Below are 57671 nucleotides of genomic sequence, written 5' to 3' on the forward strand. Positions count from 1 at the left end.
TGTTTTATTCAATAATTAAATCAATACACTTGCAGGGCATTCGATATGTTTTTTCAATGCGTTCAAATATTCAGCACCCACAGCACCATCCACTACGCGATGGTCACAAGATAGGGTTAAGGTCATCATTTTTTTGACAACCGCTTGTCCATTCTCAGCCACAACACGCTCTTCAGTGCCGCCTACTGCTAAGATTGCACCTTCTGGTGGATTTACAATCGCTTGGAATTGTTTGATGCCATACATGCCCAAATTTGAAATGGAGAATGTACCACCTGTATATTCTTCTGGTTTTAATTCGCCAGCGCGCGCTTTACCTGCCAATTCTTTAATTTCATTAGAAATATCAACAATACCTTTTTGCTCTGCAAAACGAACAACCGGTGTAATCAAACCACCCTCAATTGCCACAGCAATAGAAATATGTGCATGTTTATGTTGGTAAGTATGTGAATCAGCCCATGATGCATTTGCCGCAGGCACGTCCACCAATGCTTTAGACACTGCTTTCACGATAAAATCGTTTACGCTTAATTTAAATGCGCCGTCAGCCGATTCATTGAGTTGCGCGCGCAAATCCATCAATCTATCCATGGCTACATCAATGCTTAAATAGAAGTGTGGAACTTGTTGCTTGGATTCTGTTAAACGACGGGCAATCGCTTTACGCATCATGCTGTTTTCAATGGCTTCATATTCATCTGCATGGTAAGGCAAAGGCCCTGTTGGAAGCGGACGAATTGCAGTTGGCACAAAAGCTTGTGAGCCTCCACCCAAACTAATACCACGCTTGGCTGCATTCTCAACATCAGCCTTAACAATACGACCTCTAGGACCAGTACCTGCAATTGCAGCAAGGTTAACACCTTTCTGTTTCGCCAACCTACGCGCCAAAGGTGAAGCTTTGATACGCTTATCATTCGCAGCACGTTCTACAGCTGCTGTATCCACTGGCGTTTGTGCTGCTGCCACTTCGCTTGGTGCAGGTACAACACTAGGTCTTGGTTCTGCTTCAACAGCAGCAGGTGTACCGTGTGTTTCAACAATAGGCTCTTGCCCACTGCCTTCAGGTTTATAATCCGCAGGCACTTCTTCACCATCTTCGGCAATCACGCCAATGGCTTCTCCCACTTTGACCAACGCACCCTCTGGAGCAATAATTTTATGTAATACACCTTCATCAATGACTTCTACTTCCATGGTTGCTTTATCGGTTTCCACCTCAAGCATCACTTCACCAGATTCAAGTGTATCACCTTCTTTTTTTAGCCAACGCGCAATTTTACCTTCGGTCATCGTCGGTGATAATTGGGTCATAAAAATATCAATTGGCATGGTTTACCTCTTTAGGGTTTCACCACGAAGAACACGAAGGATAATACCTTGATGACTTGGTGGTTTAAATCTTTCATCTATCTTATTAGGCTCTATTGCAAACCACACGCGCTGCTTCAACAATCTCAGCTACAGATGGTAGTGCATAGTTTTCTAGGTTTGCCGCATATGGCATAGGCACATCTTTACCCGTCACACGTGCTACAGGCGCATCCAAATCATCAAAACCTTTTTCCATAATACGTGCAGAGATTTCTGCGCCTATACCTGCAAAACGCCAACCTTCTTCAATCACTACAGCGCGGTTGGTTTTCGCAACCGATGCAAGAATCGTTGCTTCATCCAATGGGCGAATGGTGCGCGGGTCAACCACTTCAGCATCAATACCTTGTTTCGCCAATTCTTCAGCGGCAAGCAGGGCATAACCTGTCATGCGTGAATGGGCAACAAGTGTTACATCACTACCTACGCGTTTAATATCAGCCTTGCCAAGCGGTACAATATACTCACCTTCTGGCACTTCACCAATATCACCGTAGTTTATTTCATTTTCGATAAAAATAACGGTGTCGTTATCACGAATAGATGCCGCCAATAAACCTTTAGCATCAGCGGGATTGGATGGCATCACCACTTTTAACCCTGGAATGTTGGCATACCAATTTTCAAAAGCTTGGGAATGTTGCGAACTCACACGAGCTGCCGCACCACCAGCCCCTCGAAATACCATAGGGCAATCGTATTGACCGCCAGTCATGTATTTCATTTTCGCTGCAGCATTCACAATTTGATCCGCTGCAAGAATTGCAAAGTTCCAAGTCATAAACTCAATCACTGGGCGCAAGCCTGCCATAGCAGCCCCCACACCAAGCCCTGCAAAACCCAACTCAGTAATCGGTGTATCAATCACACGGCGCGGACCAAATTTATCCAACATTCCTTGGGACACTTTATATGCACCATTGTATTCAGCAACTTCCTCACCCATAAGGAATACGCGCTCATCACGCTCCATTTCGTTGCACATTGCTTGATTCAGTGCTTCACGATACGTAATTTTAGCCATGATTAGCCCACCTGCCTTGGATAAGGATATGCATTGGGAATCTCATCATTAATAATATCATCCCACAACACGGAAAGGTCGGGTTCAGGTTGTGCTTCTGCAGCTTTAGCAACCGCCACGACCTCTTTCTTAATGTCTTTATCTTTTTGTTTGAAGTCTGCTTCTGTTGCCAGCCCCGCTTCAACCATTTGCTTTTGCAAGCGTACGATAGGGTCTCGACCCGAACGCCACTCATCCACTTCGTCACGCGTACGATAAGTTGCAGGGTCAGACATCGAATGCCCACGATAACGGTAGGTCATCATTTCCACAATCATCGGCCCTTTACCTGAGCGCGCATGTTCAATGGCCTCTGACATTTTGCGTTCTACTTCCAATACATCCATACCATCGACTTGAATACCAGGCACCTTGAAAGAAATACCACGTTTATAAAGATGTGTTTCAGCCGATGCACGACTCAGCGAAGTACCCATCGCATATTGATTGTTTTCAATCACAAACACCACAGGCAACTTCCACAATGCAGCCATATTAAATGATTCATACACAGCGCCTTGGTTCACGCCACCATCACCCATAATCGTAATCGATACGCGTTTATCATCATTGTATTTACTTGCGAAAGCGAAACCCGTGCCGATTGGCACTTGCTCACCCACGATACCATTACCGCCAGCAAAGTTTTTCTCTTTATCGAACATGTGCATGGAGCCGCCTTTGCCGCCCACAATGCCACCTGCACGACCAAGCAACTCTGCCATAATCGCTGTTGGATTGGAGCCTCGCGCAAGGATATGCCCGTGGTCACGATAACTGGTCATCATATAATCAGTAGGCTCTGAAGCTTCTTCCATACCTACACACACTGCTTCTTGACCATTACACAAATGGCAAAAGCCACCAATCTTTTTCAATCCATACATTTGCCCAGCTTTTTCTTCAAAGCGGCGAATATAAAGCATCATATCATGCATGGCATGCAAACGCTCCGCACTATAAAAACGGCCTTCTTGCGTGATACCAGCTTGGTTTTCTTCTTGATTTTTGGTTGTCATAACATCCCCAATCGTTTCGCTAGAATGCGAACTATGCCCGACTCATATCCCTTCGCAACCATAAAAGACCACAAAGCGTAAAAGTATCCCTAAAAAAAACTTCTTGCATAGAGACTAAAACCACTTCTTTCACCGATGCTTCACAATACAAAGTTCAAGTAAAAAAAGACTGCAAAAAGAGATTAATTTTGAGCCTAACCATACACACATACAATCATTTTTATTTATATAATTCAATATGTTACATGATAAAAACTAACCACCAAATTCTACACCATAGCAAAATACATCTTTATACGAACCCCTAAACTAACATAGGGCGAACCTAGGGCTAAAAAAGAATGTGAAAAACGAAAAATAAAACGTGAATTGAAGCAATACTACGCCGACAAACAAACCATCATATTTTTTTCTTCGACAATCCTTGTGCCACCTAAACAATACAGTGAACCATCTGAACTCAGGTAACGCACTTACAAAACCACTTTACACCTTAATAAACACCGATTCGCCATAGCATGCATGTTCAAACAAGTGTACCACATCTGCATTTAACATGCGGATACAGCCATGAGACACAGGCAAACCAATTTTATCTTCCTCATTGGTACCATGGATATAAATATACCGTTTTTTTGTATCCACTTTTCCGCGCTTATTCACCCCCGTTTGCACACCTGTCAACCAAAGAATACGACTTAATATCCAATCAGCCTTATGATGTGCTGTTTTTTGTGTAAATATACCCTTTGGCTCCCTAGATTCAAAATAGGTATAAACAGGTAAACCACCCCCTATTTTAGCGCAAATTTGATGTTTACCCAATGGTGTTTGCAAACTATTTTCGATATTCCCCACGCCATTTCTAGCCGTAGAAACAGGGTAAGCACAAACCACACCCGTTTTACGGTGATGATACAACATTTGTTCGGATACAATAATTTTAATCATGTTCTGCCAACACACGTAATGCTAGGGCAGCATTCATTTTAACCTTATGCGCCTTCGAATACGCATCAAGTAACACAAGTGCTCGTAATAATGCATCTAAAGTTCGCGGAACATATTGCAACAACACAGGCAACACTGTTTCCTTCATATCCCACTGCATGTGTTGCAACACCGAATCCAAAACACGCTTCAAATCTGCATCATCAGCTGGCGCAGACATTTCTACTTTTTCCATCATCAACAAACGGCTGCGTAACTCTGGAGGCATATTCGCCTCGGCACATCGCCAACTGATTAACAATGCCTTATTCATCTCTTTCGCTCTTTCAATTAAATGGAACACCGCATAAGCAAAGGCAGGCGGCATACCCCCAGAGGGTAAATCCAATATCCAATATGCCTGATGTTCACACTGCTCTAACCATAACTTCAATTGATGCACTGAAGACACATCACCTTCATCACAAGCCAACAAAGCAACATGCGGGTTTTCATCCGCCAACGCCTGTAACAGGTGACTTTTACCCGCTACCGATTCCGAGGTTAACCACAACAATCCACCTTGCACAAACCACAACGCGAGTCGCCCTGATGCTTCCTCAACCTGAGGATGACGCACCCAACTTCCGTAATGTTTTTTGATGGGGAGCAGAAGCGCCAACGTTTGCTGTTCACTCACCACTTACTCAACAAGCCAATCATACAAACTTCCTTCGGGTTGCTTGGTGACCTTCATACCATAAGCAGCAAACCATGATGGCAACCATGAATCATCACCATCACGTAAAATCAAACGGTATTCCCGACGCTGTTTTTGCAATAATGTTGGCACAACACTTTCAACCACTGCCAGCTTCAACAGCGCCTGCTCCAACATCACCTGTGATGCCAGTGCATGCTCTGCTTCTATGCGTAGCAACACAACATTCGACACAGAATCAAACTTCATATCATCTTGATAAGCATCACGAATATTTAATAGTACCTGTTTTAAGAATGATTGCAGTTGGTATTCAGTATAAGCTTGCATTGGAACATCTTTCTCTTCTAGCAAGCTTGCAGAAAAGTCGCCTTGCACATCCACATGCAATTGCAATTCACCATAAACATCGGCAACTGGGGAAAAAGTCAGCATTAACTTCCGCCCATTGGCACCCAATGCAAAACCATAAGTATCTGCCATTTCATAAGCTGTATTAAGCAAATCTTTGGCAAGCATATTTCCTTGCTCCGCAAAACCAACCACATAAACACCCAAGTTCCAATAGGGTTGTTGTTGAATCATTTTGACGCCGCGCTTGCGTAAAAACTTTCGTACCTGATTAGGGTTAAACTCTACATTTGCCCCAAAAGACGTGGTTTTGAAACGCAACACCAATGATGTTGCCACAGGCCAAGATTTCGATTTTTCCAATGCATCAAAGGGCACAACCCGCGCCCATAACACAGGCAATGCAAGTTTGGTCGCTTGCTGAATCGTTAGTTCGGATACACCTTCATCCTGCAGAGATACCAAAAACCTGTCATCTGCCGCAGCAAACAGCTGCAATGGCACAAGAAAACAAACGAACAAACCAAAAAACAGCCTCATTTTACAACTCGTAAATGACGTACTTTCCGCCCTACGTCAGATGCTTTTGTTTCCCCCGCTGCAGCACTTGATTTTTCCACTGTAGCATCGGTCAGCGTCTGCATCTCTTCTTCAGACATATTTACTTCTTGCTGAACCTGTGTTTTTATGCTTTCAGGCATATCATCTTCCCATAATATACCCGATGACAGGTCTTGCTCAGGCAAATATACTGCCCAAATACGTTTCATCGGAATCACACAATGCTGAGATACACCTGAGAAAGAAAATTTAGACTCCAATGACGAATCTCTAATATGAATAGGCTGCGGCATACGCGCATTTAATACCAATGGTAAAGCATGATCATGTTTCAAATGCTCTGGCAGCTGCACATCATCGGCAGCGGCATCAACAAGAATAAAAATACGCTTATGCTCATAAAAAAAGTCACGCAGCTTTTTAGCTTTCAAAGCGTCTTCAAAGTTTACACTCATGATTCCCTCACCTCTTCAAGCTTTCCACCATCAAAAAACATTAATGCGCTGATTGGGCATGAAATGCTAACATCTCCAAAGGTTTACCACCTTTTAAGTGTTGGGCAATAATTTCATCAACCTTTGCTTCATCCATATTAGCATACCAGACACCTTCAGGGTACACCACCATAATAGGCCCCTGCTCGCAGACGCCAAGACATCCCGCACGATTCACACGAACTGCATCCTCTCCTTCTGCCAAACCTTCTTCAGCCATACGTTTTTTAATATATTTAAGCAAAGGCATATTTTCACCACAAGCTTTACCAACACACATAATCGCATGGTGTTTATATGGGGCAATACTGAGCTTCTCTGTCATTTTTATGATTACCTGACCCTATAAATTTCATATCTAATATTTGCCGTAGCGTACCAAGATGAAAACCAGATGTCATTTACACTTGGTCTTGGCTTCAGTTTGTGGTGAACTTCGTCCATGAAAATTCCTCATCATATTGAATCACTCATTCAGCAGCACGCTGAAAAAGGTAAAACATTTAATGCCTATATATACGACACCGCACCGCTCAAGCGGCGAATCAGCTGCCTCAAGCGCATCATGCCCCAAGGTGTTGAGGTGTTTTACGCCATGAAAGCCAACCCTCACCCTGCTTTTTTATCTGCAGCTTTAGAAGCTGAAGTGACTGGCATCGAGATTGCCAGCCTTGGGGAAGCACACAAAGCCGTTGCCGCGGGTTTTACGCCCTCACAACTCATCTACACAGGCCCAGGCAAAAGCCTAGAAGAGTTAACATGGTGTATCGGCAACCATATCCGAACCATTCATATTGAGTCTTTGGTTGAAGCTCACCGCATTCAATCCTTATGTAAGCAATACAACACCCAACAAGATATTTTACTTCGCATCAATGCCAACTTTGACATCCACGATGCACAAACCACTTTTTCAGGTGGTTCAAAAAAATTCGGCATTGATGAAGAGCAATTGGATGTCGCTCTCCCGCAAATTTTAGCCTTGGATAAGCTTAATTTCCGTGGTTTACATGTATATGCTGCCAGCGGCGTGTTAAATGTGGATGACCTATTACACAACTGTAAACTGGTTTTTGATTTGACCCAACGTATTGAAACCCAATACCAAGGTGTCACATGCGACATCATCGATTTTGGTGGCGGTTTTGGTGTGGACTACCTAGAAGAAGGCACAGACTTTGCCGCCCAAGCTTACGCCGATGGGCTTGCAACCATGATACAAGATTACGATTTCAAAAACCGACACTTTGTTTTGGAGTTGGGGCGTTGGTTGGCTGCTGAATGTGGTTGGTTTTGCACTGAAATCATCGATATCAAAACAAGCCGTGGTAAAAAACAAGTGATTTGCGCAGGTGGCATTAACCATTTCCGCCGCCCTGCTGCCCTTGCCATCAACCACCCCACAAGTATTGTAAGCATGCATAAACCAAAGCTTTTTCCAGCCCAAGAATCTATTCATCAGGAAAAAGTATACTTTGGTGGCCCGCTGTGCACCAGCGCAGACAAACTTGCCAATGACATATACATCGAAGAAGCACATATTGGTGACATTGCAGTCTTTGGATTGGCAGGGGCTTATGGCTTAACCATGTCCAACACAGGTTTCCTCAGCCATGCTTTGCCGCAAGAAATTATTGTCACACAGGAAAAAGGAGAACTATGAGCACATCCAATGAAAATATGATGACACCACGCGAAATCGTAAGCGAACTGGATAGATTTATCATTGGGCAATTTGATGCCAAACGTGCTGTTGCTATTGCTTTGCGTAACCGTTGGCGCAGGCAACAAGTAAGTTCGCCTATGCGTGAAGAAATCACACCAAAAAATATCCTTATGATAGGTTCAACAGGCGTAGGTAAAACAGAGATTGCCCGTCGCCTAGCCAAGCTTGCCAAGGCACCATTTATTAAGGTTGAGGCCACCAAATATACCGAAGTCGGTTATGTTGGGCGCGATGTAGAATCGATTATCCGCGACCTGTTGGACACCGCCATTAAAATGGTTAAAGAAGAACATGTGGCCAAAGTAAAAGTTCGCGCTGAAGAATCTGCAGAAGAACGTATTTTGGATATTCTTATCCCTACACCTGTAGAGGGACATACGCGCCCTATTTCAGCCGATGCACCCAACCCACACCGAAACTCTCGCGATAAAATGCGCCATAAACTTCGCTTGGGTGAGCTGGACAATCGTCAAATTGAAATCGATGTACCTGAACATCATGACATGCCAATGTTACAAGTATTCAGTAATAACCCCAACGAAGACAATAACATGGACATCAAAGATATGCTGGGTGGTCTCTTAGGTGAGAAAAAGAAAAGCAAACGTGTCACCATCAAAGAAGCGATGGAAATCCTCAAGCAACAAGAAGCTACACGTTTGATTGACAATGATAAAGTCAAAGAAGAAGCCATCAAACGCACTGAAAATTCGGGCATCGTGTTCTTGGATGAAATCGACAAAATCACACACCGTGAGGGTGCAAGTGGCGATGTATCTCGACAAGGTGTGCAGCGGGATCTGCTTCCCTTGGTGGAAGGTACATCCGTAAGCACAAAACATGGTGCCGTAAGCACCAACCATATTCTATTCATTGCATCAGGCGCTTTCCACTTGAGCAAACCTTCCGATTTGGTGCCTGAATTACAAGGGCGTTTCCCTATCCGCGTGCAATTAAAAGCTTTGACCGAAGATGATTTCAGACGCATCTTGGTTGAGCCAGAATGTTCATTAACCCAACAATATACCGCCCTTTTAAACACTGAAGGCATAAGCCTTGAATTTGCAGAGTCCGGTATTGCCGAAATTGCAAAAATAACGGTATTGGTGAACGAAAAAACTGAAAATATCGGCGCCCGACGTTTACACACACTTTTGGAACGTGTATTGGATGAAGTTAGCTTTGATGCTTGCGACCGCACCGAGAAAAGGTTGGTTATTGATGATAAATATGTTCGTGATTGTTTGGGTGAAACAGCGGAAAGTGAAGACCTATCACGTTATATTTTATAAATATGTCACCTCTTATTCTCACCATTGATATTCTCCGCCATGGCGAGACGGAAACAGAAGCTGGAAAGCTATATGGTGCAACAGATGTTCCCTTAAGTGAATTAGGGAAATCACAGTTACTAAAAGCCGCCAAAATCATCCACAGAGAGCCTATTGCAAACGTTATTAGCTCACCCTTAAAACGTTGCGCTTGGCTTAGTACAAAGTTGGACACAAGGCAGCATATCAACATGCGTTACCATATTGGTTTTAGCGAAATGGATTTTGGTGATTGGGAAGGTGAAGATATTCAAAAACTGATTCAACAAGAGCCCAACTTTCGCCAAGACATTACCCAACTCAAGCCGCCTAATGGTGAAACATTTGCTGATTTTGAGCAGCGCGTGAGCGCAGCTTGGCATGAATATATCACCCAACACATGGAACAAGGCGGACATCATCTACTGGTCACCCATGGTGGCGTGATTCGACTCTTACTCGGGCAAGTCTTACAAATACCCAAGCAACACCTAAGCAGCTTGTATATCCCGCATGCTGCTTGGTCACGCATCACATTTGTACAAGGAGAATCACCGATGTTGTGGTTTATGAACCACCATGCTTGAAAACAAAGATAAATTTATCGCTACGTGGTCATTTCTGACCACCTTTCCTGCACCAAAAACAGCGCAAGAAACTTCTCCCCAACTGTCCATGATGCCTTTGGTGGGGTTAGGTTTGGGGCTCACCTTTTATATCGCGGCTTGGTTACTTTCTGGTTTTAACCCTGCAGTTACAGGTTTATTGCTGTTGATATTATGGTTAGGAAGCACTGGATTCTTACACCTTGATGGTTTGGCAGACCTATCTGATGCTTTGGGCGCATCCCATGGTGACAGAACACGTTTCTTAGAAGTTCTCAAAGCACCCGACATTGGTTCTTTTGCAGTTATTGCGCTGATATTGGCAATATTATCCAAGCTTGTTTTCTTATCTGTGCTTGGTTTTGCTGAAGTATTTGCGCCGCTTTTACTTATTCCTGCATGGGCACGTTTGGGTGCAGCTTGGTGGGTAAACGAGTTACCACCGCTTCATGAAGGGTTAGCCACTTGGTTGCTTGATGCAGGCGAAGCCAACCTTACGCCTTGGTTGATAACACTGCTTATCTTATCCCTTTTATTTGCGCCCATACTTTTACTTGCCCCTGTAATATTATGGGCATGGAAATTATTCTTGGAACATAAAGTGCAAGGCATGAATGGTGACTGTCTGGGTGCAGGCATTGAAATATGTGAAATTTTATTGCTCGCGTTGTGTTGTTTAACCCTATGAGTCATCTTCAAGGCAAACGTATTCTGCTGACCCGCACAAAGGAGCAAAATAAAAACACGGCGCAACAACTTAAAGCGATAGGCGCAATTCCCGTATATTTGCCATGTATTCAGATTGATTATTTGAAGGAAAACATTCAACAAGCCTTAAAAAAAATACAAGCTGATAACCCAAGCAACACCGATATTATTTTTAGCAGCAGCAATGGCGTAAAAGCCGTGGCTACATGTGTCCATCATCTCAAAAAAAGCTTGCAAGGCTTTCGTATTATTGCCGTTGGTCATAAAACAGCACAAACACTTGCCGAACATGGTTGCACACCCGCATTTATCCCCGAAGAAGCCTCTCAGAAAGGCCTTATCGCGGCATATCAGCAACAAAACTTACCCCAACAAGTGTATTTTTTTCGAGCTGAAGAAGGCAGTGATGACTTGCTTCGCGCCCTAAAGCAACAAGGGGTAGATACCCTCTTAATACCAAGCTACCGCGCCAGTTGCCCCAACGATGATGCCACCCCTATCATTAACCAGCTTCGCAACAAAGCTATTGATGCTGTATTGCTTGGTAGCGCAAAAACCGCAGCCTTTTATGTGCAACGTATTGCCAATTTAAACCTTGCCAATACACCTGTGATTGCCGTCATGAGTCCACAAGTTGAAAAAGCCGCTGACAAATTGGGATTAAAGGTGCAGATTATCGCCAATAAACCTAGCTTTCGCGCAATGTTACAAGGTTTAAACGATTATTTTGCTACACAAGACAAAGGATAAACAATATGCCATTTGATTTAACCCATAGACCTCGCCGCCTTAGAAAAACTGCGAATTTACGTCGTATGGTTTCTGAAACGACGTTATCGGTGAACGATTTGATTTATCCCATTTTTGTCGATGAAGGTATTGATACTGCTGTGGATGTTAAAAGCATGCCTGGCGTAACGCGTATTCCATTGGCTGATGTGGCTGCCATGGTGCAAAAGGTTGAAGATGCTGGTGTACCCGGTGTGATATTCTTTGGTATCCCTACTGAAAAAGATGCGATTGGCTCTGGTGGCTGGGATGATGAAGGTATTGTGCAACGTGCTGTGCGCGCTGCAAAAAAAGCTTGCCCTGATATGATTGTCATTGCCGATACATGTTTTTGTGAATACACCGACCACGGGCATTGCGGCGTTTTACACGGTGAAGAAGTGGATAATGATGCAACGCTTTCCAACCTACAAAAAGAAGCCGTGTCTTATGCAAAAGCGGGTGTAGATATCGTTGCTCCATCTGGCATGATGGATGGCATGATTAAAGCCATTCGTGAGGGCTTGGATAAAGCTGGTTTCCAAGATACACCCATCATGTCCTATGCTGTGAAATATGCATCGGGTTATTTTGGTCCTTTCCGTGATGCGGCAGATTCCACCCCAAGCTTTGGTGATAGAGCCCAATATCAAATGGACCCTGCCAATCGCCGTGAAGCCATCAAAGAAGCATTGTTAGATGTGGAAGAAGGCGCAGATATGCTCATGGTCAAACCTGCACTAGCATATATGGATATTATTCGTGAAGTCAAAGATGCCACGCAATTACCCATGGCTGTGTATAATGTGTCGGGTGAATATGCCATGGTCAAAGCTGCGGCTGCCAATGGTTGGATTGATGAAAAACGTGTGGTTTTGGAAACCATGCTCAGCTTCAAACGCGCAGGCGCAGATATGATTCTCACATACCATGCATTGGATGTTGCCGCATGGTTAAACGAGCAATAAATGAGTGATAAACAAGAGCCCGTCATTGATGCCGATTCGGTTGAAGAAGTTCAACCTTCAACCTCAGAGCCGGATGAACAAAACAACGTAAAAACCAAGAAAAGAAACAACTCTAAGTTCTATTTTTTCTTAATACTTATCTTGGGTGTTGGTACGTGGGCTTTTTGGATATTTTCACCCGAAGCACAACAACTTCGCATGCAGTTTGAATCCACTTTTTCACAACCAAGCGCAGAAACAAACCCAGAACCTGAGCTAAGCTCAGCGCCACAAGCTGCTGCATCAACAGAAGCAACAACTGCAACTGCCGATTCACAAGAAACTAGCCCCTTATTTCAAACAGACACTGCAACACCTGAAGCTAGCCTTACACCGACAGAATCTGAGCAAACTGAAAATCCTGAACAAACCGAAATCCCTGAGCAAAATTTAGATATCGCTTTGGAAAGCAACAACCCTGAAATGACTGCCGCTCTTTTAAGCCTACAGCAGCAAGTTGATGATTTAACACAAGTCATAGGCTCACTGCAACAGCAGCAGCTACAGTGGTCGCAACAGCAAGTTCGCGCCCAACTCTTTGCTTTATTGCGCCAAGCATCATCACCACAAAGCAACCTTGATCAGATGATGATTGCATGGAAAAGCATTGGTTTCTTACCATTATTAAACCAAGATAAACGTGACATTGCAGAACAAGCATTTATGGGTCTGCAAGAAACACAACAACGTATCCAGCAAACCGAAACCAACATCCAAGGACTTATCCAAACATTAGCCAGCGAAATACACCCTGCAGCCTTACAAGACATCAGCCAAGATGTAGCAAACGTGGTTGACCCTTATCAGCAAACGGATGCTTTCGATTCATGGTTGGTCTGGCTAAAACAACAGTTTGTGATTACCAAACTGGATAAACATGCCCTAGAACTATCGAATGACCCATACGCCGACCTTAAACAACTCATCGTTGAGCTCAACCAGCTTAAAGAATCCATACACCAACGCAATTGGAGTAATATTGGTAGTTTAACCTCGCTATTATACCAACTGGAACAACGTGGGCTTGAAGCATCTTTTAGCAATGAAAGCATTACCAATTTACAAGCCAGTATTCGTCAGTGGCAAGATGAAGCCCAAACATGGATGGCACAATTATGATTCGTATTGTTATGATGTTATTACTGATTGCAGCCGTTTTTGTAAGCCTACTGGTCTTCCCTGACATTGCCAATCAACGTGTGCGCATTGAAATATTAGGTTGGTTATTTGAAACACGTACAGCCATGTTTATCTTACTGATTATTTTCAGTTTAAGCGCATTATGGTTGGTGCAAAAAACCTTTGCCTTGAGCATCAATAGCCCCAAACAACTGTGGACAAACCTTCGCAGTGGTAACAAAAAACGCCGTGAACTACGTTTACAAGAAGCATTAGACACTTGGATTGATGAAGGTGAAGGTCATAGCCAAAAACTACTCAAACGCAGCAAAGGTATTATTCCGCCTTGGTTGCATGATGCGCTCATTGTTTGGTGGGACAAACCTGAAAACCATGCACCAATTCATGATGAAAAAGACAAACCCCACATCATTGCGCTTAAAGCGCGGCTGGCAACAGAACCCAATCAAACACACCTAAGCTTAGAGCAAAGACAACAGTATTTGGATGCATGGTTAATGGTACACCCAGGCGCTTCACTTGCCCTTGAGCGCAAAGCAGCCTTGTTGGGTGAGCGCGGCGAATATGCCGAGCAAGTTGCTTTGCTGGAAGACTTATTTCAGCGCAAAAAACAAGTGCAACACATCAGGCCTCAACTTGCCACAGCGCTTCGCCACCTTGCAAAGCAAGATAGCGATAATGCGCTTACCTACTTGCGCAAATCTAACCGCATCAACCCAACTGATGTGAAAACACTGATGAACTTAGCCCAAACATTGCAAACATCAGGGGACACCCAAACGGCCTATCGTTTATTATTGGACTACCTTGCCCAACATGATGATATGCAGGTTGCAAAAGCACTTTTACCCATGCTGGAAAATGATGCTTTACAGCATTTCAAGCAAGTCGATAAAGCCGTTTACCAAACCACCGCCGCTGGCACTTGGCTACGTATGCAGCTTGCGCACAAAGCGGGTTTAAGTGGTATTGCTGATGATAGCTTATATGGCTTATTGGAAAATCATGAAAGTGCTGAACTGTGGCAATTGCGTGGTGACTGGTATGCCGAGCAAGGGCAATGGCAACAGGCAGCAGAGGCATATCAAAAAGCCAACCAGCTACACTGATTTATTTTAAAACAGCCTCAAACAGAGGTAAATCTTCAGCAACATTATGCCCTGTACGTTTGGATTCTCGGTTGGCTGCTGCAATATCTGCCAAAGGAACGCTTGCATAAGGTTTGCACGTTTTTCGTTTTTTACAGGTGCAGGCAACGCATGCCACAAGCTCAATTTTAAAGCCATGTGTGATACTTTTGCGTGTACACCAAAGTGATTTCATATTGCAAAACTAACAGCCAAGCATCATCTTGCAATATGGGTTATAGCTAGAAGTATTGAGCATCTTAAAAAAACAACTAGCCTTCGCCAATGAATATCCAAGAAGCAAACCAATATTTAGCCCCCAATTATGGACGGTTCCCCATCACGCTTGTCAAAGGTCAAGGCGCTCGCCTTTGGGATGATACAGGCAAGTCATATTTGGATTTTGTCGCGGGCATTGCAGTCAACACCTTAGGTCATGCGCACCCAGCCATGATTAAAACCATAAGCAAGCAGGCTGCCACCATGTTGCATTGCTCCAATTTATATTTTAATCCCCAACAAAATGAACTGGCGAAACAGCTGGTTGAGCTTTCAGGCTTAGATAAAGTGTTTTTCTGCAATTCAGGTGCAGAAGCCAATGAAGCAGCCATTAAAATTGTGCGCAAATATTTCCATGACCAAGGCAAACAGAAATATACCATTATCACGGCAACCCAATCTTTTCATGGCAGAACCATGCAAACCATTGCTGCTACAGGGCAAGACAAGGTCAAAGAAGGTTTTGCTCCGCTACCTATTGGTTTTAAACATGTTCCGCTCAATGATTTTGAAACACTTGAACAAGCCATCGATAACCATACAGCGGCAATTATGCTTGAACCTTTACAAGGTGAAGGTGGTGTCAACAATGTCTGCCCGCATTATTTGGCAGACGTAAGAAAGCTTTGTGATCAACACGATATACTGCTTATCTTTGATGAAATCCAAACAGGTATTGCTCGGTGTGGGGCCATGTTTGCTTTTGAATTGGCAGGTGTTTCCCCCGATATACTCACTCTTGCCAAAGGTTTGGGCGGCGGTGTACCCATTGGTGCAATGCTTGCCTGCAAAAAGGTCGCACCATCATTATCTGCAGGCTCACACGGCACCACATTTGGTGGTAATCCTATGTCTTGTGCAGCTGCACTCACCGTATTGCAGGTATTAGAACAAGAAAACATCTTGGAAAACGTCAACCAAAGAAGCAAACAACTCCAAGCTGGGTTACAAAAACTGGTGGATACTTACCCATTTTTTAGCGAAGTGCGTGGTCATGGTCTACTCTTAGGGCTTGCTTGTGAGAAAGAAGTGATGCCTATCATTCATGCTTGTCGTGAACATGGTTTATTGGTGTTAGCGGCAGGACCACATGTCTTGCGTTTTTTACCTGCACTGAATATCACAGAAGCTGAAATTGAAGAAGGCTTAACGCTATTAAACAAAAGTATAGAAGGTTTAGATTTATGAGCAATATCAGACATTTTTTAACATTGTTGGACATTTCACCCAGTGAAGCCAATGGGATTTTAGCGCGTGGCATCGAACTCAAAGCCAAACAAAAAGCTGGCGAAGCTCACCCCACCCTTGCAGGAAAAGCATTAGCCATGATTTTTGACAAAGCATCCACCCGTACCCGTGTCTCATTTGAAACAGGCATGTTTCAATTGGGTGGTCATGCCTTGTTTTTACATTCAGGCACAACCCAACTTGGCAGAGGCGAACCTGTAGAAGATTCTGCACGCGTCATTTCCAGCATGGTGGATATGGTGATGATTCGCACCTTTGACCACGCCATGGTCGAAAAGTTTGCCGAATATTCATCCGTACCTGTCATCAATGCGTTAACCGACCTAACCCACCCCTGCCAAATTCTCGCTGATGTGATGACGTTTGTAGAACATCGCGGCGCAATCAAGGGTAAAACCGTGGCATGGATTGGCGATGGCAACAATATGGCGCACTCTTGGATGAATGGCGCTGTCACCTTTGATTTCACGCTGAATATTGCTTCACCCGATGGTTATACCGTGGATGAAAGTTTATTAGCAAACGCAAGAGCCAAGGGCGCAAAAATTAACCTTTGCAGCAGCCCACAAGAAGCCGTAAATAATGCCGATTTGGTCACTACTGATGTCTGGGCATCCATGGGGCAAGAAGAAGAACAAAAAATCCGTGAAGCAGCCTTTAAAGATTATCAAGTGGACACCACATTGATGAGCAACGCCAATAGCGATGCTTTGTTTATGCACTGCCTGCCAGCACATCGGGGCGAAGAAGTCGCTGCTGATGTGATTGATGGCAAACAATCTGTAGTGTGGGATGAAGCAGAAAACCGCCTACATGCGCAAAAAGCATTGATGGAATTTTTGATGGATGCGGCTTCCTAAATTTACCACAGTACCCGCAAGGGGCAGGCTTCTTGCCTTCGGCAATTCATCACAGGACGCAGAGAAACACAGAGATTTTAAACCACGAAGAACACAAAGAGTATGAAGCTTTAGTGTGACTATCACCCCTTTGTTAAACTGCGCCGAAGTCTTGCTGTTGAAAAAGGGATAAGCGAAAAAACTTTTCGCCCCGCTTCAACTGCATAGCGAAGGAAGCGAGCAGCTTATAAAGGGCAGCTTTTTGGTTCGTTTTTGGCTGTACAAAAATGAACAAGAAACCACCTACTTTTCAACAGTCGATGCCCTCCATCCCCTGCAAACCGAATTGGGAACAATACAAACGACGTAACCTTACAGGTTGCACACTGTAACCAATAAGGTTACCATAGCGTATGATTCTTGATTTCATCCATAAAGGTTTGGAAAAGTTTTATCGTACGGGAAGCAAGGCTGGTATTCAAACCAAACATGCTGAAAAGTTGCGCCGAATACTTTCCAATCTTGATGTAGCAAGCTGCTCTGATGACTTGGATTTACCCAGTTACCGCTTGCATGAGCTTAAGGGCTCTCGCAAAGGTGTTTGGTCGATTACGGTTCAAGCCAACTGGCGTGTCACCTTTCGTTTTGTGGGTGAAGATATTGAGTTGATAAATTATGAGGATTACCATTAACGGAGGTATGCCATGCATATGTTTAACCCTGTTCACCCTGGTGAAATTCTTCGCCATGATATTTTAGAGCCAATGGGCGTAAGCATTGTAGATGCTGCCAAGTCATTGGATATAAGCCGCAAAACCTTGTCCAAAATATGCAATGGTAATGGTGCTATCACGCCTGAAATGGCTGTGCGCCTTGAGCTGGCGTTTGGTAAACCTTCTGCGCAACATTGGCTCAAGCTACAAACCGCCTACGACCTCAATCTTGTCAATCAGAAGCGACAAGAGTTACAACGACATATTCACCCGCTTGCAGCTTGAAACATACGCCTGCTGACTTGCTTCCAGAAGTGTTTGAAACACTCTTGGATAATGAACATCTCAAAATCGAACGTATTATTTCTAAAGGTCATACATCACCTGAATCAGGATGGTATGACCAAGCCCAACATGAATGGGTTATTCTGCTTGAAGGCGCTGCTACCATTACTTTTGATAATGGAAAAGAATCCAACCTAAGAAAGGGTGATTATCTCAATATTCCAGCACACGTAAAACACAAAGTGTCATGGACTGACCCTGATGTGGAAAGCATTTGGTTGGCTGTGTTTTATGGGGATATTCAATGATGTGTCATGCCGACCAAGATGAAGGCATCTCAAGATGTCTTAACTGCGCTCGACATGACAGTTAAACCAACTTAAACACTGTAATCTCTGGCTCATTGCCCAACCTAATCGGTGGCCCCCAGTACCCCGTGCCTGGGGATACATAAATCCACGTTTTGTTGTCATGCAAATGCAAACCTTTAATATAAGGATTTGCCATTTTTGCGATGAAATTCCATGGGTAATATTGTCCACCATGGGTATGCCCTGAAATCTGCAAATCAAAACCTGCCTCTGTAGCTTCAAAGATACTTTTGGGTTGATGTGCCAATAAAATTTTCACATCAGCATCAGGTGCACCTTGCATGGCTTGTTTAGGGCTGGATTGATGAGCTGAAATATATTGGTGCGCTCGATAATCAGTCACCCCTGCCAACAGCAGCTTTGCTCCTTCATATTCAATCAATTCATGTTCATTGAGCAACACCGTAAAACCCAGTCGCTTCATTTCAGCAATCCAATCTTCAGCCCCCGAATAGTATTCGTGATTACCTGTAATGAAATATTTACCCACTTTCGCTTTTAAATTTGCAAGTGGTGCGACATCCTGTTTTAACCTTGCCACAGAGCCATCCACCAAATCACCTGTCATCACAATCATATCTGCATTCAATGCGTTCATTTGTGATACCAAGCTTTCCACATCATCTCGTTTAATCATGGGACCAATGTGCAAATCGGTGAACTGTACTATCTTTAAATCATGCAATGCTTTGGGCGCACCCAAAGGTATATGTACTTCCTTGATGACTGCCCCGCCTACCGCCTGCTCAAGCCCAAAACCTGTCGTCATACCAGCAGCGCCTAACATACTGATGTGTGCAGCCGAAGATTTGAAAAACGCTCGCCGCTCAGGGTTACGTTTGAAGGGGCGCATACAGAGGTGTAACACATCCATCACCAAATACACCACCATTAATAGTGAGAAAAACCCCATATTCAAATAGACAAACCAAATGAATATATCAACCCAATCACCCGCCACATGTTGGTAGTGAAAAATAAGTGGCGCAAGCGATGTAAGCCACACAACAAACAGGTAAAAACGAACCCAAAAACGCAAGCTTGGCGACACAATATGTAGCCGCCATGCTACATAACCATACATGATAGCCGTAAGCATCATCGCGATAACAAGGAACACAATCATAAGATTAAGGTAGCAGTTTTTGCATGAATATACACTTAATGTTATGTTGCAACATGTTAACCCCACCAATCTTTGAACATATTACGCAAGCGATTGCGCAAAACGGTTATTGCATCATTGATAACGCACTCCCCGCTAATACCGCCCAAGCATTACACCAACACATGAGCAACATACCCGCAAAAGACTTTAAGGGTATGGGTGTAGGTCGTGCAAATGAGTTACATGTTGACCAAACCTATCGCAGTGATACTTCCCTCTGGTTAGACGGCATACACACTGCTGAGCAAAACTACTTACAATGGATGGAACAGCTTCGTCTTGCTATCAATCAACGTTTATTTTTAGGCTTGTTTACTTACGAGGCACACTTTGCACATTACGCGCCACAAAGTTTCTACAAACGGCATACCGATGCTTTTCAAGGCTTATCCAATCGCAAACTTACCACAGTGTATTACCTTAACCCTAATTGGGCTACTGACGATGGTGGTGAGCTGGCAATGTATGCAGATGAAAAGAGCAGCAATGCTTTTCAGACTGTAGCACCACAAATGAATCGTTTGGTGGTGTTTCTAAGTGAATCCTTCCCTCACGAAGTGTTACCTGCACACAAGGATAGGTACAGCATTGCAGGTTGGTTTAAACTAGGGAAGCACTGAATAAGCTTGGGTATTTCTCTAAAATATCTTCAAACTGATCAAACACATGCAGTGCACCTTCTGTTTTCAGAATATGCGCTGGCTCTACACCAAAAGACACGCCATACGAGCGCACATTAGCCGCATTTGCCATTTGAATATCAAAGCGTGAATCACCAATGACGGATGTATGCTCTGGCAATGCGCCCATCTCGTGCATACATTCCAAAACCATGGCTGGATGCGGTTTGGATGTGCAAATATCAGCAGTACGCCACACTGGAAAGAATCGATGTAAATCAAATGTATCCATTACCCGAATCAAACCACGACTGGATTTACCCGTAACCACACCCATGGCATATCCTCGGTTATCCAGTTCTTCCAAAGTTTCAATCACATTAGGGTACAAAGCAAGACTAGACTCCATAGCCCGATAATTGCTGCCATACGATTCGCAAAGCTTGGTTTTTAAATCATTATCCAAATCATCATCTGCCAGTTGCTCCACCGCAGCGACCAAAGATAAGCCGATAATACCTAGCACATCTTGATAATCAGGCTTTGTTAAACCGTGGTCAGTGAATGCTTTTTGCATGGCTTGCGCAATCGCACCATGCGAGTCGGTCAATGTGCCGTCACAATCAAATAAAATAAGTTGTAGGGGTTGATTATTCAGTCGAGGTATCCTTTGTAGCAGCTTTTTGTTCAAGCCACGCATCATGCGTACGTTTGACCTGCCACGTCAACACTTTATCCACCGTCACCACCATATTCTCATCTGCCAAGCGAATATAGGTGCTGGCTAAGTCGGTCGCAGGTTTACCCACGAACACATCCAGCAATACCTCACCTTGTTTGTTTTTTAAGACAACATGGTCAGTCAACACTGAAAAACGAGAAAAGTTATCTTCTGTTCTGCTTGCCACACGTTTAACCTGCATGGTTTGTAAATCTTGAAGCAGTTGATTCACCACATTGCTTTGCACATATACAGGTTTATCCGCACCTTCTACTATCCACTTATCCCCATCTCGCTTGGCTTGCAGGCGTGTTTTATCCTTGGCATAAACAGCAATACTATCCACATCTTGCACGGCAAAAGTTGGCAATTTTGGCAAGGCTTGGGATGTATCTTTAGGTGCCTGTTGGGTCACAATCAAAGCCACCAAACCCAATGTGATGATGACTGCTATCAATTCTTTCATTGGTTTTCTTCCCAAGTTTTATTTCTTCGCTTACGCAAGTATAACCAACGCCAACCTGCCAGCGTCAACAACAATGCGGGTAAAGCAAAGACCCACACCACTTTGAAAAAAGTGCGCTCTGCTTTGTTCAATGGTTCAAGTGGGCGTTGGGTCACGCCTTTTGAGCGCAGTGTAATCAAAGCTTCATCATGGCTGAGCCAATCCAACATATTCAAAATCAACACCGTGTTTTCACCATTGATAAACTCATTATCCAAAAGTGCGCTAGAGCCTGAGACCAACAAACGTCCATTGGCTACCTTGGCTATATACGTTTTATCATCCAATGCCTTGGTGAAAGCAGACTGCATCTTCCCTTCTTGCGCCAGCATCAATGTTTGGGGGCGCATGTGTAAGCCATGAAAACGCTCTTGCATGGCAAGCAATGGATTCACATCAAAAGGTGGGCCTGATTGTACAGCACTCCATTCCGAGGATTGAAGCAGTATACTTTTATCAGCACTAGGCTCACCCCATGCTAAAGGTGCTGCAAATGGCATGCTTACACTTTCCAAACCTTGGGTAATCACGCTTTGTTTATTGAGGTTTACAACGTTTGGAATAAACGGAAAATCCACCACTGAGCGGAATGCAAAACCTGCTTGCTGTTGATTCACCGTGATGCGACTGGCTTGCTGATCCATCACCAAACCTGGCTCTACGGATACACCAAGGTCAGACAATAACCAATCATTAGCATACGTATCCACGGGTAACACTTGAAATCCTGCTTGCAAGTTGGGCTCCACATTGGATGCCAATACCAACACCCCATTACCCGTCATACGGAATTGGTCGAGGTGATACCTAAACATTTCCGATGGTTTTTTATCCACGCCCGCTACAATCAAAGCTTTGGCATCACTAGGCACAACATGAGCTGCCAAATCGACATCGACAAAATTATAATCATCTTGCAAGAGTTGCTGCAATGTTTGTAGCTGTTGTGATGATTTGGCACCAAAACCTGTTGCAACGGCAATGGTTTGTTTGCCTTTACCTGTCAGTTTCTTGATTTTTCGTGTGAGTAAATACTCAAAACCCGCATCGGTTTGTACCACAGGAATAATTTCTTGTTTATCCAAGTATTCAATGACAATCGCAAGGTATGCTTGACGCACTTGCGCCCTGTCATCTTCAATCACCTGCACTTGCACTTTTGGAATCTGCAAGGCTTGTAAAGCTGCTTGAGTATTGGGGTTATCCTCAGGGTTAATCATTTCAAACCCAAGTTTTCCCTTTGCGGCATCCCTATAATTCATCAAGGTATCTTCAACAAATTGTTTGAGCTGACCATAAGGTTGCGGTAAACCTGCGGTAAAATAAGCCTTGATTTGAATCGGCTCATCCAAACTTTGAAGCACTTGTTTGGTGGATGCTGAAATGCTCGATGTTTGGTTGTCGCTCCAATCACTGCGAATATGCGATCCTTGTGCCGCAGCAAACAGCAGCACTGCAATCACCACGACAAATGATAAAGTGAATAAAGTTTTTCGACGAATTGTTGAACGTAAATCTGCCATGATTAACGCCACCGCCTACGTGCTAAAGCAAACCAACTTAAACTAATAAAAATCACTGTTAAACTGATAAACAACATTACGTCAGCCAAAGATACCACACCTCGCATCATATTTTGATAGTGATCAATCGGACCCAGCATCACAACCCAGTCTTGCATAAAAATTGGCAGCGTAGGAGCAGCTTGTGTGACAAGGAAAATCACCAACAATAAAACCAAACCAATAATATACGCAATCATGGCATGATTGGTCATGGCTGATGCAAATAAACCTATGGCAGCAAACAAAGCAGCAAGCAGCCATGCGCCCAAATACGATGCCATCACTGTGCCTGAATCAAGATTGCCCAATAATGATAAGGTCAAAGGATACAACCCCGTGAGCAACAATAAAAAGGTGATATGCCCCAACAAACTTAAATATTTACCGAGCACAATATCAATCGTACGCGTCGGCATGGTTGCCAAAAGTTCATACGTGCCATCATGCAATTCATCGGCAAGCAACCGCATGGACATGGCTGGAATAAAAAAGATAAAAAGCAACGGCAACACGGCAAACCAATGACGCATATCCGCTTGCCCATTTAAAAACAGACTACTGCCAAAGAAAAAACCTGATGCCAATAAAAATGCAATCGACACCACATAACCCTGAGGAGTGTCTAGGCTAATTCGCCATTCTTTTTGGCATAATGCCACCACTGCATTCATGCTGTTCCTCCTGTTAATTCTCGGAAGACATCCTCAAGCGAGGCTTGTTCATTGCGTATTTCTAAAAGTACCACATCTGTAGCAACAGCAGCCAAAAACAATTGTTCGGCAAGACCACAATCTGGGTCTGGATGTGATATTTCGATATGGGTAAAACCATCGGCTAATGTTTCTTGATGAACGATAGTTATATCAGACAAACTGGCTTGTAAGTGCGCGAGCAATTTATTTGCATCACCTTTCACTGTTGCCAACACAAATGCGCCACCTTGGGCTTGTTTGGAAAGTTCTTCGGATGTACCCAAAGCTTGTAACTCGCCTTTATCGATTATCATCATGCGGTCGCATACGGCTTCCACTTCGGGCAAAATATGCGAAGACAAAAGCACCGTTTTTTGTTCACCCAAGTGGCGAATCAAATGACGAATTTCAATAATTTGGTTGGGGTCTAAACCTGTGGTGGGTTCATCCAAGATAAGACATTGCGGGTCGTGCAACATGGCAGCTGCCAAACCCACCCGCTGACGATAACCTTTGGATAACTCCTCAATTCGGCGATATAACACTTGCTCCAAACCACAAGCCCGCGCCATTTCACCAATTTTATCTTTTCGAGTCGCACTGGGAATCCCATGCATTTTGCCTGTGAATTGAAGGTAAGCTTCAACATCCAAATCGTGGTAAGACGGCGCATGTTCTGGCAAATAACCCACCAAGCGGCGAACTTGAATGGATTCTGCCAAGCTTAAACCATCAATGCTTGCATCACCTGAGGAAGGGGGAAGAAAACAGGTGAGCATTTTCATGGTGGTCGATTTTCCAGCGCCATTAGGACCCAACAGCCCCATGACTTCACCACGCTTAACCTCAAAACTTAAATCTTTAACGGCAAACTGATTGCCATATTGTCGGGAAAGACTTTTTGCTTTAATCATAGGCAAAATGTATGTACTCCAAAATGAAGATTCAAGGGTGTTCTTTTATAAAAACACCCTTGTAAAAAAGCAATTAGTCAGCTTGCTGACGAATCCATGTTGGCACATCGTACAAATCATCATATGGTGATTCTGCTGTTGCCGTTTGTGCTTGGGCTTGCCCTGTACCACTGGTAAAACCAGGAACAGGTACATCACCCATGATTGGCATCTTAGGCTGGTGCAAAGGACGCACAGGCGCAAGTTTTGGTGTTTCTTGTTTTTGCAACCCCGTCGCAACCACGGTTACACGCAACTCATCGCCAGCATCATCATCGTAAACAAGTCCACAGTTCACATTTGCATCCTCATCCACCATATTATGAATAATACTCATCACCTCTTCATATTCAGCCATTGATAATGAATCTTCATGCGCCGTCACATTCACTAGCAAGCCTTGTGCGCCATGAATATCCACTTCTTCCAATAACGGTGAAGTAATTGCTGCTTCAGCTGCAGTACATGCTCTGTCTTCACCTGAAGCAGCTCCCATGCCCATCATCGACATACCTTGGTGCTCTGTCATTACAGCCGTCACATCTGCAAAATCCACATTGATATAACCTGGTTTTGTAATTAGCTCAGAAATACCGCGCACAGCTTGAAACAAAATGTCATCAGCCATGCGAAAAGTATCTTTCATAGATGTATTCTTTCCTGCCATCGCAACCAACTTTTGATTGGGAATAGTAATCAATGTATCCACGGCACTACCCAACTCTTTGATACCTTCTTCAGCAAAACGCATACGGCGCTTTCCCTCAAAACCAAAAGGTTTGGTGACCACACCAACTGTTAAAATACCCATCTCACGCGCTACTTCAGCAATCACAGGTGCTGCACCTGTACCTGTGCCGCCACCCATACCTGCAGTGATAAATACCATTTCTGTATCTTCAAGCAGTTCCTTGATATGCGCACGATCAGATTCAGCTGCGTCTCTTCCAATTTCTGGTTTACCTCCTGCGCCCAAACCTTTGGTACTATTTGAACCTAACTGCAAACGCATTTGTGCCAAACTACGAGACAACACTTGTGCATCCGTATTGGCTGCAACAAAGCTTACGCCAGACAAACCTTGTTCAATCATATTATTCAAAGCATTGCCGCCGCCGCCGCCAACGCCAACAACTTTAATACTTGCTACCTGCTTTTGTGTATCATCCAATGTAAATTTAAGCGCCATGACTATCTCCCTTCCTGCTATTTTTTTATTTTCTTAAAATCTTGTGTCTGTTTTGAGTAACTTCGTGCCATTAACTACCCCCAAACCATCGTCGTACGCTGCTCCATAAACTTTCAGAGCTTGTATCATCAAAATGTAAACCTTGTTCTTCGCGGTAACGTTGACCGTAATGAATCAAGCCCACACCTGTTGCATAAATTGGGCTGTTCACCACATCGGTTAATCCACCCACATTTTGTGGGCGACCAATGCGTACAGGTAATTCAAAAATTTCATCGGCAAGCTCTTGCGTGCCTTCAAGCAAACTACTTCCGCCTGTTAACACCACACCTGCGGCTACTAGTTCGCGGTAACCCGAGCGCTCCAATTCTTCGCGCACCAATTCAAACAACTCTTGCATACGCGGCTCTAATAACTGTGCCATCACTTGCCTAGGCATAGACTGGGGCGGACGACCACCCACCCGCGGTACTTCCACCGTTTCTTCTGCTGAGATGAGCGATGTCATGCATGAGCCATATCTTTTCTTCAAAATATCGGCTTCTCTGGCTGATGTGCGCAAACCAGCTACCAAATCATTGGTTAAATGGTCGCCGCCCACAGGAATCACGGCTGTATGCCGAATTGCACCATCAATAAACACTGCAAGGTCTGTGGTGCCACCGCCAATATCCACCAATAATACACCAATATCTTTCTCATCTTGGCTCAATACCGCTTCACTTGAAGCAATTTGCTCCAACACAATGGCTGACACATCCAAATCACACCGATTGCAACACTTGATAATATTTTGTGCCGATGATAATGCTCCCGTAATCACATGCACCCGTGTTTCAAGGCGTACACCACTCATACCCACAGGTTCACGAATACCATCTTGTCTATCAATGATGTATTCTTGGGGTAAGACATGTAAAATTTGTTGGTCAGCTGGAATATTCATCGCTTTGGCGGCTTCTACCACACGTGTTACATCTTCTTCGGTGACTTCTCCATTCTTGGTCGCCACCACACCATGACTGTTGTAACCGCGAATATGTGAACCTGCGATACCCACATACACTTTTTTGATGTCTACATCAGCCATCAACTCAGCTTCTTCAACTGCCAAACGAATGGATTCTACTGTGCTTTCAATATTCACCACCACCCCACGGCGCAAACCATTGGATGGGTGCGTGCCTATGCCCACAATGTCTAAGCGACCATCAGGTGCTGCTTCTGCCACGATACAGGCAATTTTGCTTGTACCGATGTCTAATCCAACAATGATTTGATTCTCTCTAGCCATTATATGACCTCCTGCTTGGCTGGTCGAATAAACCAACGTTCGGGAATGCGCGCATCCATGCGCCAGTGTCTTCTAGCCCAGCGTGGCTGGCTTAAAATATTGAGCACTTTCGGCAAATCATCTTGTAAACTTTCCTGATTCAACAGCCATTGTTCACCATGCGCAAAGTTCAAGCGCCAGTCTTGCCGCTCAACAATCACTTCACTTAATGCTTGCACACGTTCAGGCATATTCACACGCAAATGATGCAATACTGCGGTAGCTACCTTTAAGTTATCGGGCTGCAATCTAAACAAGGGTAAATCCAAATTTTCACCTCGTAATATTGGGCGATAAGCCACGCCCTGCTCATCCACCAACATCACTTTCTTATCCGCTTTGGCACTCACGTTTTCCCATAAAGCGATGGGCTTACGCGCTGAGGCTTTAATCAATAAACCATCAGGCAAAACGCGGCTCACTTCTATGCGTTGAATATCTGGAATCAACGCCGTTAAATCACGTTGTATCACTGCGGCACGCGTATGCCAAAAATCAAAGGCTTGTTTATGCGCAAAATATAAAGCAATTGGTTTTTTAATGTGCGCAGGCGAATCAATTTGCCAGTGCGTTACTGTCATTTCTTGATTGAGTTGTATCGCCGAAAAACCAAGCACGGTAATCACTGCAGAAGCAACCAACACAGCTTGTAGCGGTTTAAGCCAAGTCATGCGGCGTTTCACATGTTTCACCTTTTTCTTTCTACGCACATTTCCCACATCTTTTTTGTTTGTGCGGAAGATATTGGACAATAATTTCATTGTACCCCTCCACATTTTTTTTCTCCACGGCTTTTTCCTCTACAGTGGGCAGACATTAAAATCTGTGCACACAAGTCTTCAAAGGATACACCCTGCTCAGCAGCAGCTTTAGGCAGCAGGCTGGTTGCCGTCATGCCTGGAATGGTATTGATTTCTAAAACCACTGGCGCACCAATATCGGGCACAATCAAATCTACGCGCGGTGCGCCCGTGCAACCTGCTGCTTGCACCGCTTGTTCCGCAATATGTTTACACTTATTACTCTGACTGCTTGAAATGCGTGCTGGGCAATAATAATCCGTTGCTCCTGCTGTGTATTTAGATGCAAAGTCATACATACCTGATTTGGGTGCAACTTCCACAGGCGTTAATGCCTTACCATCCACCACCGATACAGCCACCTCAACACCGCGCACACATTGTTCAACCAACCAATTATTGAGCTCAACCAAAGCCAAGGCATCCCATACTGCTTCATCTTCAATATAATGCAGACCAACACTTGAACCTTCAGCCACAGGTTTCACAAATACAGGATAATGCTGCGGTTTACCATCGCGCATCAACACATCTTCAGGTGTGCGAATACCTATATCATCCAATACACATTTGGTGAGTTTCTTATTCATACATAATGCTGATGCACTCACATCTGAACCTGTATATGGCATTTGCATGGTTTCTAGCAAGCCTTGAATACAACCATCTTCACCATATGTGCCATGCAATGTAATAAAAGCGACATCAGCTTGGCTATGTTGGATAAGCTCAAACCACATGGCTGTATTTTTAGGCAAATCCAATGCCACCACATCCAAACCATGGCTAGTTAATGCTTGGGTTACAGCAGCACCTGAGCGCAAAGAAATTTCCCGCTCAGCAGAAGCGCCGCCCATCAAGACCACCACACGTTTCCCCTCAAAACCTTTGATATTCATAACGAACACCCCACCAACTTCACTTCAGGCTCCAAATCAATATTGGTCTGTTTTTTAACCTCTGCTTTTGCCAAACGAATCAAATGCAATACATCTTCACTACTGGCACCACCTTCATTCACAATAAAATTGGCATGCACATCTGAAATCCTAGCCTTACCCCGTTGCTCACCTTTAAGCCCTACGCCTTCAATCAAGCGAGCTGCAAAATTACCTTCGGGGTTTTTAAACACTGAACCACAATTGGGCAATGCCAAAGGTTGGCTACCACTGCGTTTACTACGCATATCACGCATAGCGGCTTTGATTTGCTCAGTATCCGATGTTTCAAGTTGCAATGTTGCCGACACAACCAATGCACCTTGGGGTAGTTTGGTATAGCGGTAACGCATATCCAAGGCATCACGCGATACACATGCCATATGTCCATCTCTATGCAATACATCTACAGATACCAACACATCAGATATTTGCTGCCCAAAAGCACCCGCATTCATCGCCACACCACCGCCCAAATCACCAGGTACGGTTGCCATAAACTCCAACCCAGTTAGCCCATGATTGGCAGCTGCTTGCGCCAACTTACTCATACGCACACCAGCGCCAACTTTGATGGTCTCGTCTGTAATATGTAATGTATTGATATCGCCCAAATCCAAAACCAAACCATCAATGCCACTGTCGGCAATCAAAACATTGCTTCCCCTGCCTAAAGGCAAGAGCATTACATCTTCTGGAATCAACGACATGGCTGCAATCAAGTGCACCTTATCGCTAGGGCGGAATAACCATGCCGCTTCACCACCCACACCCAATGTGGTGCGGGGTGCTAATGGCACATTCGCTGCCATCTTACCCATGGCTTGCAATTCTGCCTGCCAACTCATGATGGCTGCCCCAATGTTTCGCGCCCTAATGTTTCACGCCCCAATGCTTCACGAATCTGTCGCGCCATGGCACCAATCGAACCTGCACCCATAAGTAATACAATATGCCCTGCTTCAAGCTCGGCTTGCACCCAAGCAAGGGCTGCTTGTTCATCATCTATGGCTGCCACATCTCTATGCCCACGTTTCATCATGCCTTCAGCCAAACTGGTGGCATTAACACCATCGATGGCTTGTTCACTGGCTGCGTAAATAGGCAGCAAACGCACCCGTTGTGCCATATCAAAACAGCCCAAAAAGTCTTCAAACAAATCTTGTGTTCGGGTAAAGCGGTGCGGCTGAAACAACGCTGAAATGGTCTGCTCTGGCCAACACGATTGTGCAGCTTGCAATGTAGATAAAACTTCTTTGGGATGATGCGCATAATCATCCACCAGCACGCCCTGCCCAATCGGGCAACATTGGAATCTACGCTGAATGCCTTCAAACGTTAAAAATGCTTGTTTTATTTCAGCAAATGTAATGCCTAAGTCCAATAGTACGGCAACGGCAGCCAATGCATTTTCTGCATTATGTAAACCAGGCATGGGTAACATCATGGTCTGTGTCGTGCCATCAGCAAAACCAATGGTTAAATGCTGCTGATAACCTTCAATGCGCACATCTTTCAAATATAAATCTGCTTGTGGGCTGGTTCCATAAGTGGTGACGGGGCGATGTAACGCATCTCGCAACAATGCCACATTGGGGTGCTCATGATGCAATACAACACGCCCATAAAACGGTGTTAGATTCACAAACTGTTTAAATGCTGCAATCAGCGTTTCAAAATCACCGTAGTGATCAAGGTGTTCTGGGTCGATATTACTCACCACCGAAATTGTTGGCGATAAACGTAAAAATGAACCATCTGATTCATCAGCCTCAGCCACCAACCATGTCGATTCACCCAAACGTGCATTATGACTGGTGGACATCAAACGACCGCCAATTACATACGTAGGGTCTAAACCTGCGCTTTCCATACCATGTGCAATCATGGATGTAATCGTGGTTTCCCCATGGCTACCCGCCACAGCAATGCCTTGCTTCATACGCATCAATTCAGCCAACATTTCGGCTCTGGGAATTACAGGAATACCACGTTTATTGGCTTCTACAATTTCTGGGTTGTTATCAGATACCGCTGTGGTTACCACCACCACTTCTGCATCGCCTAAGTTTTCTGCTTTATGCCCTACGCTTACTGCAATGCCAATATCGCGCAATCGTTGTACATTTGGGCTTTCTGCCATATCAGAGCCTTGCACATTAAAACCTTGATTACTCAGCACTTCAGCAATACCACTCATGCCAATGCCACCAATGCCTGTGAAGTGAATACATTTTACACGCAATTTCATGGCTTCACCTCACCCACAAAAAGTTGTAGTACTTGCAATTGTAATACTGCTGCATCACCCACAAATGCTGTTTTTGCCTTTTGATGCATGTTTTCTAATTTGTTTTGGTTGCACAATGTTTTGGAAAGTTTGAGTGCCAACAATGTTTCATCACATTTATCTTGGTCCAAAATTTCAGCGGCTCCCGCATCAGCCAATACCTTGGCATTGTAATATTGGTGATTATCCGCAGCCCACGGCAACGGCACAAAGAAACAAGGCATACCTACTGCTGCTGCTTCACATACGGTCATCGCACCAGAGCGCGCCACCATCAAACTTGCTTGCGCAAATAAGGCTGGCATATCACTGGAGTATGCTTGCACATCGGCTTGAATACCCGCGCCTTTATAAATCGCTTGCACATCTTCAACACGCCCATCACCCGCACCAACCAAATGTATCACCGAAAAAGCCAAACCTTGTTGTGCAAGTTTTACACATGCCAAGGGTACGGTTTGATTTAAAAACATCGCACCTTGGGAGCCACCCATCACCAACAAACATGGTTTATCTGCAAGCTGATAAGTCACCACTGCAATATCTTGACGCACCACATTGCCTGTTACCACAGCTTTGCGTGTATGTGGCAAATGTTGCTCTGCCGAAGCAAAACCCAACATCATTTTATCACAAAAACGGTATAAAATACGATTGACCATACCGGGAATAGCATTTTGTTCATACAGCACCACAGGGATACGCGATAATAATGCCGCAATCACACCTGCCACACTGGCATAACCACCGACACCGACCAACACCTGTGGTTTCTCTTTGCGCCAAGCCTTCAAAATCTTCAATACCGCAAGTGGCAACTCCAAGCTCAATACCCGTAAACGTTGCAACCAACCTACACCCTGTACGGCATGCATATTCAATAACAACACATTTTCACCACGCTCGGGCAACAATGTTGCCTCTAAGCCACGCTCTGCACCGATAAAATTCACCTGCATGTTTGACCACTGCTTACGCACAGCATCTGCCAACGCCAAAGCAGGCATCACATGTCCGCCCGTGCCGCCGCCTGCAATACAAATCAATGGTGATGAACTACTCATGCCGTCACCTCTTGATGTTTCACTTGTTCACTGCGCCGAACCCGCTTATTGCTTGCTTTCACAGGTTGATGCCGCTGCACTGAAAAAATCAAACCCACCAAAATACATGCGCCAATCAGAGCACTACCACCATACGAAATAAACGGCATAGGCATACCTTTGGTTGGGAAAATACCCATGGCTGCACCAAGATTAATGATAAAAGCCAAAGCCAACAAAAGCGTACATCCCAACGCTAATAAACGCTCAAAAGGTTTGACTGCATGTTTGGCAATCATAAAACCACGCCAACAAAGCATGGCAAACACCAAAATCAAACTTAAAATACCAACAAGCCCCAACTCTTCACCAATTACAGCTGAAATAAAATCCGTAAAACTTTCAGGTAGATAAAACAGTTTTTGTACGCCTTGCCCTAAACCTGCGCCAGTAACACCACCAACACCAAAAGCAATTTGCGACTGTACCAGTTGATAACCACTACCAAAACGATCAGCCCAAGGATCCACAAAGGATGTTAAACGCGCTAAGCGATAAGGTGCTGCCATCACAATCACAGCAAGCAATGGAACCGCAGCCAAAAACAAACCCAATAAATGTCTAAATGGAACACCGCCAACAAACCACAAACAAAAACTTACCGTTAGCAATAATACCGCATTACCAAAGTCTGGCTGTGCCAACAACAAACCTACCATCATACTTAACATCAATAACATCGGCATAATGCCTTGTGCAAAGCTTTGCAAACGATCGGGGAAGTTAGCCAAGTAATATGCAATATACATGATAAAAACTGGTTTAATCAGCTCAATCGGCTGCACCGTCATACCCAATACTGAAAACCAGCGTGTTGCACCATTGATGCTATTGCCAAGCAGCAACACAGCGACAAGCAAAACAAAACCAAGCAAGAGCATAGGTAAGACCAATACTTCCCACCATGATGGTTGAATCCGCGAAACCAACCACATCACCACCAAACCAACTGGAATATAAAAACACCAACGCACCAAGATATGCCAAGGCGAACCATAACGTACATCGGCGACATCTAAGCTGGCACTGCCCACCATAATCAAACTAAACGATAACAATGCGACCACGCTTAATAAAAGCATGGGATCCATGGGTAAGCGGCTAACCTTAACCATCTGCCAGCTCCCGAATGCTCTTTACAAACACTTCACCACGCTCTGCATAGTTGTTAAATTGATCTTGACTGGCTGCAGCAGGCGACAATAACACGGCTTTACAATCCTGCTTGGCTGCATCTTTCACTGCCTGAGGCACTGTTTTGGACACCTTATAGGGCACACCTGCTTGTTTTAACATTTTTTCATATGCTTTGGCATCTTTGCCTACCACACATGCAAAATCCACATGTTTTTTCACCGTATCCACTAAAGAACCCAAATCCAAGTCTTTGCGTAAACCACCGCAAATCCAAACCACTTTATCAAAAGAAGAAAGTGCTGCATCTGCTGCATCTGGATTGGTTGCTTTGGAATCATTAAACCAATCTTTACCCGCAATATTGCCTACAAACTCAAGTCTATGCTCCAAACCTTGAAAGCTCATCATTGCTTCTTCAATCACGGCTTTGGATACACCATAATCAGCCGCCACTTGTGCTGCCACTGCGATGTTTTGTTGCTGATGAAACCCTTTCACCATCAATTGCTTGCAGGGAATATATTGCCTTTGCGCATCTTGCGTCCAAAACATTTTGGCTTCTTCTTGATGACCATCACGGTGTAAAACACCTGCTGCCAACCGCTTGGACTCTGCATCATTTTCATCCATCACCCCAAAATAACCGATGCTTACACCACGTTGGCTTAAATCATCTGCCAATGACTTCCACTCTATATCTAAAGACAACATAACTTTATCACCCACTATCATATGTTCAAACATACGCATCTTCGCTTTTCTATAAGCAAGTGGTGAATCATGCATATCGGCATGGTCGGGTTGGATATTCAACAAAATAGCCAAATGTGGATGCAAACCTTGCGCCCGCTCCAGTTGAAAGCTTGAAAGCTCCAATATCACACGTTCTGGCTGATGATTTGCCAACAAGTCCAACATCGGTGTGCCAATATTTCCGCCTGCATCACAACCACCAGGTAAAGTTTCTAAAAGTAGCGCCACCATTTGGGTTACCGTGGTTTTACCATTGGTGCCTGTTACTGCAATCAATGTGCCCGCATATTCGCTTAAAAACGCTTCCAAATCACCATGCACAGCTACGCCACATGCCCGCACTGCTGTCAAAGCAGGGTGTCGCCAATCAATACCTGGGCTAACAATAACGCGGTCAAATGAACCCAACAGCTCAGCATTGAGTTCACCTGTATGCAACACAATATCCTGCATATCTTCAGGCAATGTCACATTGGCTTCATCAAAACATTCACAGGCAATATGTTTGCGCTGCAAATAACGCACCGCAGACAAACCTGTTTTACCCATGCCAACCACGGCGACTTTTTGTTGTGACATATTCATTAGCGTAACTTCAAGGTGGACAATGCCACCAAGGCTAAAATAAGTGTAATAATCCAAAATCGGACAATAATTTTTGGCTCTGCCCAACCTTTAAGTTCATAATGATGATGAATAGGCGCCATACGAAATACGCGTTTACCTGTCATTTTAAATGATGCAACCTGTATCATCACTGACACGGCTTCCAAAACAAACAAACCACCTGCAATCGCTAATAAAAATTGTTGATGCACTGCACATGCTACAAAAGCCAATGCTCCACCCAAAGCCAATGCTCCCACATCACCCATAAATACTTGTGCAGGGTATGCATTAAACCATAAAAATCCAAGACAAGCACCAACCAAGGCACCACAGAATATCGCCAATTCACCTGCCCCTGGCACATAAGGAATTAACAAATATTCAGCAAAACCACTATGCCCTGCCACATAAACCACAACACCCAAAGCAGCAGCCACCATAAATGTAGGGGCAACAGCCAACCCATCTAAACCATCGGTTAAATTGACTGCATTCGATGTTCCTATCAAAACGAAAATAACAAATAAAATATACCAGTAACCCATATCCCATTGGTAATTGATGATTGGGATATCTACAATAGGGTCTGTCATTTGCATCAATGCTACAGCAGCAATACCACCGAACAGCAATTGCAATATCAGCTTCCAGCGCCCTGCCAAACCTTTAGAGTTGGCATGTTTGATTTTTAAATGGTCATCCAACCAACCAATCAAGCCGTAACCCAAAGTCACCATCAATGCCAACCAAATAAACATATTATTCAAGTCAGCCCAAAGTAGCGTACTTAAGGTGAGTGTTGAGAGGATAAGCAAACCACCCATGGTTGGCGTACCTTGTTTAGAAAAATGACTTTCAGGACCATCTTCACGAATCGGTTGTCCTTTACCTTGGTTCGATTTCAACCAACGAATAAAAAGTGGTCCAAACAACCAACTTAAGACCAATGCCGTAATCAAAGCATACGCCGCACGGAAAGTAATATACTGAAAAACATTCAAGAATGAATATTGGTCAGCCAGTGGGTATAAATAATTATATAACATGCTGACCCCTCTCTTTTAACTGCGCTGCAATGCGGTACAAACCCGTACCATGTGAAGCTTTCACCAGCAGCGTGCTACCCAAAGGTGGAAAATCTTTGCTTTCCAACCAAGCACTTAATGCTTCTGCATCCCGAAACACACGAATACGATGTTTTGGATTTTTTGCCTGCAAACTTCCCATCAACGTACCGACGGTTAATACCTCATCAATATCATGTAAATCCAATTGTTGGTGAATACACTCAGCTTGTTCACCCAACTCCAACATATCGCCAATAATGGCAACACGGTGACCTGGTAGACTTGCCAAGGTATCCAATGCCGCTTGCATAGAAGCAGGATTTGCATTGTAACTATCATCGATAAGCGTAAAACTATTGGCTGCTGTAGAAATATGCATACGCCCTTCAACAGGTCGCCAGCTTTGCAAAAGCTGCGCGATTTGCTGCAGTCTCCAGCTTTGTTCTAAGTCTTGTGCCAAGCGCAGTACTGTTTGTGCCACAAGTGCCATATCTTCTGCCCAATGTTTGGCAGGTAAAAGCAAATCGAATTCTGCTTCTTGCTGTTGATAAGACAGTGTTAAACGCTGCCTATCCAAAGACCATGTGACGGCATATTGATGATGCATATCCACAGTTTCTTGCGTGTTCAGGGCATCAATTTTTGCAAACTGTTCTGCCACACCCAAACCCAACACACACCAACCTTGCGGTGATAAATGTGTTAACAACTTGGCTTTTTCTTGGGCAATACCAAGCTCACCACCTAACCCTTCACCATGGGCACAAGTTAATCCCGTCACAATGGCAATATCAGGCTGCACAATGGCCGATAAACGCTCCATTTCACCCACTTCGCTGATCCCGCACTCAATAATAGCAACATCGGCATGCTCGGGTACTGCCATCAATGTTTTAGGTACACCAATTAGATTATTGAAATTCTCTTGTGTTGACGACACTTCCAAACCTAAACCACTTAACACATGCTGCAACATAGAGCGAACGGTTGTTTTACCATATGAACCTGTAATCGCAATTACTTTACTTTGCACAAGCGTGCGGCGGTGGCATGCCGCAATATCACCCAAAGCTTGCAAAGTATCATGTACTTCAAGTTGCGGTGTATCCAACAACGCCGACCAACCCGCAACACCTTGTACATCTCCAATCAATGCCGATGCCTTATCTGCCACTTGTGCTGCATGTTGGTGTCCATCAAATGTTACACCCCGCAGCGCCAAAAAGGCATGTCCTGCAATAAACTCGCGACTGTCCGTACCAATACCAGAAATCAATGAGGGAACCTTATCTTGCACCCATCTACCATGGCTTGCTATTGCCACTTCATCACCCGTCAAGCGCATGGTACCACTCCGAATTGTTTCATCGCTGCCAAAGCTTGTGCCTTATCGCTCCATGGCAGTTTTTCACCTTCAATTTCCATATATGACTCATGCCCTTTACCCGCAATCACCAATACATCACCACAAGCCAGTGATGCAACAGCCTGCGCAATGGCTTGCGCTCTATCATGAACAATATGCACTTTATCTTGGACATCACCCATGCCTTGTAACACATCCCTAGCAATATCTTCCTGCTTCTCGCTACGTGGATTGTCAGCGGTTAACCAACATTGATCAGCATAAGTCACTGCCACCTCACCCATCAGTGGGCGTTTACCTTTATCTCTGTCGCCACCACAGCCAAACACCAATAACAACTGTTCTTCTGTTAAATCACGCGCACTTTGTAAACACCGCTTCAAACCTTCTGCTGTATGTGCATAATCAATAAATACAACAGCTTCATCGTTCACCGGTTCAAGGCGACCCATGGGTGTACTGATTTGACCATCCCAAGCTGAAAAAGTTGCCAAAGGTACTTCAAATAATGATTGCATCAGCAACACAACTGCCGCTAAATTTTCTGCATGAAAGTCTGCAACAGGCACATGGTTCAAACACACTTTTTCTTGCTGCACCGCAAAACACACCGCTGTATTTTCTCGTGTCCAGCATATATCAGCAGCATCTTGACCATACCAATACACAGCCCCTTGCACTTGCCCCAAAGCTTGTTGAATCAAAGGGTAGTCTGCATTACAAACCGCAACACCTTGCTGTTCCACAACATGTTTCACAAAACTTGCCTTGCAAGCCAAATATGCATCAAAACTACCATGATCTTCCAAATGATCCTGACCTAAGGTTGTCCAAATTGCCGCCGTAAACGGCAACGCTGCAATGCGCTCTTGTGTAATACCATGTGATGAAACTTCCAATACCAAAGCCCCAATATTTTGTTGGCATGCCAACGCATAAATACGATGTAAATTCATCAATGAGGGCGTGGTATTGCCCAAATCTGTAATATTATCTTTCGACTTCATCCAACCCAATGTACCGCAAGACCATGCCGAGCCGAAATGTAGCGCCAATACTTCGCGCAGCATCCAAGCTGTGCTGGTTTTTCCATCCGTACCTGTGATACCAATACATGGTACTTGCGCTGACTCTGTTGCAAACCAACGGCGCAACATTTTCCCAGCCGCCGTCATATCGGGTAGACAAGCACAAACAAGGGGTAAACGCTGTTCTAGCTCCCCTATCACAATCACAATACTTGCACCCTGTGCCAGCGCTTGTGCAATCAAGGCATCTTTATCTTGCACGCGAGGCATACACAAAAAAGCATCCCCTGCCTGTAATTGACGCGTATCATCACAAATACGGGTCACCATCATATCTTGCGAATATACACCCAAACCTGATACCAAATCAGAAAGTAATTGCGGCTGTATATGAAGATTCATGTCATTCACGAAGCCACACCTCCAACGCATCACCAGCTTCTAAACCTTGCAACACAACAGGTTCACTTTTTACAACCCAGCCCTCACCATGTACACGCAACTGAATATCATTAAGCAAAGCAAAGCGGCGAACCTCTCGCAGTGACAAGCCATAAAGCGATTGCATATGCTCAGCTACCGTTGGTCGTTGCACACTGGCCTGCATGACTTTCCAGTCTGAAGGATTGCTGTCCATTGTGGGGGCAATGCCCAGCACAGGCAAAGCTGCTGCCGCAATTTGTTTAAACACAGGCGCTGCGGTTGAACCACCGTAAATACTGCTTTCAGGCTCATCCAAGACCACAACAATCACCAATTCTGGTGCTTCAGCAGGCACTAAACCTGCAAACACAGCAGTAAACTTATCCTTGGAGTAACCACCTTTCCCATTGGGTTTTTGCGCAGTACCCGTTTTTCCTGCCACCGTATATCCCAAAGGTACGGCTTTTGTACCCGTACCACCTGACTTTGTCACATCTGCCAACATGGACAATACATCACGAGCAACCCGCTCAGAAACCACTTGGCGCCCTTTTACAGGTTGTCCTTCTTGAACCAACTGCGGTGGATAATATATACCACCATTGGCAAACACTGAAAATGCCGCTGCAAGTTGAATTGGTGTTACAGCAACACCTTGCCCAAACGCAATATTTGCCGTTTCAACGGGCCCCCACTTCTGCACAGGGGGCAAAATACCTGCCGACTCACCACCCAAACCTATACCTGTTTTATGATGAAAACCCACGTCTGTGAGCACACGGTTTAAATCTTCTTTACCAATGTCCAATGCAAGTTTTGCAGCACCAATATTACTCGACACCACTAACAACTTACGCAAGTCAATCCAACCCTCAGGGTGATCATCTTTAATGGTTTTATCAGCTACGGTAAACTTACCATTCTCACAATAAATCAAAGAGTCCATGGTATACTGACCCGTTGATAATGCCGCTGCCACGGTAAATGGTTTAAGCACTGAACCTGGCTCAAATACATCGGTAACTACACGGTTGCGCCAATCTTTGGGTCTATATTTACCAAACGAATTCGGGTTAAATCCAGGCCAGCTGGTCATTGCCAACACATGCCCATTATGCGGGTTCATAATCACAACAGAACCGCCCTTGGCACCTGTCTTCGCTATACCATTTGCCAATGCTGAGTAAGCAATACTTTGCACACTCACATCAAGATTGAGTTTTAAAGACTCACCCATCACAGGTTTTTTTAACCACGTGCTTCCAGGTAAACTATAACCATTGGCTGCCCTACGCAATTGTACCCGTCCTGGTTTGCCAGACAGCTTACTATTAAATGCCAACTCCAAACCTTCTAAACCATGATTATCCGTACCCACGAAACCAACCAAATGTCCTGTTTCTGGACCAAACGGATGATACCTGCGCCATTCTTTCTCAATACGCACACCTGCCAAATCCAATGCTTGCACAGCTTTAGCTGTTTGCGGCGCAACACGCCTAGACAACCAAACAAAACCTTTTCGCTTACCAATGCGTTGTTTTAATTGATGCAGCGGCATATCCAAAGCTTTCGCCAACGCGGGCAAATCTTCCGTCTTAATATCCGAGGCAATAGCCGCAATAGATGGCATCTCCACACTTTCAGATAAAACACGCCCCGTACGATCCAGAATAGGCCCGCGCGGCGCATCGACATCATACTGACGTATTCTCTGATTATCCGCTTGTACCGATAAATCATCAGCTTGCAGCCATTGTAAATCTACGGCTCGAATCACCATTAATGACAATCCCAAAATCACCAAACCTATCACCACATCAATACGGCGATGCTCTACGACTTGCGGCTCAACCATACGCTTTTGTCTCATGGCCGAACCACCTGCATGGGTGTAGGTGCTTGCATACCCAGCTCATCATGTGCCAATCGGCGCAGCATATTCGGGCGCATCAAACTTGCTATTTCCAATTTTAAATTCTGTACATCTTGCTGTACAATCCGTTGCTCCTGCTGTGCACTGGAAACCTGCTGCGCAACGGCAACACGCAAGTGTGATAACCACACCTGCCCTGCAGACAACACACCAATCAATATAAGTAATAACGGTATCATTACCCCATGTCTTAACATGGTTCACCCACTTTCTCCGCAATGCGCAACATTGCAGAACGACTGCGTGGATTCAGCGCTATCTCTTCTTCACTGGCACGAACAGGTTTCTTTTGCACCCAACGCATGGTTGGTTTGATACCACATACACAAATTGGAAACTGCGGTGGACACGTACAACCCCGCACTTCTTTTTCAATCAAATCACGAATACGCCTATCTTCACCAGAATGAAAAGAAATGATTGCCAACCGTCCACCAGGTTTTAACAGCTGCATTGCTGATTTAACGGCAGCGTCAATTTGCCCCATTTCATCATTCACCCAAATACGTAAAGCTTGAAAAGTGCGGGTTGCAGGGTGTGCTCCGCCGTGTCGCATCTTTTTCGGTGTTGCATGAAAACATACATTCTCAAGGTCTTTGGTTGTGTTCATTTTACCTTGATGCAAAGCTTCTAAAATAGCACGAGCAATACGCCCTGCAAAACGCTCGCCACCATACTCACGGATAATACTTACAAGCTCAGATTCTGACACTCGCTCCAACTTATATGCTAGTGACTCGCCTGACGCATTATCCATACGCATATCCAGCGGGCCATCTTTCATAAAAGAAAAACCACGCTCTGCATGGTCAAGCTGTGGTGATGACACACCCAAATCAAAACCTATGCCACTAACGTTATCCCAACCTTGCGCGCGTACGGCATCTTCCAAACCTGCAAAGTCGGTATAAAACATATGAAACCTTGAATCTTGTGCAGCCAAAGCTTGCCCAACAGCAACAGCCTCAGGGTCTCTATCCAGACCCAAGACTTCACCTTGAGCGGAAAGTTTATTCAATAAAAGTTGTGCGTGCCCCCCACGCCCAAACGTTGCATCAACGTAACGACCATCCTTATCCGCACACAAACCTTCAATATAGGGCTCCGCCAATACTGAAATATGCGCTGACGTAACCATCAGAAATCCAAGTCCATATCTTGAAGTAATGATAATGACGATGCGAGTTGCGCGTCCCATGCACTCACATCCCATATTTCAAACGTATCCAACGAACCTGCAAAAACAGTGCCTTTGCTAATATTTGCATAGTCACGAAGGTTTTGCGGAATCAATACACGCCCTTGTTTGTCTGGCGCATATTCTTGTGCCGAACTTATCACAGTGCGCTTAAAGGCAATCACTGTACGATCATTGCTTGGCCTTGCCAAAACTTTGGTGAGTAAACGTTTCCATTCGCGTTGTGGGTAGGCACGGAGGCAAGATGCGTATGGATCACGCGTTACAACAATAGAGGAGTCATCATAGTTTTTAAGCAGCACATCACGGAAAGGCGCGGGTATGTTCACGCGCCCTTTATCGTCCATGTTATTGGTATATTCACCTTGAAACATACGCTACCACTTAACCTCATTTAGCCCAGGCACTCAAAATAAGCTACCCACTTTTACCCACTAACCGCCAATATCGACCACAAAATACCCATTGTCAACCACATTAAACCTTGTATTCCCCTTACTGTGACATTTATTACACACGAAAAAGCATTGTCAGACACACAGAGAACATCTACATTGCGTCTATGAAAATTTTGATTGTTGAAGATGAAGTTCAAGTTGCCAAAGTATTACAAAAGGGATTGCGTGAAGAAGGACACGCCGTTGATATATCCCATGATGGGGAAGACGGTGGTTTTCTTGCCGAAGTCAATGATTATGACCTCATCATTCTAGACTTAATGCTACCGAAGAAAAATGGCATCCAAGTTTGCAGAGAGATTCGCGACCGTGGCGTGAATACACCTGTGTTGATGCTGACAGCTAGAGACAGTGTTGAAGATAAAGTCCGCGGTTTAGATGCTGGCGCAGATGACTACATGGCCAAACCTTTTTCTTTTCAAGAATTACTGGCTCGTGTTCGCGCATTATTACGCCGCACATCCGATAGCAAAACACCGACGTTAACCATGGCAGACTTAGAGCTCGACCCTATCAGCCGTCAAGTCACCCGCGGAGAAAAGAATATTCGGTTAACCACCAAGGAATACGCTTTGTTAGAGTACCTCATGCGCAACCCTTACAAGGTTCTTTCTCGGACTTTGATTGGCGAACACGTTTGGGACATGAACTTTGACCCTGAAAGTAATGTGATTGATGTATATGTCAGCCACTTAAGGGCAAAAGTTGATAAAGACTTTGATGTCTCTTTAATCCACACCTTACGTGGACAAGGTTATATTTTAAGCGACAAGTATCAGGAAGGCGCATAAACCACTTACCCCCATGAAAAACTGGTTTTCTTCACTTTACAACCATTTCTTCCGTACTTTTCGCGGCAGACTTGCTATGCACTATATCGCTGTGGAATTCGCTATCTTGGTGGTGGCAGCAGGCCTTATTTACTGGGTATTATCCATGCAAATCTACCAAGAAGTGGATGAAGATTTATTCCGCGATGCCCAGCAACTGGTACACCAACTTGAAGAATCACCTACCGCCCAATGGGGGCACCATTTGCGCGAGTTTTCCACTTACTACCGTGGCGTAGTTCAGCTCGTCAACCGTGATGGTCTGATTTTGTTTAGCGTGGGTGAAGAGCTGGTCGGTCATGAAAAACATGACATTGCCCATGCTGTTCACGGTGCATTTGAAGGTAATGCTACTATTTTTGTCTCCACTCGAAGTCTGCTAAGGGAAGATAACCTTCGCGTTGCCGTCATGCCGATTCGAGCGGGAACCCAAGTGGTCGCCGTGGCTATTTTGGCTCGAACCACACGCGATATTCAAAAGTTCTTTAAGCTTCTTTATGTTTTAGGAAGCATACTTGGGCTTTTATCCATGCTTATTAGCGGCCTTGTTGGCTACCGCATGGCAAGACGCTCTCTGCGCCCCATCAATGATATTACCGATGCTGCACATGCTGTTGCCCACGGAGACCTAAGCCGCAGACTCAATTCATCCGTGCATGACCAAGAGATTCGAGACTTAATTCATTCACTCAATCAAATGTTTGAATGCTTAGAAACCAACTTTAACAGCCAAAAACGTTTTGTATCCGACACTTCCCACGAACTTCGCCACCCTATTACCATTCTAAAAAGTGAAATCGAAGTTGCGCTGATGCAAGACCGTTCTCCCGAAGAGTACAAAGCACTACTCAAACAACTGTTTTCTATCAGCGAACGCATGCAACATATTGTCAATGATATGCTGACATTAGCCCAAGCCGATGCTGGCACATTAGAAATACCCCAAGAACGTATCGACTTATCATTGCTACTCCAAGAAGTAGGGCAAGACCATCTGATGCTGTTCGCCAAACGAAATATCAACCTTGAAATGGATATTCAAGATGACCTTGAAGTCATGGGAGACCAACGTCGTTTAGAGCGCGTCTTTTACAACCTACTCAACAATGCATCACGTTATGCTCCAGATGCCTCTACAGTCACTTTATATGCTCGCGCAGAAGGTGAAGAAGTGATTATCAGAGTATCCGATCAAGGCCCAGGTGTACCACTAGAAGCACAACCCCACTTATTCGAGCGTTTTTTCCGTGTCGATGATGCGCGCAACAACCAAAAAGGTGAAGGCGCGGGACTGGGTTTAGCCATTTGTAAACATATTGTCTTAGCACACCAAGGCAGCATATCCGTACACAGCGAACCAGGACACGGCGCCACCTTTGAGGTCAGGCTACCACTATCCTCTGCCAACCCAGATTATTCAAAACGTCTGCAAAACGTCCTTCAAGACACCTTATAAATCCAAGGCTACCTTGGTTACCACGCTAATATCCACACCCTTATTTTCTAATGTCACAAGTGTTGATGCTGGCACAAAAGCATGCGCAAATGTATAGAGTTCATCATCCATCAACTGATTATTAAACATAAGAATATCTAAATCTAACGTACGCGGTCGCCACGACCCTTGCGCCCGATCTCTAAGGCGCACATCTTCTTGCCGCTTACACCACTGACTCAAATATTGAAGGTTAAAGTCCCCATGTATCAAACAACATGCATTAAGAAAATCATCGCCTTGCATGCCCACCGCTTTTGATTGGTAAACAGGTGAAAACAACACACTCTCAAATTCATGACGCAAAACATCAGATGCAAACATCAGATTATCTTTGGGTTGAATATTTGAGCCTATACCAAGCAATGCCGAGCTCACGTAGGTTTACTTCCTCTTTCGATTAACACAGCCACATTCTCTGAACCGCGCACGGCACCAGGTTTAGACATTTTTAAACGCAACCAAGGCACACTAAATTCATCACGTATAATTTGTGCGCAATGTTCTGCCAATGACTCAATCAAACCAAACTCCGATGCTTCCACAAAATCAATCAAACGTTTGGATACCGATTTATAATCCAGCGTATCTTCGATGTTATCGGTTTTACCCGCTTTGGAAATATCCCAAGCCATTTCAAGGTCTAGGCGCACGGTTTGCCGAATCTCACGCTCCCAGTCGTAAATACCAATCACAGTACGCACTTCCAAACCTTCGATTAATACCAAATCCATACTCACCCCTTACTTTAGTCCTTGGCGCACAACTTCAAACAATGCCACACCTGTTGCCACGGACACATTCAATGATTCCACTTTACCTGGCATAGGGATTTTCACCAATTGGTCGCAGGTTTCTCGCACCAATCTACGCATACCCTCGCCTTCTGCACCCATGACCAACGCATTTTTTCCTGAAAAGTTAATGTCGTGAATCAATGTGTCCGCTTCACCCGCCAAACCTGAAATCCAAAAGCCTGCTTGTTGTAACTCTTTCATGGTGCGTGCCAAATTGGTCACGCTAAGCACAGGAATCCTCGCCAATGCACCACATGCTGATTTAGATACAATCGGCGAATGCAAATCTGCGGCATGATCTTTGGGAATCACCACACCAGCGCAACCCGATGCTTCCGCCGTGCGAATACATGCGCCCAAATTATGCGGGTCGGTCACTTGGTCGAGAATCAACACCAAAGCTTCATCTTGCTTGGACACCTGTTGCAACCAATCTTTGAAGTTTACAGCACCTTTAGCAGCCATTTTCGCCACAACACCTTGATGCGGCACGCCTTCAGCCAATCTTTCCAAGGCTTCTTTGGGCGCAAACGATACGCGAACTTTGGCTTTTCGCGCCAAATGAATCAGCTCATTTAATCGCGGATGTGTTTTGCCTTTGAGCACCACCAATTCATCAATGGTTTCACCAGCGTCCAGCGCATGTTTGACGGCATGTATGCCTGCAATTCTACTCATGAATATGTATCCTTAAATGCCGTTATAAAATCATCCAACATAGCTTTAGGCAAATCATTGATGCCCGCCGCAGCCTTACGCCCACCACCTGTAGGGAAAGACATACAAAGCTCATCTGCACCTATTTTGTTGGATAGCGGTGCGCGAACACTCACCCGATAATTTCCATTATCCATCACCGTCACTAAAGCATGGGCTCGGTCTGTATAAATCCTAGCTAAAGCATTACCATACACGCCCGAAACACGTCGCGACCATGCTTCATCAGGCATCATAAATGCTGCCACTTTCTCATCCAAATACACAGCCTCAGAGACTTCCGCCTTCTCCATGTCATCGGCATAACCATCGCTTAACACCTGATACGCAGGCGACGCTGCAATAAAATCAAATGGATTTTCAAAAGGTTTCATTTTTTCATACAAATCTTGTGGGGTGAAATACAAATCATCCAAAGTCACCCCATAACCATTGTAATTCAATAGCGTGCCCAAATGTTCAAGCTGATTTAATTGTTCATCTTTTAAGTTTAATGGCTGTGCCGCGTTCCTCGCTGAGTCAAATAAGTTATCACCAAATGCCGCCGCCACAGCCCAAGGCAAGTATGCACTTTGAAGATAAGCGTTAACCAACAAGCTGGTGCAAACATTGGCATCAGTATTGATAAACGCCTCAAAGTTTTCATGCTGCGGCATCTCACCTGCAAAATGATGGTCAAAATAACGCACCTTCGCCCCAGCATCCAAAGCAGCCAACAAAGCATCCCTGTTTTTATCCAGTGACACATCCAGCACCGTGATTTCATCACCTGCTTGCGCATTCACCCGCTTAAGCAAAGCAATATCTCGCTTCACCCCCGTCACCAATTCAGAATCCACAGGGTTTTCCAATCGTAACTGGTGCAATGCACACAAACCATCTGCATCACCATTAAAAACATCAATATAATTCATTTACTATCCTTTTCCTTTCCTTCCTGAATCCAACTCAAAAGCACACCGCCAGCTAAAAAACAAAAGCATAAAAGGAACTAGAATAGCATGAGGTTACTAAAACAGCTTGACCCACCAGAGGAATCCTTCCATACCCTATCAGCATTTTAGCAAAAACTAACATGATGTCATCTACCCATTTAAAACAGTATGATTTAAACTTTCAAGAATTTGGGCGCACTGCGGTCATATTCACATCAATATCAGAAGTAATCCTGTCTAGCCTTGAATTATACAAGTACTTAGCCATCATTATATCATTTCCCTTATCTTCTGTAACACTTCAGTTTTGCGTATTTTTAATCACTTCAGCGGCTACCTTCAAAGCAGGCATCCTCATACTAAGCAATAAATACAGATTAATATATTGCTAACATTGTGCCAAAAGTTACTTGCATCACAGATTGAAATGATTTAGCAATTCGCTTACGATTTAAACGAGGAGAGTAAAATTATGAAAAAAGTACTATTGATTGCTGCGGCTGTATCGGCTGTATCATTTGCAGGTCTAAGCACAGCTACTGCTGGTGATTTGACTAAAAAATGTAAATCTTGCCATGCAACATCTAAGGATAAGGTAGGTCCATCTTGGAAAAAAATCCAAGCAGCATATGGTGATGCAGCAACATTGGCAGCAGTATTTGAAAGCGGTTTCGCTGTAGGTGATCGTAAAATTGCTGGTAGCGATGCTAAATGGAAGAAAAAAGCGAAAGTAATGTCTGGTCAATACAAAAACTTGATCAAGAAAAAAGTTGCTAAAGGTAAATTTACTTATAACGAACTTGCAGAAGCAATTTTCGCTAAATAAATTGGTTTAATTTTTCAGAGCTGCCCTAGATAACTAGCGCAGCTCTGGATAACCAATCTGTATAGGGTCTAAGGTCAGAAAAGCCATGGAAAATGGCGCTTAATTAACAAACACCTTCGAGCATCCTCATTTTATGCAGAACACAGTATTTTTCTGTGTTCTGCATTTTTTTGACATCAAAAGAAGCTTTAGCCCTAATCTATACTCTTTAAAACTTGACCGTCTTTTGTTCCCCACAATGTTAAACCATTAGCTGATTATATAGCAATCGGCGCACGAATGCCTGCATGGTATTCATAACCTTCTAAAGTAAAATCTTCATATTTAAAATCAAAGATATTTTTTACATCAGAATTAATCGTCATGGTTGGTAATGCATATGGCTTACGAGCAAGCTGGGTTTCAACTTGTTCAGAATGGTTGGAATACAAATGTGCATCACCAAAGGTATGCACAAAGTCACCCACTTCTAAGTCGCAGACTTGGGCAATCATCATGGTGAGCAATGCATAAGAGGCGATATTGAAGGGGACGCCTAAGAAAATATCGGCACTGCGCTGGTATAATTGGCAAGATAGTTTGCCATCTGCCACATAAAACTGGAAAAATGCATGACAAGGGGCAAGCGCCATTTTGCCTTGTGCCACATTATCCAGTGGGGAAATAGATTCATCGGGTAAGTCGGCAACATTCCACGCGGATACGATGAGGCGGCGTGAATTGGGTTTATCTTTGATTTGTTTAATCAACTCTGCAATTTGGTCTATGCTTTTACCGTCAGGCGTTGGCCAATTCCGCCATTGGTAGCCATACACAGGACCTAGCTCTCCATCTTTTGCCCATTCATCCCAAATCTTTACGCCGTTTTCTTTCAAATAAACCGTACTGGTTTCACCCTTGAGAAACCACAATAATTCATGGATAATAGATTTCAAATGCACCTTTTTGGTGGTCACCAATGGGAAGCCTTGGCCTAAATCAAACCTAAGCTGCCTGCCAAACACAGACCGCGTACCCGTGCCTGTTCTGTCGCCTTTAACCGTACCATTTTCATACACATCACGCATAAAATCCAAATATTGTTGCATAATCCCCTCGTCAGCCGATAAAATCACGGCTATGATGCCGACTTTTGTTAAAGGGTAAACAGTTTACCTACACGACAGAGGTGATTTTATGCGTTTTACTTTATTTTTTTTGGCTTTTATGGGTTTGATGATGCCGCAAACCGCCACATCTGAAATCTTGTCTGCGACTGACAAAATCGTTGAAAAGTTTATGGAACTCGACTTTGATGAATCCGAAGGCGTATCACTTGAAGAGTATGAAATGATGGTTTTACAACGTATGGGCGAACGTTTTTATGAAATGGACACCAATGATGACGATGAAGTGTCCGCCGAAGAATACCGTGCCTTTTGGAAAGCCAAAAAAGCGCAATACTACCGCCCACGCCGTTAATCCTGCATATTAAATTAAAAAACATCTAAGGAACACACACATGACTGTTAAAACACGTTTTGCCCCATCCCCTACAGGTATGCTACATATTGGCGGCGCACGCACTGCCCTATTCTCATGGCTTTATGCCCGCCATTTTGGTGGTGAATTTGTGCTTCGCATTGAAGATACCGATAAAGAACGCAGCACCGATGAAGCCACCCAAGTTATCCTTGATGGCATGAAATGGTTGGGTTTGGATTGGGATGGTGAACCTGTATTTCAAGGTGCGCGACAAAACAAACATATTGCGGCTGTGAATAAACTTTTGAACGAAGGCAAAGCTTATAAATGTTATTGCAGCAAAGAACGTTTAGACTGCATGCGCGAAAAACAACGCATTGAAGGCAAAAAAGCCATGTATGATGGCACTTGCCGTAATTTGACTGAAGAACAAGACACCCCATTCGTAGTTCGTTTCAAATCACCTGAAGATGGTGAAACTTGGGTCAAAGACTTGGTGCTGGGTGATGTCTGTTTTCCCAATGAAGAAATTGATGATTTAATCATTATGCGCACCGATGGCACACCCACTTATAACTTAGCAGTAGTTGTGGATGATGCCGATATGGGCATTACCCATGTAGTGCGCGGCTCAGACCATCTAAACAATACACCGCGCCAAATTCAACTCTATAACGCCCTTGGTTTGGATGTACCACAATTTGCCCATATCCCACTGATTCATGGCGCTGATGGTGCAAAAATGTCTAAACGTCATGGCTCAGTTGCGATTACTGAATACCGTGAAAAGGGTTATTTGCCACATGCAGTGAACAATTATTTGGCACGTTTGGGTTGGTCACATGGTGATGATGAAGTCTTTAGCCGTGAACAACTGATTGAATACTTTGACTTGGCACATGTAGGTGCAAGCCCATCACGCTTTGACCAAGATAAACTCGACTGGCTGAATGCCCATTGGATTAAAGCATCCAAACCTGCGGATTTGGTGGATGAAGTGAATTATTTCCTAAAGTTGGACACTTCAAATGGTCCTGCCTTGGTTGATGTGATTCCTGCCCTTCAAGAGCGAAGCAAAAACATGATTGAACTTGCCGATGGTGCACGCATGTTTTATGTCGCACCAACAGAATACCAAGAAAAAGCAGTGAAAAAGAATTTTAAAGAAGGTACTTGGGCTTTGTTGGATACATTCATTAGTAAAGCTGAATCTGAAAACTGGTCTGGCGAAGCAGCACACCAATGGATTGCTGATATTTGTGAAGCTGAAGACGTAAACATGGGTAAACTTGCGCAACCCATTCGGATTTTGATTGCAGGTGTACCTGTATCCCCACCCATTGATGTGACCTTGGGTTTACTTGGCAAAGATGAGACCTTAAAGCGCATCAAAACTGGCATCGCAGCCCTTAAAAGTTAAGCTTAGTCGCATGTACGCAGACACCGCAGTAAGAATCGTTGATTGGCGCATTGATAAGCGAAAGCTTGTCCTTGCGTTACTTGCATCACTTGCTGTGCACCTATTTTTAGCTTGGTTGATTACATTCAACAAAAATGAAGCCCCTATAAGCAAAAAGAAAACACCACCCATCATGGATGTTGTGTTGCTTGATGACAACCAAACCTCGGCAAAAACATCACCATCGAATGCCAAAACAATTTCCAATAAAAATAGTACAGGGCAACAAATCAATGCCCACGATGATAGAACAAGGGCTGCCCGTGCACCCAGTGCCGCAGTACAACATAAACCAAGGCAAAAACCTCGCCCTTTAACACCTCAACAACCGCAAACACCTGCCATTCCACAACAACAAAACAAACGTAATGCGCGTATTTTGAGCCGCGAAAGCGATGTACCTTCATTATTAACACCCCATAAAACACCTAAAACAGCCAAGAAACCAACAACTAAACCCACTCCTTACATTCCTTTAGCCAACTTGATGCCTGCCTCGGCAGCACTTACCCAATTTTCCCGCGAATTCGACCGCGAACGGCGCATGAAACAACTTTTATCCAAAGAAGCAGACATTGGTATCAATACCCGTGAAGCCAAATATGCACCTTATGCTCAGGGTTTGGTGCGGGCATTGGAAGAACAATGGCAACCTGCAGGTCAGCATATGAACCAGCTTAGCCAGAATGAACGACGCGTTTTAATGCGCGTATCAATCAACAACAATGGGGAGCTTGCTGGCATTAAAGTCGTACAACCCAGCCCCAGCCGTGCATTGAATGATAGTGCAGTCGCCGCCGTACACGCCGCAGCTCCCTTCAAACCATTACCAAGCTCTTGGGGATTGGAACGCGCCAACTTTTTCTTTGTGTTCGAAGTAGTGGAAGATCGTGCTGTATTCCGCCGTTTATAGTTGAAAACAAACATTCACAACCTGCTTCATTGGTACCAGCACAGTGCTCGTGATTTACCATGGCGACACAGTAAAGACCCCTATCACATCTGGATTTCTGAGATTATGTTACAGCAAACACAGGTCAAAACTGTATTGCCTCGTTATACCGAGTGGTTTGAAGTTTTTCCTGATATAAAAACACTGGCTGCTGCACATATCGATGATGTATTCAAACAATGGGAAGGTTTAGGTTACTACCGTCGCGCCCGATTTATCCATGAAGCAGCTCAACATATTACAAAACATTTTAATGGCGTGTTTCCTGCAAACTTTGAAGATATTTTAAGCCTAAAAGGTATTGGACGAAGCACGGCTGGTGCGATTTCTTCGTTTTGTTTTCAAACAGCAACACCTGTATTGGATGGCAATGTAAAACGTGTGCTATCAACTTGGCAAAAAGATGATTTAAACGAAAAAGCATTGTGGCAATTGGCACAAAACTATATCGACCAATGCAATCAACCTGATACATGGAACCAAGCCATGATGGAGCTGGGCGCAACCCTTTGCCAAGCTAGAAAGCGCAACTGTGAAACCTGCCCTATGACTTCCACATGCCAGTCTGCATTTACTGAGCCACTGAAAAAAACATCCACCATCAAGATGAAAGATGTATATTGGCAAGTGTTTGTACATCAACATCAACAACACGGCATTTGGCTGGAACAACGCCCGGAAAACGGCATCTGGGCAGGGCTTTGGACACCACCCATTATTGAATTAGCTGCAAAACCCAAACACAAACCAAACCTTGTTCATCAACTCACCCACCGCCGTATTCATTTGTATTTAAAGGATGAACAATCTGAACCAACAGGTCATGGTCAGTGGTTTACATCTTGGGAAGGTTTGGCTGTACCCACAGGTATTCACCGATTATTTGAGCAACGGGTTACAGATTGAACCGTAGAGTACGCAAAGTTACGCAGAGGGTTTTGCAGCGATTAAGGTGCAATAAATATTGGTGCAGCTACCACATAGTTGATTCTTTCACACCATTCTTAATCAATAAACTTTGCGTACTCTGCGGTGAATAAAAAATGCTAAGCGGCATCACACCTTTTCACTTTCCAGGGCTGAATTGCTTCGTCAAACGTGATGAATTGATTGACCCACTGCTCAGTGGTAACAAATACCGCAAGCTTTATACCCTACTACAAACACCCCCTGAAACTTATAACACTATTATTTCCTATGGTGGCACGCAATCCAATGCCATGTTATCCATTGCCGCTTTATGCCAACAGAAGGGCTGGAAGTTTGAATATTATTGCAAACCACTACCAAACAAACTCAAAACACAACCGTTGGGAAACCTGAAAATGGCATTGCATTTGGGTATACGGCTCATAGCAACCGAAGATTACAAACAAACCATTAACCAACTGCAAAGCCATGGTAAAACATTACTCATTCCTCAAGGTGGCGCTGACCCATTAGCTGAGCAAGGCATCACAGCCTTGGCAGACGAAATCAAACAATGGCAAACCCATCAAGGCGTACAAGACTTACATGTCGTCACCCCATCAGGTACAGGCACAACAGCTTTTTATCTCGCCAAACACCTGTCCGATTGCCGAGTGCTGACCACCGCGTTGGTGGGTGATAATGTATATTTACAACAGCAAATGCAATTGCTCGGCACTATGCCTAACAACCTCAAATTACTTGAACCCAAACATAAATATCGCTTTGCCAAACCCTACCCTGAATTCCTAGAAACTTACCAATCACTCAAACAAGCAGGCATTGAATTTGACCTGCTTTATGCCCCACTCATGTGGCAAACCCTGTTAAACCACAAGCAAGAAATTCAAGGCACTATATTATATGTGCATAGCGGCGGCTTATTGGGCAATGCCTCCATGTTACAGCGATATACCTGAGTCTTCATCAATCTCTACCCCCCTTTTTTCAGACTGCGCCGCAATGAAAGCACAAAAAAGAAACATACCAAACACAATATCTGTCACCCTGAGCGTAGTCGAAGGGCCTGAGATTTCTCCACTTCGGTCGAAATTACACCTTTCCTCTTGAGTTTCCACTAACATCATAGTTATATCACCCCTATGAAAACACTCATCATTATACTTATCCTAGCATGTTCACAAGCAGCCTACGCAACCACCTTACCCAAACAAAACATGGTTGCATCAGCCCACCCCCTCGCCACCCAAGCTGGCATTGATATACTCAAACAAGGTGGCAATGCCTTTGATGCCGCTGCTGCTTTGGCACTCACCATTGGCGTTGCTGAGCCAACAGGTTCTGGTATTGGTGGCGGTGGATTCTTTTTATTGTATATCGCCAAAGAAAATCGGTATGTCATGTTAGATGCCCGAGAAATGTCACCCACCTTGGCAGGCAATGGCGAAATTTATAAAATCCAATCCAGCATTAATGGTCCCCAGTCCGCAGGCGTACCTGGTTTGATTGCAGGCATAGACCGCTTAATCACAACATACGGAAACCTAGATAGAAAACGTGATGCTGAGGCTGCTATCCACATTGCTAAACATGGGTTTAAAGTGAGTAAACACTACCAACGGGTTGCCCTGTGGCGAAAAGATGTGTTAGAAACCAATGCTGCCAAAAATATTTTTCTACATCAAAGCAAAGTGCCCAATATAGGAAACCTTATTCAACAGCCTGAACTTGCCAGCACATTAGAACGATTTACCCAACATGGTGCTGATGATTTTTATCGCGGTGAAACGGCCAAACGCTTGGTTGCCGACATGAAAAAAGATGGTGGTTTGATTCGATTGGACGACCTCAAAGCATATCGTGTGATTGAACGCGAGCCTGTTCACTTCCAATACCAAGGTTTTCAGTGGATTTCAGCAGCCCTTCCTTCATCGGGTGGCATTACGCTCGCAGAAACCCTTGGTATTCTAAAAAATGATAAGCTCAATAAACTTTCAGAAGAAGCACGGACACACCTCATCATCGAAGCCATGAAACTTGCTTACAAAGACCGTAACCAATATTTGGGTGATCGTGATTTCGTAGCTATTCCTGACCTACGCAATGAAAAGCGCCTACAAAAACTGCGCACCCAAATCAGCATGAAAAGAGTAACACCATCCTCAAGCTTTACTGCCGACCCCTCAGGCAACGGCGTGGATACCACCCACTTTTCTATCATTGATAAAGAAGGCAATATGGTCGCCGCCACACTTTCGATTAACTATGGCTTTGGCTCGGGTTATGTATCCCCAAGAACGGGTATCTTGCTCAACGATGAAATGGACGACTTCGCCACCCAAGTCGGCAAACCCAATGCCTACGGTTTAGTCCAAGGCAAAGCCAATGCCGTTGCCCCGCACAAACGTATGTTATCTTCCATGAGCCCTACTTTTATCTTAGATAAACATAGAACATTTATTGTCGGCACACCTGGCGGCTCTAGAATTATCAGCATGGTATTGCTTGCAGGTTTGGAATTTATGCAGGGTGGCAGCAATGTGAGCGCATGGATAAATAAACCGCGTTTCCATCATCAATATTTACCTGATGTCGTGCAACACGAACAAGGTGCATTTACCCCCAAGCTACTTAAACAATTACAAAACAAAGGACATAAGTTCAAAGAAATCCGCAACTATGGCAATATGCATGCCATCATGTGGAACACCAAAACAGGACAAGTCATTGGTGCATCAGACAAACGGGGCGAAGGCATAACGCTCTCCACCCCGTGAATCTTATTTAAGCGGTAAATAAATATCCGTCACCAATTCATGTTCCTGAACATCGGGAAACCGTTTTATATAGTGAAAGACAATAGGACAATCACATAGCTCCTACCCACTTTGTGGCAACCAATCACAATAAAATGTATCTTGAGCAATCTTGCGAACTAAACTTTCCCCACATAGGTCACAATCGTTTCTTGTTTACCTTTAAGTTTTAAAGGCTCACTTAAAGTGAAATACTTTTGATATTGCTTGTCAAGCTGCTGATAAACCACATCACTGATAATCACCTCACCACCTTTGGCTGCACCACAAAAACGTGCGCCTGTATTGACGATATTACCAATCACTGTGTAATCACGGCGGTCATGCGTACCAATCGAACCAAGCAGGGCTTCACCATAATGCACACCCACACCCACATCAAAATTTACATCTTGGCTATCTTTGATGGCTTGTTGAATCTCTAACCCTGCTTGCACAGCATATTGCGACTTATCTTTAGGGAACATCGCCATGATTTCATCACCCACAAATTTATCAATCACACCATCATATTTATGAATAATATCAGCCTGCAACTCAAAAAGTTTATTCAAGTTTTCAACCACAACTTCAGGTTTTTCATGCTCTGAATAACTGGTGAAACCACGAATATCCGAGAAAAATATGACAATATCTTGTATTTCACCCTTAAACAACTCTGTTTCTTCTGTAACCGAGTTATAAATTGCTTCTGTGGTTGACTTGGATAAGTATTTTTCCATGTGTTCACGCACTTTAATCAGCAAGCAAGTATTCATTGTAATCACTTTATCAGCCTTAAACACAATCCAAAACAGCATGATATTAAACAGCAGAAAAATTAAAGTCGGAATAACCAAGGCCTCCTTCAATGCCTCATACACCATATCTTCAAAGCGGGTCACATCTTCATAAATTTCCATCACGCCGACCACTTGCTTTGTATCCAAATCAAATGCAGGAATATATACTTCTATAAAACGCTTGCCGTCCTCCTCCTCCTGCTTAGAAAAAGTTTTACCTTGAAGCGCTAACTGAAAACCCTCACCACCAATATCATCATACAAGTCACCCTCATTTGTTTGATTCTCATAGTCATATAGAATCACGCCTTTTCGATTAAACACATTGACTTTAGCAAAACCAAAATCAGTCGTAATCAGTTCTTCCATTTTATCTCTAAGCTTGTGTCTTACGTCATCCGACTTAATAGTTTCAAAACTAGAATGGTTTTCTTCCAATACATCGCGGTACACATCACGATAAAAGGTGCTCCCTTTTTCAACCAAGTTCTTAATATATTGCTGATGCAGGGCATGACGTTCGGCATGGATAAAGAATGAAAACAACATGGCATAAAAAACAATACCACCAATACCCGCATATAAAATGTAATACCTTTTCAGTGGAAAAGGTTTGTTATTCATCACTGCCTTATTCGGATTGCTCAAAATCATTCACCTGTTTTAATCTAGATTTAACACCTATAACCGTAGCAAGCCACGTATTGATGTGAAATGGTTATAGTCATAGTTTGCATGGGCTTGAATTCCCAGTATGCAAACCATACATTACTACACATTAAGAAATTATAAAATTAAAAAGGAGTTTCACACATGAAGTCATTTAAAGGCATAGCCTTATTGGTGATTACCAACATTCTTATCATGGTCACCTTGGCAATCAGCGCCAATATTTTGGTGTATTTTATCTTGCCCATGTTCGGTATCGATGTCCGTGGAAGTTTTGAAGCTCGTCAATTGATGTTTGCTGCTGTTTTTGGTTTTGGTGGTGCATTTATTTCACTATGGATGTCCAAATGGTTTGCCAAACGTGGCTATAAAATGCAACAAGTAACCAACCCAACAACCCCCAAAGAAAAACTAGTCTACAATACTGTAAAAGCATTGGCAGAGCGCGAAGGCATTAAAATGCCTGAAGTTTGGGTATATTGGGATGATGTGCCCAATGCCTTTG

Annotated in this window: 61 protein-coding genes (1 of these 61 running past the window's edge); 24 read left to right on the forward strand and 37 right to left on the reverse strand. The window is 44.1% G+C overall.

The genetic code is table 11. From position 1 onward, the window contains the following. Positions 1 to 15: 15 nt before the first annotated feature. The 8 genes from DM09_RS04005 to DM09_RS04040 all read right to left on the reverse strand — a co-directional run bounded on the left by DM09_RS04005 (position 16) and on the right by DM09_RS04040 (position 6841). Entirely contained in the window at positions 16 to 1335 is a 1320-nt protein-coding gene (locus tag DM09_RS04005) for a pyruvate dehydrogenase complex dihydrolipoamide acetyltransferase (protein ID WP_038247754.1), read from the reverse strand. A gap of 85 nt (positions 1336 to 1420) precedes the next feature. Further along, positions 1421 to 2401, reverse strand: coding sequence for a pyruvate dehydrogenase complex E1 component subunit beta (locus DM09_RS04010; RefSeq protein ID WP_038247755.1), 981 nt, complete (start codon positions 2399 to 2401; stop codon positions 1421 to 1423). Positions 2402 to 2403: 2 nt separating this feature from the next. Beyond that, a complete protein-coding gene (gene pdhA / locus DM09_RS04015) occupies positions 2404 to 3459 on the reverse strand; it encodes a pyruvate dehydrogenase (acetyl-transferring) E1 component subunit alpha (RefSeq protein ID WP_038247756.1) in 1056 nt (351 codons plus the stop codon). A gap of 486 nt (positions 3460 to 3945) precedes the next feature. After that, the gene (locus tag DM09_RS04020) at positions 3946 to 4410 is read right to left on the reverse strand and encodes a L,D-transpeptidase (protein ID WP_038247757.1); all 465 of its coding nucleotides are present in this window, start codon (positions 4408 to 4410) and stop codon (positions 3946 to 3948) included. Further along, on the reverse strand, positions 4403 to 5089 hold the full coding sequence (locus DM09_RS04025) for a P-loop NTPase family protein (protein WP_157753594.1): 687 nt from the start codon (positions 5087 to 5089) through the stop codon (positions 4403 to 4405). The genes DM09_RS04020 and DM09_RS04025 overlap by 8 nt, the downstream gene beginning before the upstream one ends. Positions 5090 to 5092: 3 nt before the next feature. Then, positions 5093 to 6001, reverse strand: a complete 909-nt coding sequence (locus tag DM09_RS04030) for a hypothetical protein (protein ID WP_038247758.1) — start codon at positions 5999 to 6001, stop codon at positions 5093 to 5095. Next, positions 5998 to 6477 carry a ClpXP protease specificity-enhancing factor SspB gene (locus tag DM09_RS04035; protein ID WP_038247759.1) on the reverse strand — a complete coding sequence of 160 codons (480 nt, stop codon included), beginning with the start codon at positions 6475 to 6477 and terminating at the stop codon, positions 5998 to 6000. Before DM09_RS04035 ends, DM09_RS04030 begins: the two co-directional genes overlap by 4 nt. Before the next feature lie 40 nt (positions 6478 to 6517). Then, entirely contained in the window at positions 6518 to 6841 is a 324-nt protein-coding gene (locus DM09_RS04040) for a (2Fe-2S) ferredoxin domain-containing protein (RefSeq protein ID WP_038247760.1), read from the reverse strand. A gap of 117 nt (positions 6842 to 6958) precedes the next feature. On the opposite strand from DM09_RS04040, the gene DM09_RS04045 reads away from it, so the two are divergent. Genes DM09_RS04045 through DM09_RS04080 form a run of 8 tightly spaced genes read left to right on the forward strand, consistent with a single transcriptional unit; the run spans position 6959 to position 14889 of the window. Then, positions 6959 to 8179 (forward strand): alanine racemase, encoded by a 1221-nt coding sequence (locus DM09_RS04045; RefSeq protein ID WP_038247761.1) that lies wholly within the window; start codon positions 6959 to 6961, stop codon positions 8177 to 8179. A 20-nt stretch (positions 8180 to 8199) separates the two neighbouring features. Next, complete coding sequence (gene hslU, locus DM09_RS04050; RefSeq protein ID WP_038247927.1) at positions 8200 to 9534, forward strand: ATP-dependent protease ATPase subunit HslU; 1335 nt, start codon at positions 8200 to 8202, stop codon at positions 9532 to 9534. Between the two features lie 2 nt (positions 9535 to 9536). Continuing rightward, a complete protein-coding gene (gene cobC, locus DM09_RS04055) occupies positions 9537 to 10139 on the forward strand; it encodes an alpha-ribazole phosphatase family protein (protein WP_038247762.1) in 603 nt (200 codons plus the stop codon). Beyond that, positions 10132 to 10845, forward strand: coding sequence for an adenosylcobinamide-GDP ribazoletransferase (locus DM09_RS04060; RefSeq protein WP_051938095.1), 714 nt, complete (start codon positions 10132 to 10134; stop codon positions 10843 to 10845). Before cobC ends, DM09_RS04060 begins: the two co-directional genes overlap by 8 nt. Further along, positions 10842 to 11615, forward strand: coding sequence for a uroporphyrinogen-III synthase (locus tag DM09_RS04065; RefSeq protein WP_038247931.1), 774 nt, complete (start codon positions 10842 to 10844; stop codon positions 11613 to 11615). Before DM09_RS04060 ends, DM09_RS04065 begins: the two co-directional genes overlap by 4 nt. A 5-nt stretch (positions 11616 to 11620) precedes the next feature. Beyond that, the gene (gene hemB, locus DM09_RS04070; RefSeq protein ID WP_038247763.1) at positions 11621 to 12601 is read left to right on the forward strand and encodes a porphobilinogen synthase; all 981 of its coding nucleotides are present in this window, start codon (positions 11621 to 11623) and stop codon (positions 12599 to 12601) included. Next, positions 12602 to 13759: a hypothetical protein gene (locus DM09_RS04075; protein WP_038247764.1), complete on the forward strand. Its 1158-nt coding sequence runs from the start codon at positions 12602 to 12604 to the stop codon at positions 13757 to 13759. Continuing rightward, the gene (locus tag DM09_RS04080; RefSeq protein WP_038247765.1) at positions 13756 to 14889 is read left to right on the forward strand and encodes a tetratricopeptide repeat protein; all 1134 of its coding nucleotides are present in this window, start codon (positions 13756 to 13758) and stop codon (positions 14887 to 14889) included. The genes DM09_RS04075 and DM09_RS04080 overlap by 4 nt, the downstream gene beginning before the upstream one ends. 1 nt (position 14890) lies before the next feature. Here the strand turns inward: DM09_RS04080 and DM09_RS04085 are convergent, their stop codons facing one another. Further along, positions 14891 to 15103, reverse strand: a complete 213-nt coding sequence (locus DM09_RS04085) for a hypothetical protein (protein WP_038247766.1) — start codon at positions 15101 to 15103, stop codon at positions 14891 to 14893. Between the two features lie 89 nt (positions 15104 to 15192). On the opposite strand from DM09_RS04085, the gene DM09_RS04090 reads away from it, so the two are divergent. The 5 genes from DM09_RS04090 to DM09_RS04110 all read left to right on the forward strand — a co-directional run bounded on the left by DM09_RS04090 (position 15193) and on the right by DM09_RS04110 (position 18579). Then, on the forward strand, positions 15193 to 16374 hold the full coding sequence (locus DM09_RS04090; RefSeq protein WP_038247767.1) for an acetylornithine transaminase: 1182 nt from the start codon (positions 15193 to 15195) through the stop codon (positions 16372 to 16374). A gap of 5 nt (positions 16375 to 16379) precedes the next feature. Beyond that, positions 16380 to 17294 (forward strand): ornithine carbamoyltransferase, encoded by a 915-nt coding sequence (gene argF, locus DM09_RS04095; protein ID WP_081881086.1) that lies wholly within the window; start codon positions 16380 to 16382, stop codon positions 17292 to 17294. Between the two features lie 392 nt (positions 17295 to 17686). Next, a complete protein-coding gene (locus DM09_RS04100) occupies positions 17687 to 17965 on the forward strand; it encodes a type II toxin-antitoxin system RelE/ParE family toxin (protein ID WP_038247769.1) in 279 nt (92 codons plus the stop codon). A 12-nt stretch (positions 17966 to 17977) separates the two neighbouring features. Beyond that, a complete protein-coding gene (locus tag DM09_RS04105) occupies positions 17978 to 18271 on the forward strand; it encodes a HigA family addiction module antitoxin (RefSeq protein WP_038247770.1) in 294 nt (97 codons plus the stop codon). After that, positions 18268 to 18579, forward strand: coding sequence for a cupin domain-containing protein (locus tag DM09_RS04110; protein ID WP_038247771.1), 312 nt, complete (start codon positions 18268 to 18270; stop codon positions 18577 to 18579). Before DM09_RS04105 ends, DM09_RS04110 begins: the two co-directional genes overlap by 4 nt. A gap of 61 nt (positions 18580 to 18640) precedes the next feature. Here the strand turns inward: DM09_RS04110 and DM09_RS04115 are convergent, their stop codons facing one another. Beyond that, positions 18641 to 19768 carry a metallophosphoesterase gene (locus DM09_RS04115; RefSeq protein WP_038247772.1) on the reverse strand — a complete coding sequence of 376 codons (1128 nt, stop codon included), beginning with the start codon at positions 19766 to 19768 and terminating at the stop codon, positions 18641 to 18643. A gap of 23 nt (positions 19769 to 19791) precedes the next feature. Here DM09_RS04115 and DM09_RS04120 point away from each other — a divergent pair, with 23 nt between their 5' ends. Beyond that, complete coding sequence (locus DM09_RS04120; protein WP_051938106.1) at positions 19792 to 20430, forward strand: 2OG-Fe(II) oxygenase; 639 nt, start codon at positions 19792 to 19794, stop codon at positions 20428 to 20430. Here DM09_RS04120 and DM09_RS04125 read toward each other — a convergent pair. From DM09_RS04125 to mraZ, 21 genes are all read right to left on the reverse strand, one after another. Then, complete coding sequence (locus tag DM09_RS04125) at positions 20411 to 21121, reverse strand: HAD family hydrolase (protein WP_232507745.1); 711 nt, start codon at positions 21119 to 21121, stop codon at positions 20411 to 20413. The genes DM09_RS04120 and DM09_RS04125 overlap by 20 nt on opposite strands. Continuing rightward, positions 21081 to 21617 (reverse strand): DUF4340 domain-containing protein, encoded by a 537-nt coding sequence (locus DM09_RS11050; protein WP_051938107.1) that lies wholly within the window; start codon positions 21615 to 21617, stop codon positions 21081 to 21083. Before DM09_RS11050 ends, DM09_RS04125 begins: the two co-directional genes overlap by 41 nt. Then, positions 21614 to 23179, reverse strand: a complete 1566-nt coding sequence (locus DM09_RS04135) for a GldG family protein (protein ID WP_051938109.1) — start codon at positions 23177 to 23179, stop codon at positions 21614 to 21616. The genes DM09_RS11050 and DM09_RS04135 overlap by 4 nt, the downstream gene beginning before the upstream one ends. A 2-nt stretch (positions 23180 to 23181) precedes the next feature. Next, complete coding sequence (locus tag DM09_RS04140) at positions 23182 to 23892, reverse strand: ABC transporter permease (RefSeq protein WP_038247773.1); 711 nt, start codon at positions 23890 to 23892, stop codon at positions 23182 to 23184. Then, positions 23889 to 24827 carry an ABC transporter ATP-binding protein gene (locus DM09_RS04145; RefSeq protein WP_038247774.1) on the reverse strand — a complete coding sequence of 313 codons (939 nt, stop codon included), beginning with the start codon at positions 24825 to 24827 and terminating at the stop codon, positions 23889 to 23891. The genes DM09_RS04140 and DM09_RS04145 overlap by 4 nt, the downstream gene beginning before the upstream one ends. A gap of 73 nt (positions 24828 to 24900) precedes the next feature. After that, a complete protein-coding gene (gene ftsZ, locus DM09_RS04150) occupies positions 24901 to 26055 on the reverse strand; it encodes a cell division protein FtsZ (RefSeq protein ID WP_038247775.1) in 1155 nt (384 codons plus the stop codon). 70 nt (positions 26056 to 26125) lie between these two features. Continuing rightward, the gene (gene ftsA / locus DM09_RS04155; RefSeq protein WP_038247776.1) at positions 26126 to 27349 is read right to left on the reverse strand and encodes a cell division protein FtsA; all 1224 of its coding nucleotides are present in this window, start codon (positions 27347 to 27349) and stop codon (positions 26126 to 26128) included. After that, positions 27349 to 28149: a cell division protein FtsQ/DivIB gene (locus DM09_RS04160; protein WP_038247777.1), complete on the reverse strand. Its 801-nt coding sequence runs from the start codon at positions 28147 to 28149 to the stop codon at positions 27349 to 27351. The genes ftsA and DM09_RS04160 overlap by 1 nt, the downstream gene beginning before the upstream one ends. Then, positions 28146 to 29087, reverse strand: coding sequence for a D-alanine--D-alanine ligase (locus DM09_RS04165; RefSeq protein WP_051938111.1), 942 nt, complete (start codon positions 29085 to 29087; stop codon positions 28146 to 28148). The genes DM09_RS04160 and DM09_RS04165 overlap by 4 nt, the downstream gene beginning before the upstream one ends. Further along, positions 29084 to 29974 (reverse strand): UDP-N-acetylmuramate dehydrogenase, encoded by an 891-nt coding sequence (gene murB, locus DM09_RS04170; RefSeq protein WP_038247778.1) that lies wholly within the window; start codon positions 29972 to 29974, stop codon positions 29084 to 29086. The genes DM09_RS04165 and murB overlap by 4 nt, the downstream gene beginning before the upstream one ends. Further along, positions 29971 to 31377, reverse strand: a complete 1407-nt coding sequence (gene murC, locus DM09_RS04175) for a UDP-N-acetylmuramate--L-alanine ligase (protein ID WP_038247779.1) — start codon at positions 31375 to 31377, stop codon at positions 29971 to 29973. Before murC ends, murB begins: the two co-directional genes overlap by 4 nt. Beyond that, positions 31374 to 32480, reverse strand: coding sequence for an undecaprenyldiphospho-muramoylpentapeptide beta-N-acetylglucosaminyltransferase (gene murG / locus DM09_RS04180; protein ID WP_038247780.1), 1107 nt, complete (start codon positions 32478 to 32480; stop codon positions 31374 to 31376). The genes murC and murG overlap by 4 nt, the downstream gene beginning before the upstream one ends. Continuing rightward, positions 32477 to 33634: a putative lipid II flippase FtsW gene (gene ftsW / locus DM09_RS04185; protein ID WP_038247781.1), complete on the reverse strand. Its 1158-nt coding sequence runs from the start codon at positions 33632 to 33634 to the stop codon at positions 32477 to 32479. The genes murG and ftsW overlap by 4 nt, the downstream gene beginning before the upstream one ends. After that, positions 33627 to 34994: a UDP-N-acetylmuramoyl-L-alanine--D-glutamate ligase gene (gene murD, locus DM09_RS04190; RefSeq protein ID WP_038247782.1), complete on the reverse strand. Its 1368-nt coding sequence runs from the start codon at positions 34992 to 34994 to the stop codon at positions 33627 to 33629. The genes ftsW and murD overlap by 8 nt, the downstream gene beginning before the upstream one ends. Beyond that, entirely contained in the window at positions 34994 to 36064 is a 1071-nt protein-coding gene (mraY, locus tag DM09_RS04195; RefSeq protein WP_038247783.1) for a phospho-N-acetylmuramoyl-pentapeptide-transferase, read from the reverse strand. The genes murD and mraY overlap by 1 nt, the downstream gene beginning before the upstream one ends. Continuing rightward, a complete protein-coding gene (locus DM09_RS04200; protein ID WP_051938112.1) occupies positions 36054 to 37430 on the reverse strand; it encodes a UDP-N-acetylmuramoyl-tripeptide--D-alanyl-D-alanine ligase in 1377 nt (458 codons plus the stop codon). The genes mraY and DM09_RS04200 overlap by 11 nt, the downstream gene beginning before the upstream one ends. Beyond that, entirely contained in the window at positions 37421 to 38881 is a 1461-nt protein-coding gene (locus tag DM09_RS04205; RefSeq protein ID WP_051938113.1) for a Mur ligase family protein, read from the reverse strand. The genes DM09_RS04200 and DM09_RS04205 overlap by 10 nt, the downstream gene beginning before the upstream one ends. Before the next feature lies 1 nt (position 38882). After that, the gene (locus DM09_RS04210) at positions 38883 to 40775 is read right to left on the reverse strand and encodes a penicillin-binding transpeptidase domain-containing protein (RefSeq protein ID WP_081881078.1); all 1893 of its coding nucleotides are present in this window, start codon (positions 40773 to 40775) and stop codon (positions 38883 to 38885) included. After that, entirely contained in the window at positions 40772 to 41035 is a 264-nt protein-coding gene (locus DM09_RS04215; protein WP_051938114.1) for a cell division protein FtsL, read from the reverse strand. Before DM09_RS04215 ends, DM09_RS04210 begins: the two co-directional genes overlap by 4 nt. Then, entirely contained in the window at positions 41029 to 41976 is a 948-nt protein-coding gene (rsmH, locus tag DM09_RS04220) for a 16S rRNA (cytosine(1402)-N(4))-methyltransferase RsmH (RefSeq protein ID WP_038247784.1), read from the reverse strand. The genes DM09_RS04215 and rsmH overlap by 7 nt, the downstream gene beginning before the upstream one ends. Continuing rightward, the gene (gene mraZ / locus DM09_RS04225; RefSeq protein WP_038247785.1) at positions 41976 to 42410 is read right to left on the reverse strand and encodes a division/cell wall cluster transcriptional repressor MraZ; all 435 of its coding nucleotides are present in this window, start codon (positions 42408 to 42410) and stop codon (positions 41976 to 41978) included. The genes rsmH and mraZ overlap by 1 nt, the downstream gene beginning before the upstream one ends. Before the next feature lie 188 nt (positions 42411 to 42598). Here mraZ and DM09_RS04230 point away from each other — a divergent pair, with 188 nt between their 5' ends. Together DM09_RS04230 and DM09_RS04235 are read left to right on the forward strand one after the other, a co-directional pair. Further along, the gene (locus DM09_RS04230) at positions 42599 to 43285 is read left to right on the forward strand and encodes a heavy metal response regulator transcription factor (protein ID WP_038247786.1); all 687 of its coding nucleotides are present in this window, start codon (positions 42599 to 42601) and stop codon (positions 43283 to 43285) included. Positions 43286 to 43298: 13 nt separating this feature from the next. Continuing rightward, positions 43299 to 44780 (forward strand): sensor histidine kinase, encoded by a 1482-nt coding sequence (locus tag DM09_RS04235; RefSeq protein WP_051938115.1) that lies wholly within the window; start codon positions 43299 to 43301, stop codon positions 44778 to 44780. On the opposite strand, the gene folK is transcribed toward DM09_RS04235, so the two are convergent. The 4 genes from folK to DM09_RS04255 are packed head-to-tail and all read right to left on the reverse strand — an operon-like array spanning position 44775 to position 47247. Then, positions 44775 to 45197, reverse strand: coding sequence for a 2-amino-4-hydroxy-6-hydroxymethyldihydropteridine diphosphokinase (gene folK, locus DM09_RS04240; RefSeq protein ID WP_038247787.1), 423 nt, complete (start codon positions 45195 to 45197; stop codon positions 44775 to 44777). The genes DM09_RS04235 and folK overlap by 6 nt on opposite strands. Continuing rightward, positions 45194 to 45553: a dihydroneopterin aldolase gene (folB, locus tag DM09_RS04245; protein ID WP_038247788.1), complete on the reverse strand. Its 360-nt coding sequence runs from the start codon at positions 45551 to 45553 to the stop codon at positions 45194 to 45196. The genes folK and folB overlap by 4 nt, the downstream gene beginning before the upstream one ends. A gap of 9 nt (positions 45554 to 45562) precedes the next feature. Further along, positions 45563 to 46294, reverse strand: a complete 732-nt coding sequence (gene rlmB, locus DM09_RS04250) for a 23S rRNA (guanosine(2251)-2'-O)-methyltransferase RlmB (RefSeq protein ID WP_038247789.1) — start codon at positions 46292 to 46294, stop codon at positions 45563 to 45565. Next, entirely contained in the window at positions 46291 to 47247 is a 957-nt protein-coding gene (locus tag DM09_RS04255; RefSeq protein WP_038247790.1) for a DHH family phosphoesterase, read from the reverse strand. Before DM09_RS04255 ends, rlmB begins: the two co-directional genes overlap by 4 nt. Positions 47248 to 47740: 493 nt before the next feature. Here DM09_RS04255 and DM09_RS04260 point away from each other — a divergent pair, with 493 nt between their 5' ends. Continuing rightward, positions 47741 to 48094 carry a c-type cytochrome gene (locus DM09_RS04260; protein ID WP_038247791.1) on the forward strand — a complete coding sequence of 118 codons (354 nt, stop codon included), beginning with the start codon at positions 47741 to 47743 and terminating at the stop codon, positions 48092 to 48094. A 257-nt stretch (positions 48095 to 48351) separates the two neighbouring features. Here the strand turns inward: DM09_RS04260 and DM09_RS04265 are convergent, their stop codons facing one another. Then, the gene (locus tag DM09_RS04265; protein WP_038247792.1) at positions 48352 to 49182 is read right to left on the reverse strand and encodes a thymidylate synthase; all 831 of its coding nucleotides are present in this window, start codon (positions 49180 to 49182) and stop codon (positions 48352 to 48354) included. 88 nt (positions 49183 to 49270) lie between these two features. Here DM09_RS04265 and DM09_RS04270 point away from each other — a divergent pair, with 88 nt between their 5' ends. The 6 genes from DM09_RS04270 (at position 49271) to ggt (ending at position 55676) form a co-directional block, all read left to right on the forward strand. Further along, positions 49271 to 49555 (forward strand): EF-hand domain-containing protein, encoded by a 285-nt coding sequence (locus tag DM09_RS04270; RefSeq protein ID WP_051938117.1) that lies wholly within the window; start codon positions 49271 to 49273, stop codon positions 49553 to 49555. Positions 49556 to 49595: 40 nt separating this feature from the next. Further along, a complete protein-coding gene (gene gltX / locus DM09_RS04275; RefSeq protein WP_038247793.1) occupies positions 49596 to 50978 on the forward strand; it encodes a glutamate--tRNA ligase in 1383 nt (460 codons plus the stop codon). Between the two features lie 10 nt (positions 50979 to 50988). Beyond that, positions 50989 to 51930, forward strand: a complete 942-nt coding sequence (locus DM09_RS04280; protein WP_051938118.1) for a TonB family protein — start codon at positions 50989 to 50991, stop codon at positions 51928 to 51930. Between the two features lie 105 nt (positions 51931 to 52035). Beyond that, positions 52036 to 52875 carry an A/G-specific adenine glycosylase gene (locus DM09_RS04285; protein WP_081881079.1) on the forward strand — a complete coding sequence of 280 codons (840 nt, stop codon included), beginning with the start codon at positions 52036 to 52038 and terminating at the stop codon, positions 52873 to 52875. Positions 52876 to 53012: 137 nt separating this feature from the next. After that, entirely contained in the window at positions 53013 to 53858 is an 846-nt protein-coding gene (locus DM09_RS04290; protein WP_038247794.1) for a pyridoxal-phosphate dependent enzyme, read from the forward strand. 183 nt (positions 53859 to 54041) lie between these two features. Then, the gene (gene ggt, locus DM09_RS04300) at positions 54042 to 55676 is read left to right on the forward strand and encodes a gamma-glutamyltransferase (RefSeq protein ID WP_051938121.1); all 1635 of its coding nucleotides are present in this window, start codon (positions 54042 to 54044) and stop codon (positions 55674 to 55676) included. 158 nt (positions 55677 to 55834) lie between these two features. Here the strand turns inward: ggt and DM09_RS04305 are convergent, their stop codons facing one another. Next, positions 55835 to 57145, reverse strand: a complete 1311-nt coding sequence (locus DM09_RS04305) for an adenylate/guanylate cyclase domain-containing protein (RefSeq protein ID WP_157753596.1) — start codon at positions 57143 to 57145, stop codon at positions 55835 to 55837. A 165-nt stretch (positions 57146 to 57310) separates the two neighbouring features. Here DM09_RS04305 and htpX point away from each other — a divergent pair, with 165 nt between their 5' ends. Continuing rightward, positions 57311 to 57671, forward strand: the 5' end (the start) of a protein-coding gene (gene htpX / locus DM09_RS04310) for a protease HtpX (protein ID WP_038247797.1). It continues 557 nt past the right edge of the window; the window shows 361 of its 918 coding nt (coding positions 1-361); the start codon lies at positions 57311 to 57313; its stop codon lies beyond the right edge, outside the window.

It is taken from the genome of Ghiorsea bivora, assembly GCF_000744415.1.
Taxonomy (GTDB): domain Bacteria; phylum Pseudomonadota; class Zetaproteobacteria; order Mariprofundales; family Mariprofundaceae; genus Ghiorsea; species Ghiorsea bivora.

Excerpts from the sequence above, each read along its gene's own strand:
- DM09_RS04005 (WP_038247754.1), bottom strand. The coding sequence starts at position 1,335 with ATGCCAATTGATATTTTTATGACCCAATTATCACCGACGATGACCGAA.
- DM09_RS04010 (WP_038247755.1), bottom strand. The coding sequence starts at position 2,401 with ATGGCTAAAATTACGTATCGTGAAGCACTGAATCAAGCAATGTGCAAC.
- pdhA (WP_038247756.1), bottom strand. The coding sequence starts at position 3,459 with ATGACAACCAAAAATCAAGAAGAAAACCAAGCTGGTATCACGCAAGAA.
- DM09_RS04020 (WP_038247757.1), bottom strand. The coding sequence starts at position 4,410 with ATGATTAAAATTATTGTATCCGAACAAATGTTGTATCATCACCGTAAA.
- DM09_RS04030 (WP_038247758.1), bottom strand. The coding sequence starts at position 6,001 with ATGAGGCTGTTTTTTGGTTTGTTCGTTTGTTTTCTTGTGCCATTGCAG.
- DM09_RS04035 (WP_038247759.1), bottom strand. The coding sequence starts at position 6,477 with ATGAGTGTAAACTTTGAAGACGCTTTGAAAGCTAAAAAGCTGCGTGAC.
- DM09_RS04040 (WP_038247760.1), bottom strand. The coding sequence starts at position 6,841 with ATGACAGAGAAGCTCAGTATTGCCCCATATAAACACCATGCGATTATG.
- DM09_RS04045 (WP_038247761.1), top strand. The coding sequence starts at position 6,959 with ATGAAAATTCCTCATCATATTGAATCACTCATTCAGCAGCACGCTGAA.
- hslU (WP_038247927.1), top strand. The coding sequence starts at position 8,200 with ATGACACCACGCGAAATCGTAAGCGAACTGGATAGATTTATCATTGGG.
- cobC (WP_038247762.1), top strand. The coding sequence starts at position 9,537 with ATGTCACCTCTTATTCTCACCATTGATATTCTCCGCCATGGCGAGACG.
- DM09_RS04060 (WP_051938095.1), top strand. The coding sequence starts at position 10,132 with ATGCTTGAAAACAAAGATAAATTTATCGCTACGTGGTCATTTCTGACC.
- DM09_RS04065 (WP_038247931.1), top strand. The coding sequence starts at position 10,842 with ATGAGTCATCTTCAAGGCAAACGTATTCTGCTGACCCGCACAAAGGAG.
- hemB (WP_038247763.1), top strand. The coding sequence starts at position 11,621 with ATGCCATTTGATTTAACCCATAGACCTCGCCGCCTTAGAAAAACTGCG.
- DM09_RS04075 (WP_038247764.1), top strand. The coding sequence starts at position 12,602 with ATGAGTGATAAACAAGAGCCCGTCATTGATGCCGATTCGGTTGAAGAA.
- DM09_RS04080 (WP_038247765.1), top strand. The coding sequence starts at position 13,756 with ATGATTCGTATTGTTATGATGTTATTACTGATTGCAGCCGTTTTTGTA.
- DM09_RS04085 (WP_038247766.1), bottom strand. The coding sequence starts at position 15,103 with ATGAAATCACTTTGGTGTACACGCAAAAGTATCACACATGGCTTTAAA.
- DM09_RS04090 (WP_038247767.1), top strand. The coding sequence starts at position 15,193 with ATGAATATCCAAGAAGCAAACCAATATTTAGCCCCCAATTATGGACGG.
- DM09_RS04100 (WP_038247769.1), top strand. The coding sequence starts at position 17,687 with ATGATTCTTGATTTCATCCATAAAGGTTTGGAAAAGTTTTATCGTACG.
- DM09_RS04105 (WP_038247770.1), top strand. The coding sequence starts at position 17,978 with ATGCATATGTTTAACCCTGTTCACCCTGGTGAAATTCTTCGCCATGAT.
- DM09_RS04115 (WP_038247772.1), bottom strand. The coding sequence starts at position 19,768 with ATGATTGTGTTCCTTGTTATCGCGATGATGCTTACGGCTATCATGTAT.
- DM09_RS04120 (WP_051938106.1), top strand. The coding sequence starts at position 19,792 with ATGAATATACACTTAATGTTATGTTGCAACATGTTAACCCCACCAATC.
- DM09_RS11050 (WP_051938107.1), bottom strand. The coding sequence starts at position 21,617 with ATGAAAGAATTGATAGCAGTCATCATCACATTGGGTTTGGTGGCTTTG.
- DM09_RS04135 (WP_051938109.1), bottom strand. The coding sequence starts at position 23,179 with ATGGCAGATTTACGTTCAACAATTCGTCGAAAAACTTTATTCACTTTA.
- DM09_RS04140 (WP_038247773.1), bottom strand. The coding sequence starts at position 23,892 with ATGAATGCAGTGGTGGCATTATGCCAAAAAGAATGGCGAATTAGCCTA.
- DM09_RS04145 (WP_038247774.1), bottom strand. The coding sequence starts at position 24,827 with ATGATTAAAGCAAAAAGTCTTTCCCGACAATATGGCAATCAGTTTGCC.
- ftsZ (WP_038247775.1), bottom strand. The coding sequence starts at position 26,055 with ATGGCGCTTAAATTTACATTGGATGATACACAAAAGCAGGTAGCAAGT.
- ftsA (WP_038247776.1), bottom strand. The coding sequence starts at position 27,349 with ATGGCTAGAGAGAATCAAATCATTGTTGGATTAGACATCGGTACAAGC.
- DM09_RS04160 (WP_038247777.1), bottom strand. The coding sequence starts at position 28,149 with ATGAAATTATTGTCCAATATCTTCCGCACAAACAAAAAAGATGTGGGA.
- DM09_RS04165 (WP_051938111.1), bottom strand. The coding sequence starts at position 29,087 with ATGAATATCAAAGGTTTTGAGGGGAAACGTGTGGTGGTCTTGATGGGC.
- murB (WP_038247778.1), bottom strand. The coding sequence starts at position 29,974 with ATGAGTTGGCAGGCAGAATTGCAAGCCATGGGTAAGATGGCAGCGAAT.
- murC (WP_038247779.1), bottom strand. The coding sequence starts at position 31,377 with ATGAAATTGCGTGTAAAATGTATTCACTTCACAGGCATTGGTGGCATT.
- murG (WP_038247780.1), bottom strand. The coding sequence starts at position 32,480 with ATGAGTAGTTCATCACCATTGATTTGTATTGCAGGCGGCGGCACGGGC.
- ftsW (WP_038247781.1), bottom strand. The coding sequence starts at position 33,634 with ATGGTTAAGGTTAGCCGCTTACCCATGGATCCCATGCTTTTATTAAGC.
- murD (WP_038247782.1), bottom strand. The coding sequence starts at position 34,994 with ATGAATATGTCACAACAAAAAGTCGCCGTGGTTGGCATGGGTAAAACA.
- mraY (WP_038247783.1), bottom strand. The coding sequence starts at position 36,064 with ATGTTATATAATTATTTATACCCACTGGCTGACCAATATTCATTCTTG.
- DM09_RS04200 (WP_051938112.1), bottom strand. The coding sequence starts at position 37,430 with ATGCGCTTGACGGGTGATGAAGTGGCAATAGCAAGCCATGGTAGATGG.
- DM09_RS04205 (WP_051938113.1), bottom strand. The coding sequence starts at position 38,881 with ATGAATCTTCATATACAGCCGCAATTACTTTCTGATTTGGTATCAGGT.
- DM09_RS04210 (WP_081881078.1), bottom strand. The coding sequence starts at position 40,775 with ATGAGACAAAAGCGTATGGTTGAGCCGCAAGTCGTAGAGCATCGCCGT.
- DM09_RS04215 (WP_051938114.1), bottom strand. The coding sequence starts at position 41,035 with ATGTTAAGACATGGGGTAATGATACCGTTATTACTTATATTGATTGGT.
- rsmH (WP_038247784.1), bottom strand. The coding sequence starts at position 41,976 with ATGGTTACGTCAGCGCATATTTCAGTATTGGCGGAGCCCTATATTGAA.
- mraZ (WP_038247785.1), bottom strand. The coding sequence starts at position 42,410 with ATGTTTCAAGGTGAATATACCAATAACATGGACGATAAAGGGCGCGTG.
- DM09_RS04230 (WP_038247786.1), top strand. The coding sequence starts at position 42,599 with ATGAAAATTTTGATTGTTGAAGATGAAGTTCAAGTTGCCAAAGTATTA.
- DM09_RS04235 (WP_051938115.1), top strand. The coding sequence starts at position 43,299 with ATGAAAAACTGGTTTTCTTCACTTTACAACCATTTCTTCCGTACTTTT.
- folB (WP_038247788.1), bottom strand. The coding sequence starts at position 45,553 with ATGGATTTGGTATTAATCGAAGGTTTGGAAGTGCGTACTGTGATTGGT.
- rlmB (WP_038247789.1), bottom strand. The coding sequence starts at position 46,294 with ATGAGTAGAATTGCAGGCATACATGCCGTCAAACATGCGCTGGACGCT.
- DM09_RS04255 (WP_038247790.1), bottom strand. The coding sequence starts at position 47,247 with ATGAATTATATTGATGTTTTTAATGGTGATGCAGATGGTTTGTGTGCA.
- DM09_RS04260 (WP_038247791.1), top strand. The coding sequence starts at position 47,741 with ATGAAAAAAGTACTATTGATTGCTGCGGCTGTATCGGCTGTATCATTT.
- DM09_RS04265 (WP_038247792.1), bottom strand. The coding sequence starts at position 49,182 with ATGCAACAATATTTGGATTTTATGCGTGATGTGTATGAAAATGGTACG.
- DM09_RS04270 (WP_051938117.1), top strand. The coding sequence starts at position 49,271 with ATGCGTTTTACTTTATTTTTTTTGGCTTTTATGGGTTTGATGATGCCG.
- gltX (WP_038247793.1), top strand. The coding sequence starts at position 49,596 with ATGACTGTTAAAACACGTTTTGCCCCATCCCCTACAGGTATGCTACAT.
- DM09_RS04280 (WP_051938118.1), top strand. The coding sequence starts at position 50,989 with ATGTACGCAGACACCGCAGTAAGAATCGTTGATTGGCGCATTGATAAG.
- DM09_RS04285 (WP_081881079.1), top strand. The coding sequence starts at position 52,036 with ATGTTACAGCAAACACAGGTCAAAACTGTATTGCCTCGTTATACCGAG.
- DM09_RS04290 (WP_038247794.1), top strand. The coding sequence starts at position 53,013 with ATGCTAAGCGGCATCACACCTTTTCACTTTCCAGGGCTGAATTGCTTC.
- ggt (WP_051938121.1), top strand. The coding sequence starts at position 54,042 with ATGAAAACACTCATCATTATACTTATCCTAGCATGTTCACAAGCAGCC.